Genomic DNA, 40,838 nt, shown 5'->3' with positions numbered 1-40,838 from the left:
TACAAGTTCCTTCTTTTTGGTGTCCACAGATATTACTGGTTCTTGACGCTGTTGGAAATCAACCACTTGCTCGTTTATGTATCTAAACTGAGCATCGCGGTCGGGATGGTCTGAACCCTCACGTATCTTCCGGTTCGCTTGTAAACTGTACCCCAAACCAGACAGCAGGTGGGCAACTTTTTGTCTACCAATCACATGTCCTTGGTTTTGAAGAGCAACAGCAAGATTACGAACACTCTTACAGGTCCACCGTAATGGAGACTCAGGGTCTCCTCGGGTAACCGGATCTACCAACCCCTCAATATCTACAAGCACGGATGGGTCTGTTTCAACAACCGGCTTGCGTCCACCTCCAGGTAAACGTATCTTCTTTTTCCCTTTTGAAGGTTTTTCCTTTGATTCAGCAATACGTCTAATTCCTTCATATATCGTTGTCCGCGAAAGACCAGTAGTTCTGGAAACTGAAGTAACTCCTCCTCGTCCCAATGCCTCGGCTTCCACTGCAGCCCACATTCGTCTGCCTTGTTCGTCTAAAACATCTTTGAGTACTTCAAATTTTCTTTGTATCATAAGTTCGGTATCGCTTTGCACTTTTTGATCATAACATATTTAGACACCATTTGTACAAGTTATTTGTGGACAAATCCTAATGGAAAAGTGGAATAGTTACAAGAAAAAGCCTGCAAAAATAACTAAGGGAATAATGACAATGAAAAGCGACAGTTCATACGGACTATGTATAGATATATCACTAAAGGAGGATAAGATTTGTTTAGAATTGAATAGAGATGAGATAGAAAAAAGGAAAAAAAGATTTGGTAAATTGATTATATTTTCAGATATGCTTCAAGCCGAAACAGGTTTCTTGATAGATACATATATTGAAAAGAATATTATCGAAGATGACTTTCATTTATTAAAAGACTCTACAATAATTCGCTTTAGACCAATTCGACATTGGACAGACTCAAAAATACATGCTTATGCTTTTTGTTGCGTTGTTTCAATGACACTCATAAGAGTTATGCAATGGATGGTAGAGCAAAGTGGATATAAAATGAGTCCAACGTTACTTAAGGATGAATTAACAGATATCAAAGAAGTAATAATGGTTTATGACATCAATGAGGCTGAAAGAAGGATTGTCGAATTAAGCACAGTACAAAAGAATCTTTGGAAAGTTTTTAATTTGGAAGAAATAAAAGAGGCTATGTTACTACACAATCCTTCCTAATTTTTCTTTTATTTCCAAGGACTTGTTGCTACGGAAACACCCTCTGTGGAAAACTCCGGATAGATTGTTAACCTTGACATATGATATAGGGACAAAATCAATCGCAACACTGTTAGCCGAGTTTATTAAAAGATTGCTGTGGCAGCCTTAACCTTAATTGTTGGCGTTATTCCCCACCTGAACGATTCTTCTGTTGAGCCAGAGTCTGTTTGTGTAGGTATCGTTGCGCCTTTTTGGTTATACCAAGCTAACTGGAGTTTGCAAGAAGAATAATAGCTTAACCGGTATAGACACTTAACTTTAATTTGCAAACCTGTTTTTGTCTGGTATAGATGCCCGGACAGGGTTCCCTTATGACATTTTAAATGGTTGTGGAATGAATGTCAGGATGAAGATGGACAGGGAGACTAAGGCGGTCTTTTTCCTTGACGGCTGAAGGGGGATGTCGCTAAAGAGTACTGGCGGATGATGTATCCCAAGTATGAGTAACAACAATGTCCAGGTCAACCAACCAGTCCAGAGCCAGATGCCTGATACGCTCAACACCACGAGCAACGTCCGGGACACCCAGGTGTGTATATCCTTTTCAATGGCATAGACGATGTGTCCGCCATCCAGTTGCCCAATTGGCAGCAGGTTCAACGACGTGACAAGAAACCCTATCCAACCGGCAAACGCAACCGGACTCAATAGTACGTCAAACCCCTCCGGGGGCGTCCCTACAATAATCTTTGTCAGCAGGTAAAACAACAACGAATCACCCAACTCAAAGGCCAGGCCATCGGTTACCTCCACCACGTCGGAGTAAAACAACCCAAACACAACCGCTACCAAAGACACAAGAAACCCGGCTATCGGCCCGGAGGCCCCTATGTCTATCAGGGCAGTGCGTGTGGTTATGGGCGACTTCATCTTGATAAATGCCCCGAAGGTACCAAAGATGGATGGTCCGGGTATAAAGTACGGCAACGTGGCTATCGTGTCATGGCTGATGGATGCCAGGTAGTGTGCCAGCTCATGTGCCAGCAGTATAGAGAGGAGTGTCATGGCAAAGGGCAAGCCCTCATATATCCTGCCGGGGTCATCAAGGGGATTGATCCCCTTTTGCAATGCGCCCGCTATTAGCGTAGAGACAAATGTCAGAAAAAAGAGAATTACATGCATGGCAGTCAGCTTCCTCAGCACGTTGTTTACGACAAATGCCAGACTATGCATACAAGTAACGCCTACGCCAGACATCCAACCAGGTCGTATTGCAGGGCAGAGGTTATCTCAACGTCTGTAAAGTCGTACACCTTTGCGGGTGACTGTCCCCTTATGAGCACACTGCCATCGATCTCAGGGGCATGGCAATATAGACGCGCTATGGTCAGTTCGGCTGTGGTCTCATCTATAAGCGCCCTGAAGCGTCTGCCAACGTAACGGGCGTTTCGCTCATAGGATATCTGCCCCTGCATGGACATCAGCTCATCCAGTCTTTTTTTCTTGGTGCGCTCAGAGACCTTATCCGGCAAGTGATAAGCCGCCGTGCCCTCCTCATCGGAATAGGCAAAGACACCAAGACAGTCAAACCCCGCCTCACCGACAAAGGCCTTGAGGCCGTTAAAATCCTCCTGCGTCTCTCCGGGATATCCAACGATAAAGGTCGTCCTCAGCGCCACGTCAGGGATGTCGCGCCGCAACCTCCGGAGCAGGTCGGCATAGTATCTCCTGCCTCCGGCACGGCCCATCGCACGCAGCACCTTGTCCTCTGAGTGCTGCAACGGAATGTCAAGGTACTTGCAGACCTTGTCCTGAGCGCTTATGACCTCAAGCAGGGCGTCACTGAGTGCCGTGGGATACAGGTACAATAAGCGTATCCAGAAATCCCCGCTTATGGCGGCAATGTCACCGATAAGATGCGGCAGGTCATATCCGATGTCCTTGCCATAGTAAGTGAGGTCCTGTGCAACGAGGATCAACTCCTTCTTACCGGCCTTTATACAAGCCTCGGCCTCCGCTATGACAGCGGCAGCGGGGACGCTCCTGAACCCGCCCCTGATGGCAGGGATCACGCAGTAACCACATGGGCGATTACACCCCTCGGCTATCTTTATGTAGGCATACAGTCCCCCGCCTGTTACCCCCGACGGGATAGCATGGGATGCAAATTGAGCCAGGGGGCGCTGCCCCCCAGGGGCAGGTCTGACGCCAGGGCTTAGTGTATCCTTGCAGTAGCGCACGATCTCATCGGCCTTGTCAACCCCCCAGATGGCATCGATCTCTGGCAGCTCCTTTACCAGTTCGTCCTTGTAACGCTGGCTGAGACAGCCAAAGACCACCAGCTTCCTATCCGACCCCTTGTGTTGCGCCAGGTTGATAACCTCGTTGATGGACTCCTCCTTGGCATCGTTGATAAAGCCGCACGTGTTAACCAGGATTATGCCCGCATCCTCAACCGAATCGGTGTTGTATATGCCCTCTCTGTGCAGGGCCCTCAGCAGGTGCTCTGAATCGACCTGATTTTTGGGACACCCAAGGGTTACCAGTGTGACGTAAGGCATGTGCGTGGGTGTTGTCAACTCCCCCCGCCATCATGTTTGTCATCCACGACACAGTCGGCAGGGGTAAGCTCATCGACGTAATCCGCCGGGTTGAGGATATCAACAGGGGGGGGTGTCCGCAAACGCTGCTTCAGACGAAAGATATGCAGGACTATAAAAAACGACAAGACCGCGACTATCACGGAGACAAACAATGACCCCCAGATAAAAGGCATCAGCAACACACCAAAGACACCCATCACGTTTGATAGCGTAAGGTTACCAAAATCAATCGTAATGCCAGTTGCCTCCATCCCCATGAGCTTCATCCCCACCCAGATGCAAAACGTGGAGATCGGAACAATGGTAAAGGGGTTGTTAATATAGGCCGCCGTCAATATCGCCACCTTGTTCAACTTAAATGCCATAGCCAGGACAATAACCAACACCGTATGTAACCCCACCCAGGGGGAAAACGCTATAAGCGTCCCAACCCCAAAGGATACGGCCACCTTCATGGGTGAATCCTCTATCCCCATGAACTCCTTAAGTTTAGCCTTAATTCTTGAAGTGCTCATATCCACACCTTATCAACTCCCGTTGTCTGTTGTCTGTGTCTATAAAAACGAATTCGCTTTCAGTGATCTCTCCGATGCACCGATACCCCGACAGCGACTCGGATGAGGTAAAGAGGTATTGGTAGTCCTCCCCCCCACACAAGGCCAACATGGTTGGATTGAGTCCCAGCAATGCCGCCGCCTCAGTCATTGCAGGTGACTGCGGGAGATTTGCCTCATACACCCTGGCCCCAACGCCACTGTGTTCACACAACCTGCGCAGGTCTATCGACAGGCCGTCGCTTATATCCATCATTGCGCTAACCCTCTCTGTGCCCACCGGGGCGCTGACAACAGGCATCAGGTGTCTGCGCAACAGCGGCTCCATGACATGCCACGCAAGTGGAACGTTTATCGTCTCTGTTATTGTCTCTGGCCTTTCTATGGCCACCGGTCTATTAAGCCTCCGCAGCAGGTGCAATCCGCAGGCCGAATCCCCAAGATTGCCCGTAACATATATTTTGTCTCCGACCACTGCCCCGCTTCTGAGGGCAAGGCTTTGGGCAAACCCAATAAGCGTTGCAGATAAGTTGATCCCGCTTGCCGATGATGTGACATCCCCCCCGATCAAATCTACAGCGTAGGTGGTCAGTGCACTTTCAACACCGTCAAAAAACCCGGCGATGAAACCATCTGCCTCGGCCATCCTGCCAGTGGGTATGCTCATCGTTAGCAACATGTATGCCGGTCTGCCGGCCATTGCATAGATATCACTGACGTTAACCGACACCAGCTTGTGGCCAACCTGAAATGGCGTTGCAAAGGCCATGTCAAAGTGCACACCCTCGGCCATGACATCGGTCGTCAACAGGACATTCTTGCCACCAACCCGCAGCACTGCGGCATCGTCGCCTATTCCAACCATTAGTGTTGGCAGTTCCGGCAACCCGCCATCGGATAGCCTACCGCCGGGTTGTTTTCTTGTAAAGCGTTGCCGTATGTGCTCTATAAGGGCTAGCTCACCATCAACCCTCAACGGGTTTTGATTGCTCAACGGTGCGTTTCCTCTTTATTGGCCTCTTAAGCGCCGTATCCAGGACGTTGTCCATAGTTTCGACAAAGATGAAATCCATGTCTTTTTTGATGTACTTTGGCAGTTCGTCGAAGTCTTTTTCGTTGCGCTTTGGTATTATGATCCTGTTTATGCCCATTCGTTTTGCAGCGAGTGTTTTTTCTTTGAGTCCGCCAATGGGCAGTACAGTTCCCCTGAGGGTCACTTCGCCGGTCATGGCGATGTTCTTGCTTACGGGGATGCCGGTCAGTGCGGATGCAATTGATGTGGTGATCGTGATTCCGGCCGAAGGGCCATCCTTGGGAATGGCGCCGGCGGGTACGTGTATGTGGATGTCTCGCTTGGAGAACTCGTCATCGTCTATTTTCAGGTCTTTTGCCCTGGACCTTACGTATGACAGGGCGGCATGTGCAGACTCCTTCATCACATCGCCAAGTTGTCCGGTGATGGTGAGATTGCCCTTGCCCTTCATTGTGATGGCCTCAACGTATATGATATCGCCGCCAGTCTCTGTCCATGCCAGGCCCGTGGAGACGCCAACCTCATCCTTTTTGATCTCTTCCTCCGGGAGGAATTTTGGGGCACCAAGGAACTTGATCAGATTCTTAGGGGTTGCCGAAAACTTCTTGCCCTTACCCTCGGCAATCTGTCGTGCAACCTTGCGACACAGTTCGGCAATGGAGCGTTCGAGATTTCTGACCCCAGCCTCACGCGTATACTGTGTGATCATAAGGTGCAGGGCGGGATCGGTCAGCCGCAACATGTCGGTTGTCAGGCCGTGCTCTTCAAACTGCTTGGGGATCAGATAGTTTTGCGCTATGCCCATCTTCTCCTCAGTCGTGTAACCGGAGAGGTATATGATCTCCATTCTGTCTTTGAGCGGACCGGGGATTGTGTCGGTGAGATTGCCCGTTGTGATAAACATCACCTTTGTCAGGTCAAACGGTACGGCCAGGTAGTGGTCAACAAAGGAGTTGTTCTGCTCGGGGTCAAGCACCTCCAGAAGGGCCGAGGAAGGGTCGCCCCTGAAGTCGGTACCCACCTTGTCTACTTCATCGAGCATGAAGACCGGATTGTTGGTGCCTGCCTGCTTGATGCCCTGTATGATCCTGCCAGGCAGGGCGCCGACATACGTCCTGCGGTGGCCCCTTATTTCGGCCTCATCACGGACACCTCCCAGGGACATGCGGACAAATTCCCTGCCCAACGCCCGCGCTATGGACTTGCCAAGAGACGTCTTGCCCACTCCGGGCGGACCGATAAAGCACAGGATCGGTCCCTTCATTTTAGGATTGAGTTTGCGGACGCTGAGGTACTCCAGGATGCGCTCTTTGATCTTTTCAAGGTCATAGTGGTCGTCGTTGAGTACCTTTTTGGCTGTCTTTATATCGAGGTTGTCGGTGGTGGCCTTAGACCAGGGCAGCTCTACAAGCCAGTCGAGGTATGTCCTGACGGTAGCGGCCTCGGCACTGTCGGGGTGCATCTTTTCGATCCGTTTGAGTTGTTTCTCTGCCTCCTTGAGTACCTTTTCAGGCATCTTGGCCTCTTCGATCTTTTTCTTGAACTCACGGACTTCCTCCATGCGTTCATCGATGTCGCCTAGTTCCTTCTGGATCGCCTTTAGTTGTTCTCTGAGGAAGTACTCACGTTGAGTCTTGTCTATTTCTCCGCGGGCTTCGCTCTGAATCTTTTGTTGTACCATCAGCAGCTCGATTTCGCGGTTGAGCATTTCGCCAACCTTACTGAGACGTTCCACGGGGTCATCTATTTCAAAGACGTTCTGTGCCTGGTCTGTCTTCAGTCCGATGTTTGAGGCCACAAGGTCGGCAAGCCGTCCGGGGTCATCGAGGTTCTCTATCACGACCATTATATCGGGCAGGATGCTCTTGCCCAGCGAAACCGTCTTGTCTATCTGCTCCTTAACCGTTCTGATCAGCGCCTCTATTTCGAGGGATATCTCGGCGGGCTTCTGTTCTTCGATCTTTTCTATATCGGCTATGTAGAGGTTGTCCTTTTCCTCGATTGTCAGACACCGGGCTTTTGTCAGCCCCTGCACGAGTATCTTGACCCTGCCATCGGGCAACTTCAGCATCCTCATGATCAACCCTACGGTACCCGTAGCATAGAGGTCATCACGTTCGGGATTCTCCACGTTGAGGTCCTTTTGGGTTAGCAGCAGTATCATCCTGTTTGTATTCAGAGAGTAGTCTATGGCACTGATAGACTTCTCACGGCCTACAAACAACGGCAATATCATATATGGAAAGACGACTATGTCTCTTACTGGAAGTACCGGCAATGTATCTGGTATCTCTAGTTCCTTTTCGTCCTTTTTATCACTCTCAGACATCGCTATTATTTTACTCCTTTTCTATTCTTATCAGAATTTCCTTATTTTCGCTCTTATGAAACGTAAGACAAACAACGCCGCCTCTGTAGACGGCCCTGCCGGAGGAGACGTCAACCGCAACAGGTATCTTTATCACTCGCCTGAAGCCCTCAAGAAACCTCTCCATGCACAGAAAGCGGCAGCCAATCGCTCCGCCGCCTCCAACTCCGCCGCCGGAGCGGTCTCTCTTGACTCCCTCTATCACAACAGTGTCGTTTACCACCTTAATCTCAACCTCTCTGGGCTCCATACCTGGCAGGTCTATCTCAAATACGAGCAACTCCGCCGTTTCATATATGTCAACGGGCGGCAACGGCCTGGACTTATCTATAGTATAATACAGACAATCTTTCTGAGTCTTTAACAGAGGCTATACCTCCGTTCTTTTTGATGGTGTCCGCATGTATATTCTCTATCTTTCACGGCAGCAGCGTTTTTGCAACTTCTGGATTCCTGTTTACACAGGAATGACAAACGCCTATCCTGTCATTCCAGCGAAAGCTGGAATCCATGCCCTTAAAGAAGATATGCCCCCTCACCCTATTTAACAACCTCTACGGTCATCTCTATGCGTTCGTTGGGGTTATCCCTGGGGTCTCTAGGTTGAGAGACGATCTTGTCAACCACGTCTATGCCATCGGTGACCTCTCCAAATACGGTATACTGTCTGTCAAGGAAGGGTGCATCGGCGGCACAGATAAAGAACTGCGAGCCGGCGCTGTCGGGATGCCCGGAGCGGGCCATCGAAAGCGTGCCCTTTTTGTGGGGAGTGGCGTTGAATTCGGCCTTGACGGTATAGCCGGGGCCTCCCATACCATGCTTGGACTTGTCCTGCTCCTTGGAATTCGGGTCTCCACCCTGGATCATAAACCCCGGGATAACCCTATGAAAGGTCGTGCCGTTGTAGAACTTTTTTTCGGCAAGTTCTATAAAGTTATTGACGTGATTGGGGGCAACATCGGGGAAGAATTTCAGCTTGATATCACCAAATTTTGTCTTGATAACCGCCTTTGTTTCTGACATCTTTTTAATCTCCTCTTGTGTAAATTTTTTGCTTTTAGGCTCTTGAGAAAAGGCATTCGTCGTGCCCAGGGACAATACACATGCAATTACCAGCAGACATGCCAGGAGCCTGCCGTAGCGTACCCCACACCTGTCACCTGCAACGCTTGCCCTGTCGTGTTTGCACATGGCGCCCTTACCTGTTAGAAAAGTCATAATGTTACAGTCCTCCATTTTTATATCTTAATTTGTTGTTTAGTTAAATTATAGTAAAAAAAAACTAATCGTCAATATGTCCCAAAAATATATCCTTATGCTATGCCTTGGCATCCTTGAGGGCATCCTTGCACGGGCATTGCCGGTGTGGTTCTACGGTGGTCATGGTGGCAGTGAGCAGTGTTGTCAGCGTCTCAAAGGCCTTTGCCATGGTATCCTTGACCTCCGTCACCGTGAGTTTTTCGGAGGTCACGCCGGCGGCGTGGTTTGTAACCACCGCTATGGTACTATAACATATCTGTAGCTCACGTGCCAAGATCGCTTCCGGCATTGCCGTCATGCCTACGACGTCGGCACCTAAGCACGAGTAGGCGCTTATTTCGCGTCTGGTTTCAAGACGCGGCCCCTGCGTGCAGACGTAGACACCATCGTCATAGATTGTGTACTCGTATGTGAGCGTCTTGGACACCTCTATCAGACATGCCCTCAGTTGTGGGCAGAACGGTTCGGTGAAGTCCACGTGATAGACCTCGCCTTCTTCGTAGAAGGTTGAGGGGCGACCGTGTGTCATGTCAATTATCTGGTCTGGGATGACCATGTCCCCGGGATTTAACACCTTGTTGATGGCGCCGGTTGCACCCACCGCAAATATCCGGTTTACGCCAAGCTCTCTGAACCCCCAGATGTTGGCGCGGTAGTTGACCTTGTGTGGCGCTATGCTGTGACCCGACCCGTGGCGCGGTAGAAACAACACGTCTCTGCCCGCTATCCTCAGCGCCTTATAGCGATCAGAGGGCAAACCATACGGCGTATCCACCGATATCTCTTCGATCAACTCTATGCTTGTATCAGCAGGTCGGTCATTGTCTCCAATGTTGTAAAAACCACTGCCGCCAATAATCCCTATCTCCGTCATCGTATATCTCCTGATTTTTTTTATCGTAATAGTTCACCCCCCTAAGAAGAAAAGACAAAGAAGGGGGCAGCGAGGGGTCAAGCGCCCCGGCATAAAAGGTGGGCTTCTTTACGTTAACTCTGCCGAACCGTTAAAAACCCTTGTAGCGGGGCCGGTCATGTATACGTGGCCATCAGCTTGCCGCCATTCTATGTGGAGTTTACCACCCCTCAGATGTACCGTGACTGCTCTGTCGGTAAGACCTTTTATACTGGTTGCCACGGCCACGGCACATGCCCCCGTGCCACAGGCAAGCGTCTCACCCGCACCGCGCTCCCATACACGCATCCTTACCTCCGTGCGACTTAACACCTCGATGAATTCAACGTTGGTTCTGTTTGGAAATAGCTTGTGGGTTTCAATCAACGGGCCGTACCGGGCAACGGGAAAACCGTCAACGTCCTCCGTTATAATAATTGTGTGTGGATTACCCATTGAAACGTGGGTTATCGCAAACACCCTGTCTGCGACCTCTAAGGGATAACCGATGACCCCGCCAACGGAGTCCATCGCTATGGAGCTTACCTCTAACTGCGGAATGCCCATGTCAACACATATGAGGTCGCCTGCACGTTGGGGCCTGATCACACCTGCAAGGGTATCTATTGCCAGGGGGTTGTTGCCGGAGAGGGCTTCGTCCCATACGTATTTTGCCAACGCCCTGATGCCGTTGCCGCACATTTCTACCTCGGAGCCATCGGCGTTGTATATCTTCATCTGAAAATCAAATTGATCGGATTGCTCCTTACAGTTGTAGTTCCGCTCCGATGACGGCAGGAGCAAGAGTATTTGGTCAGCCCCCACGCCAAAACGCCTGTTACAGAGTCCTGGCGCCATAGACTGCCAGTCTTGACCCGTAAGGGCCTGTAACTGCACCTGCCTGAGGCAATCCACAAGTATGAAGTCGTTGCCAAGCCCGTGCATCTTAACAAAGTCTATCTTCACTGCACTGACAACCTACGTGTCAGACGGGTTCTTCAGGAACTCCGGTACGACCTCGTGTCTCAGCAGGTCGTCAAAAGACTCACGCTTGCGCACGAGGTAGTGTTCGGTCCCCCTGACGAGGACCTCGGCGGCCCTGGGTCTGCTGTTGTAGTTTGAACTCATGGAGTATCCGTATGCCCCCGCACTCATAATGGCTGCATACTCGCCGGGGAGCAGCGACTGTATCTCCCTGTCCTTGCCCAAGAAATCGCCCGATTCGCAGATAGGACCAACCACATCGGCAAAGACCATCTTGCGTTTGCGCTTATGCACGGGCATGATGTGATGATATGCCCCATACATGGCAGGCCGTGCAAGGTCGTTCATGCCGGCGTCAACGATCATAAATTCCCTGTCGTGCCCCTTCTTGATGTACAGGACTTCCGTTATAAGGATACCCGCATTGCCAACCAGGGTCCTTCCCGGCTCCATTACCACCGTGATATCCCGACCTTGAAGGATCGGGATTATCTTGTTGGCAAGTTCCGAGGGGTGAGGGGGAATCTCATCGAGGTACTGTATGCCCAACCCACCGCCAATGTCGAGGTACTTCATGTCTATGCCTTCTTCCTTGAGCGAGTCTATCAGGGCAACGAGCCGGTTGAGTGAGTCAAGAAACGGCGCCAGACTGATTATCTGTGAACCGATGTGCTTGTGGATACCCACCACGGAGATGTTTTTCAATTTGTTGGCCTGCTTGTAGGACTCCAGGGCCTGCTCAAAGGGAATCCCGAACTTGTTCTCCTTCAACCCCGTTGATATGTAGGGATGGGTGCCAGGGTCTATGTCGGGGTTTACACGTAGCGCCACGGGGGCCTTTATACCCAGCTCACCGGCTATCCTGTCAATGGCCGCAAGCTCCTGCTCAGACTCTACGTTGAACATCATGATACCCTCAGAGAGGGCATAACGTATCTCATCGTCCTTCTTGCCGACACCGGCGTAGACAATGCGCTCGGGCGGGATACCTGCCTTTCTTGCCCTGTATAGCTCACCCCCGGAGACTATGTCTGCCCCCCCGCCAAACTCTCCAAATATCCGCAGCACTGTTCCGTTGGAGTTCGCCTTCAGGGCAAAGCACACAAGATGCGGGAAGTCCTTAAAGGACTCGTCGTAGGCCTTGAAGTGCCTCAGCAGGGTGTTGTAGCTGTAGACGTAAAGAGGTGTCCCGTACTGTTGCACAAGCGTTGTCACTGGTACGTCCTCTGCATGCAAGAGGTTATTTTTGTAGGTAAAATAATGCACTTACACTCCTTAGTCTCTAAATTTTAGCTACTATGATATAACATTTGAGATCAATTTGCAATTCATTATTTTTTGCAGTGGCAATTTTTTTAATCACCCCCGGGGGATTGCTCTGCCAAGGCAGCCTTCCCCCCCGAGTGTACACCTCTTTATTTCTGGTCTGCATGCCCATGTCTGACAAGCCTGTAGGTGGCCCCCTCGACGTCTACCTCATATATATCGAAGTTATCCTCCAGAGAAAACCCCTCGTGGTGTATGGCGAAGTTAAGCGACAATGACCCCTCCGGTCCGCTACAGACCCGATGAAAGACGCCAGGGGGCCAGGCAAGCATGGCAGGACCTTCGTAGAGCAGTTGTCCATCCTTTTTGATGCTGTCTGTGGTTACTTCGACGACCTCAACCCTGCCGTGCCTGGGCGTATACAGTTGCGTAACCCTGGAGCCCTTAAACACCAGGAGGTTGTCCGTCTGGGCCTTGTGGTAGTACCACAGGGAGCGCACATCCCCCTGGATGGTAGGCGACTGCGCATTTGGCCCGTGCTCCACCCGGTCAACAGAATCGATCCGGGGCAGCCGCTGCAACGGGGTTATATGAAACTTGACCTGTGGCGTGTTCCTGAACTCACGAAGCGGGATTATTTCGTAAAGACCCTCTATGTGCATCTGTGTCATCCTCCATTATGACGATTTTTCATATTTTTTTTCGTTTCCTCCGGGCACTTGGAGGCAATATTCTGTCAACGATGTCGTCAACGGTTACAAGGCCAACCATCTGTCCGTCATCATCCACAACGGGGATGGCAACGAGGTTGTACTTGGATATCTTGGCGGCCACGATGTCCTCATCGTCGTCGGGTTTGACGGACTTTATGTTGGTTGACATGATTGAGGACAGACTCATTTCGCCATCTGAGAGCAACATGTCCTTCAGGGATACCACGCCAACCAGAACACCATACTTGTCGGCCACATACAGATAGTAGATGGTTTCAACATCGTGCGCCTCGGTCTTAAATCGCTCAATGACCTCCCGCACCTTTGTTTCGGAACTGTAGAGCAAGAACTCGGTATTCATCAACCCGCCGGCGGTGTCTTCCTCGTGACTGAGCAGTTCGTGGATGTTTTCGGCGTCCTCTTGCTCAAAGGAATCGAGTATCTGCTTGGTCTTGTCTTTGGGCAGGTCGCTCAGTATGTCAACGGCGTCATCGGGGGCCATCTCCTCGATGATGGCAGCGGCCTTTTCGGGGTCCATGTTGGAGAGTATCTCCACCTGTGTGCCGGACTCCAGCTCAGAAAGGGTTTCGGCGGCAGACTCCACATCCAGGGAACGGAAAAAACTCGCACCCTCAGCCCGTGACACCGAGCTGATTATGTCGGCCAAGTCTGCCGGGTGTATTTTTGCCAGCTTCTGGGTTACCTTCAGCGAAATCGACTTTAACCGCGGACTTAACGGCTGCAGGTAGTCCCATCTGATCAGGTTCTCCGGCAGGTGCAGCTTTAGCAAAGCCAACAGCTCTATTGCCTTTTTCTCCACCCCCAGGCGCCTGAGCAATCCCCGCATACCAACGTCTATGGCTACAAGAACCGCCCAGTTCCTGTAGCCCTCGATCTTTATGTCGTTGACCCTGACCACCTTGGCCCCGTTAATGTCCACGACCTGTTTGTCCAGTACGTCACGTGCGGCAAGCAGGTCTGCATCGAAGGAGTCGTACCCTGGCAGGTTGTCATGCTGCAACGTTGTGGTCATCATCCTCCTGTTGAATATGCTCAGGCTCTTGTAATCCACCCTGTAAAAGCTGTCCCTGCTCTTTATGATAAGCGCCTCGATCCTGGGCAATGTCTCACCCTTTACGACAAGGACGTCGTGTATCTTGCCAAGCTCCTCGCCCTTCATGTCAAAGACAGGCTTATGCAATATGTCACTCAAAAATATTTCGCCAGAGAGCGGCATATTATCCCGTTACGTTGTCCGTCTGAAGCGACAAAAGGTAAACCGTTGCATCCCCTTTGCAGGCGTAACGTGATCTATGCCAAAGGACTCCAATAATTCAAACTCGTCTCCAAACTCGGCATGCAGAGTCTCCGGGCTATACCTCACCACATCCAGGCCACTGCACTTCTGCGGACCATCTATGGCAAAGGTCGCTACGATAAGGTGTCCGCCTGGCTTTAACGATTGCTTGACCGCCCGGACATACTTCCTGCGGTCATCGGCATCCGTGAGGAAGTGAAAGACCGCCCGGTCATGCCAGAGGTCATACCGCTCCGGGAGTTTAACCCCGGTGATATCGGCCTCAAGCCACTTGACCCTGTGGGCTTGTTCCCTGAGTCTCTGGCGTGAGTTTGCCAGTGCAGAGGCCGAAATATCCAGGACGGTTATCCTCTGATAGCCATCTGCCAGGAGCATATCCGCAACACTTGACGTACCGCCTCCCACGTCTATGATGTTGCCATCGGGACCAACCCCTGTGGACTTGATCAGTTTCAGTGAGACCTCCGGATACTCCTCATACCAGCTTACCTGAGTGGGCAGCTTGTTTTTGTAGACGCCCTCCCAGTGCTCTTTACGGTTGAATAGGGAGGTTTTTGGCTCTTCCGGCTTTTGGACGGGTTTTGGCGCAACCTCGGCGTATTCCTTGCCTATTGCACATCGTAAGTCTTTGTGATTAATGTCTTCCATATCCATTGAACTCCTCTGTCAGTTTAGCTCTCCTGCACTGTTTGTTAATGTCCCTCGATTTCTGTTATTAACCTCTGCCGCTTAACTATATTATAGCAGAATGTTTAAAAATCAAGCCTGCGGTCTGCGCATGATGGGGTCAAGGGGTCCGTGACCCCTTGCGGGGGGTTCTGAAGGGGGCCAGGTGCGACCTGGAGCGCCAAGAAGCGGAGCCGCCCCTTTTTTTCTTACGGTCAAATGCTATTACCCTGCCCAGTGCGACTTCTATGGCAGGGGCACCTCACCCCCTGGAGCGAAAAATAAGCGTAGTCACCCTTTTATTCACGCCTGTAATCGTTTGACTATTTCGTCGGCCACGTTGGAGGTGCCTATGGCTGTGGGGTCATCGGGGGAGGGTTTCATGTCGTAGGTAACGAACCTGCCTTCCCTGATCAGGTCTGCAATGGTGCTATCGAGCCTTGAAGCCTCCTCTCTGTGCCCGAGGTAGTGCAGCATCATGACACCGGAGAGCATCATGGCCATCGGATTGACCTTGTTCAGCCCCTTGTACTTGGGTGCACTGCCGTGGGTTGCCTCAAAGACCGCAACACCGGCTCCGATGTTCGCCCCAGGAGCCAACCCCAGTCCGCCAATCAGGCCGGCCGCAAGGTCTGACACGATGTCGCCATAGAGATTGGGCAACACCAGGACGTCATAAAGCTCCGGCTTCTGAACAAGCTGCATACACATGTTGTCGATGATCCTGTCCTCAAACTCTATGTCCGGATAGGACTTGGCCACCTCCCTGGCTACCTCCAGGAATAATCCGTCGGAATGCTTCATGATGTTGGCCTTATGGACAGCGGTGACTTTCCTGCGGTTGTTGTTCCTTGCATAATCAAAGGCAAAACGCACTATCCGCTCGGTGCCATAGACCGATATGGGTTTGATACTTACCCCCGAATCCGGACGGATCGGCTTACCGGACTTGGCCGCTATGAAGTCAATCAATTCCGTTGTGACCTGTGCGTCCTTCTGGAACTCTATGCCGGCGTAGAGGTCTTCGGTATTTTCCCTGACCACTACCAGGTCTACGTTTGCATAGATGCTCCTTGCCCCTGCGTATGACTTACAGGGTCTGAGGCAGGCATAGAGGTCAAGTTCCTGTCTCAGTGCGACGTTTATACTCCTGAAGCCCGTCCCCACCGGCGTGGTGACCGGACCTTTAATAGCAACCTTGTTGTCCTTGATGTTGTCTATGACCCGTTGAGGCAAGGGCGTACCCTCTGCCTCATAGACGTCCGTACCGGCATTCTGGACATCCCAGTCTATCTTGACTCCCGTGGCGTCGATCACCCGTACCACGGCCTCTGAGACCTCCGGGCCAACGCCATCTCCCGGGATCAGGGTCACCCTGTGTCTGCCGGATGGTTCTATATGCATACCCGTAGTATCTCCCTCACCTCTTCCGGGTTACTGGCGATAAAGCGCAGTTCGTCATCGGTAAGAGGCTTTTGCGTATGGAGGTTGGCATACTGCACGAGTTCAAGGACATCACGTGCCTCTTCGTCGGTGGCAAAGTAGACGCCAAGGTTGTCGTAGACGTGCCTGAATCCCTTGATGCCGCCATATGCCCCGGTGGTTATCACCCTTCCGGTCTGAAGCAGGTCGGGCACCCCACGGCCAACGTCCTCGGGGTCGTAAAGCTCGTAGTTTCTCCTGTCTTTGAGGGCGCCATCTGCGTGGATACCGGACTCGTGTGCAAAGGCGTTTGCACCCACTCCGGGCTGATTGATCGCTATGGGCAACCCAAAGGCATACGATGCGTACTTGGCCAACCGCCAGGACAACTTCAGATTAACGTTATCACCAAGTATAGGATTGTCCCTGAAGTAGGACGAAAACCGCAGTGCCAGGAGGATTGAGACCAGGTCGGCGTTACCTGCACGCTCTCCGTAGCCGTTTACCGTGGTATTGATGTATGTGTCAATCCCACACTCAAGCGCCGCCCGTGCACCCGCTATTGATATTGCCTCGGCCATGCCCAGGTCGTTGTGGCAGTGCATCTCAATAGGAAAGCCGGTCCGTTCGGAGAGCTTTTTTATGTTTTCATACATGGATATTGGTCCTTCCGTACCCAGGGTGTCACAGTAGCGGAACCTGTCAGCACCGGCCTCCTTGCCTGCTATGATGAATTCTTCAAGCCTTTCGATTTCAGTTCGGGAGGCATCCTCTGCATTGACACCAATGGTTTCGATCCCTTGAGCCTTGGCCGCCCTTACGGCCTCTGCCATGCCCTTGACCACATCGGCAAAGGTCTTCTTGCCCTGGAACTTCCCGCGCAGGAGGATATCCGAGGTAGAGGCGGAGATGTTAAGATGTTTTATCTTAGGACAGTTCTTGAATGTAAGCTCTATATCCTCCAGGACAGCCCTGCACCAGCCTTCAAGGTGTATGTTTTTTATTACCCCTTTTTCATACAGTTTGAGATTTGCGTTGATATAGCCGATCTCATGTCTCAAGGTAGGAAATCCCACCTCGCTCTGGTATACACCCATCTCATCCAGATAGACGTTTAGCATCGTCTTTGACAGTTTGGGCAACAGTATCCTGGACGTCTGAACACCGTCGCGGTTGGTTACGTCAATGATATGTACTTTATTAGCCATTGGCCACCTCTTTCTTTAGATTTTTTTAAGATATAATATAACAGGCTGCTGTGTTAAATATCAAGGCGTCTGTCATGTTCAACCCTCTTGAATCCCCTGCGTATGGTATGGCTGTCTACGCCTTTTTCCCTGGCAAATGCCCGCAGACTCAGGTAATCTTTGTCTTTTGGGGTTCTGCCTTTATTTCTCCGGTGATATTCGTCATACCACAGGGGGTCAAACTTGCCTTTTATGCGATCTCTTGCCGGCTCTGTTACTTCTGGCGGTTTTGGCTGCACTGCCGCAACATCGTCCTGGTCTGTTGGTGTTTGATGTTCCGTATCGTGGCAATGAATCTGTAACTGAGCGATGTAAGCCTCTCTCTCAATCAGTTTCTGTTGTAACATGGCATTTTCACTCTTGGCCGAGTCTATTTCACTCTGCAACCTGGCCATGCAACTGTCATACTGGGACTGTGCAAATCGGAGTTCCTGCTGTAGTCTGTCAATGGTCATCCGCTTGGTTTCAGAGGCCTTGCGCAGACCCGAGTTGAGATCCTTAAAGTTCTCTATCCCTACGCGTAATCTCGACAATTGTTTTGTCACCAGCATGTGATTGTCTTGCAGGCTGGTGTAGTTGTTGACGAGGTTGTCATAGTCTGCCCTCAACTTAACATACAGAGTTTGGACGATCTCAATTTCTGATGTCCTATCATCAGGGTCTTGCGTTTTCTTCAGACGCTTGAGCTTATCTATCTCTGCCTGCAACCAGGCTATTACCTTATCTATGACATTCACGTGTGTCTAAATCCTGTCCAAGATATTTTCCGTCTTACAACCATCTATGTTCACGGAGCCTTGACCAGGCCTTTTTGATATGCTCAGGATTAAAAGTCTTCTCTTTGTATTCACTCCATGATTTAAAACCATCCATGGCGGCATAAAAATTCTCCTTTACGGCGGGATACTCCCGACCAAGCCAGTGTACTGTTGACAGGAGTTCTATTCCGTATGGTGATTCATAGCCATCAATGAGCCGCATAACCGTCTCAAGCCGCTCAGAGGTGTCTTGATTGCATTGGAGAATCTCTCTGGCTTCCTCGATGGCACTGGCTGTTAAACGTATAGAGGCATCACAACTTTTGTCTCCATATCCCGTTATAAAATGCCCCTCCATTCGTCGTAAAACGTGATTCAGAGCCTCAGCATAAGGACCGTATTTCCCTTTTACAAAGTTCAGGTTTAACGGTTCTCCTGCAACTTGCAAGAAATAAGCAAGCTTTTGTATCTCTATCAACGTCAAACGGTACCCTGGAATTATATACTTTTCAATCAAACAGATAAGCGCTGCACGACTTGACTTCATCTCGGGTCTTTTAGTTGTCATGGGCATATCCTCTGTTTTTGGTACGCCGGATGGCTCGTATAAGACAACGTTAATATCCGGAAGCTCCTCAAAGGCAGCTTCAATGCAGTTCAACACATCAACCCACCGTAAGCCGCCATTTCCACAACCTAACGGTGGAATGGCAATTGACTTTATACCTTTGTTTCTTATAACCTCCATCAGAGACTTTATCCCGTCTTCAATGTCAGTAAGGCTGGATTTGCCCTTCCAATGCTGTTTTGTGGGAAAATTTATAATGTAACGTGGATTAATCATTTTATCAGTGTGGTAAACAAACATCTTGCCAATTCGTACCTCTTGCTGATTACATGCCTTTTTATATGCGTTATAATTGTCGGGAAATGCCCGTTTAAATTGCAAGGCAATACCCTTCCCCATCACTCCCACAGTGTTAACCGTGTTAACAAGGGCTTCAACATCAGCTTCCAGCAGATTCCCTCTTACATGTTTAATCATAAAAAGTCCTTCTCTTTAATAATACCATTTTTGTTCAATTTATACTATCACAATACAGACCATTGCGATTGATAATGGACTCCATGTTACGTATGTCTGTAATGTGATATAATTTCATAACGTCTATTTTCTTGACGGAGCAACACCTCGCAATTTTTCATGAAATCAGCTAAATACATGTTAGTTATTATATCATATTTATGAATTACTGTAAAGGATTTTTTCAATTGACTTGTCTGGATTAATCTTATTATAATCTCTAAAGAGCATAATGATACGATACAAAATTGACAGACAAAACAAAAGGAGGATTTTTTATGGCAAGCAATGCACTGATGGACATGTTGAACCAGGCCATAGCAAGGGAATTAAAGGTGAGCATCCAGTATATGTTTCAGCATATAATGATCAAGGGCAAGCGAGCAAAGTTCATAGGTGCAGAGTTCAGGGCGATAGCTATTGCCGAGATGCTTCATGCCGAAAAGATAGCGGAACGCTTGCACTATCTGGGCAGGACGCCAACCACGGTCCCCGAAACACCTGACATCGAGGGCACTGAGCAGGAGATGCTCCAAAAGAATATCAACGAGGAACTGGCCGCCATTGAGCTATACAAAAGGATCATCAAGCTGGCCAATGACGAGGCTGACTCCACAACCAGGATACTCTTTGAACAGATACTGGCAGAGGAAGAACTGCACCACAACACCTTCACTACGCTGTTGGGCGAGTAGCTGGCACTAAGGCCCTTACCTGACACATGCAAGTTAAACTGATAGTCTTTGACCTTGACGGCACTCTGGTTGATTCGATAGCGGATATAGCACAGGCGGTCAATTACACCATGGCCTGTTTTGGCTTGCCTGGGCTGACCGCAGAGGAGGTCAAGGGTTACGTTGGCGAGGGCATGGGCAATCTGCTATCCAGGGCATCGGGTGGCAGACTCGTTGAAAAGCAGGACGCCATGCTGGAGGTCTTTGTCAACTACTACCTGCAGCACGTCATGGACTACACGAGGCCATACGATAAGGTCATAGAGACCCTTGAGGCGTTATCTGCCTGCAAGAAGGCCGTGGTCAGCAACAAGACGAAGGCGCTATCTGAGCAACTGCTGTCAGGGCTTGAGATGGCGCCCTACTTTGAGCTGGTCAGTGGCTCCGACACCTTTACTCAACGCAAGCCATCCCCCCTGCCGGTGCTCAGGACAATGGAGATACTTGGGGCCTCCCCGCAGGAAACCTTGATGGTAGGCGATAGCAGCTACGACATCGAGGCAGGCAGAGGGGCCGGTGCCACAACCGTAGCCGTTGCCTACGGATACAGACCAATCGAAACGCTGAGAGAGGCCGACTTCATAATCGAAAATGACCTCGGTCAACTGCTCCCTATAATACGCCAGTTGTCACTATAGACCACACACCCACGCATTAAGTCAGACTGGTGGATTTGTACAGCCCCTTGACGTTTATGTATGTATGCACGTCGTGGTGCAGGAGGTGGGTTGTGTCTTTGCCCAGACGGGTCAACTCCCTGATGGTTGAAGAGGCAATCTCCAGGGGTGTAACCTTGCAGAGAATGAGGCTTTTACCGCCCCTGACCGGTAACTCTATGGAGGTGTGGCTGGCACCTTCAAACCCCTCCAAGACTTCCTCCGGTGTCTGAATAAACGGTGATTTCAGCAAATCCGGCGCACGCCAGGGGGGCCTTGTTGTCACGATAAAGCTGGTAGTTGAGACGATCTGTTCAGGCAGGTGCCAGTTGGGCAAATCCAGGAAGGTGTCTATCCCTGCAATGAAAAACAACTCACTGCCCGGAAATTGTGCTTGCATATCCATGAGGGTCAGGAGGGTATAGGAAGGCCCCTGTCGCCTGGTTTCTACCTCGGATATCTCAAGATGCGAACTATCACCGATGGCCAGCTTAATCATCGCAACCCTGTCGGCAAAGGATACGATGCCTTCCCGCTTTATCGGAGGGTTGTAAGAAGGGATAAAGATGACCCGCTGAAGGCGGCAATGCAACCATATCTCCTGTGCCACCGTTAAGTGCGCTACATGGATGGGGTTAAATGTACCGCCGTATAGGCCAATCCCGTGTCTTTCACTCATTGCGTACTAGTATCTGCACATCATATGCGAAAGAATAAAGAAGAAGACAATTCTGCCTTCCTGGTAATCCAGGACGCTTCAAACCCGGCCATAAAGAAGACCTCTTGCTCCCATCAAAGTGTTACGTTTTTTTAGTATTTAATCAACTCGAAATCTGCTACAGACCACATACCAGTTTAGAGTGCTATTTTAAGAAAGATTCAACTGGTACGTTTTTCATTTTTTCGTTTAAATAAGAGTGCAGTTTTTCATTTGGAATATTTAATATTTCGTGTTTGTACTTGAGAACCTTATTTAATTCTTCAGCAATAAGCTTTATCCAATAACTCATACTCATCTGAATTATTGTCCCATCAATTTTTTTTGCCATTTCATAAATTCTGCTTCCTTCCCCAATTTTATCAACAATGATAAATGTCGCCATAAAATGCGTTGACCTTCCATATTTTAATTCTTTGTCAAACCTTGATACTTTATCTAATGAAATCTCTGTGTTTCCTCTTCCGATAAAACCGATATCAAATCTTATCCCTTTCCCTGCTTTGTAGATTAAAGTTGCATCGCTCTCTCGTTTTTCACTCCTTTGCGATAACCAAAATACTTTATCAAAACTTTTTTCTTTTTGATTATGGTCAACTAACTTAAATCCAAGTATATGCAGAAGCGACCCCAATATTAAACGCTCAAATAACTTGCCATACGTTGATTTCTCCGATCCCCTGATTGTTAATGTCTGCGCACCAACTACGCTAAGTATATGGATAATGTTTTTCCAGCCTAAAGTCTGCGTGTCAAAACCTGGTAATGAAAGTTTACATTCCAATTCGCCATAAATTTTTTGAAAATCATGTGCTACATTAGTGAGGGTATTGTCGAATTCCGTTATATAATTGATAAATTTTTCCGGGTCATCACGTAAAATATTCTGGACTGCTTTTTCTGTTAGACCAAGCAACCAATTCAGAATCCATTTATCATTTTTATTTAATATGCCATTTTTTAATCGCTCTGATGCCGATTTTATTGAGGTTTCAATGAAATCATCAGTATTTTGGCATCCTTTTAAGAACATAATGATTGTTGAACCATTTAATATGGAAATTCTTTTTCGTGTTAATTTTTCTGTTGAGTTTCTTAGGTTTTCTCCACAAAGAACTGCATGAATAACTTGTTTAACAGTTTCAATTCCAATTTGTTTAATAAAATGACTTCCTTCAGCATTAAAAACTTCTAACCCTTCTTTCGGCATTAACGCTGCAAGATTATCAAGCTCCCTTGTCATTCTATTAACTTCATTTGTATAGGATTTATCTTAGGTCGGTTAGTATTTATCCAATGGATATCTTCTATTTTTCCGTTAAGCCATACTTGAACTCTTTTTTTTATTGTTTCTATGTATTCCATATTTATATCCACCAATACAAATCGTCTGTTAAGAGAAATAGCTGCCTCGCCAACAGTACCAATACCTGCGAATGGATCTAATACTACATCCTTTTTAAATGAATAATACTGAATTACTTTTTGTGCTAATTCGAGTGGGAATATTGCCGGATGATTTTTATCATGAACTGGTTTTATTTTCCAAACATTTGTCTTTTCATATCCATCAGGTATCTTGGATTCCTTGAGCAGTTTTTTATCAGGAAAATTTCTTATATACCAGTCAATCAGTTTATCACTTTTTTTCCGATAAACCAAAACATATTCTGTTACAGGGACAGTCTTATATTGCAGAGGATTCCTATCAGCAGCAAATCGCCTTCCTCTTCCTGTTGCCCATCCTGCACCCTCTGGTTTAACCCAAATAATATCATCTACAAATTCATATCCTTCTTCAACAAATAATCTATGAAAATCAAATGGAACGGCTATTCGTTTAGATGTCTCGTTTCTATTCGCTCGTCTAACTAAAACAGGAGAAACATTTATAACAAAAAATCTACCATCCGACAATACCCGATGTGCTCTTTGTAACACTTTTCTTATCTTTAAAAGATAATCCTCATAAGAAATGTAGTCTGTATATTCAGGTCGAGCATTGTAATATGGTGGTGACGTAAAAATTAAATCTATAGATTCTGTAGGTATTAGTTCTAATATTTCTTCACTATCACCAAATGCAACTGTATTTCTTATAGATGACAGAACATATTTTTTAAGTCCAATTTTGTTTTGTTTTTTTTGCGGTTTACCATTTCTACCAAGTAATCTTTTTTCTAATATATCTTTCTTGGTGGTTTTTGATTCAACAATTAAAGACGATTTTGCATCAATGACAATTTCTCCAATACATTCACCAATTGAATTCATTAACGGAACTCTCCAAATATTATATCTATCGTCAATTTCTGGTAAACCAAATGATAGAACATTTTGTAATTCTATTTCTTCCAGATAAAGATGACTTATTTCTTTGGCTTGTCGAACATTCAAGACACCATACTTTTTTTCTTCAGCATATGTCATTTATTGTTATTATCCTTTATTCTTCCCGATTCCTTATAAATTAACCCCTTACCGGCTATGCCTTTAACTCTGTTGCCGGTTCTGAAGCCGTCTATCACACCTCGTTGATCCCGTCTAAAGCTAAACTTATTACAATATCTCATCTTTCCTTAATTAAGATATCAGATATATTTTGCTTTGTCAAGTACATAATTTCCAATATTTATGTCCAGATATTTATTGTGGTGCGGATTATTAAGACGGGTGGTTACAAGATTGCAAATTTTTCTGTTGACAAACTAGCAATAGTGCTGCAATACTAAACTAGACTTCAGAACTGAAGTGTCTGTTGTGCGTGGGGTATTTACTCTGCGTCTAAGGCGATAAATAAGCCATTTTGGAGGTAATGTTATAATGAGACTGAAAGATATGAAGACAAGACTGTTAATTGTGGCAGTTGTTACTATTGCCCTGTGCTGCCTGCAGGGTATAATCTCGTCGGGGGCGATGGCAGAGACAAGGCATTCGTTTAGAAATTCACACAAGAATCAACCCAAAATAAGCACGCTGATCAAGACATATAAGATTGACTCTGAACTGCAGACAAAACAAAAAATGACTCCGGGTGATATTATAGCATCCGAAAAACTGGAATCGTATGAAGAAAAAGAAAAGGACTTCGGTGTCTTACCTCCGATAGCCAGCAAGATTCCTAAACAATACCATCAGGCGAAATTTAAAAAGATTATCACAACCTTCTTAAAACCCATGACAGACCAGAAATTAACTGGTCTCTATGGCATCGAAGTTGTTGACAACAAGGTGTTTGGAATTTCAAAAGTGATCGTTAACGATGAACAGGAGCACTACGCAAAGGAATTATCGCTTGAGTTTGAAAAGAGATATGGTACGCCGGATGAAAAGGAGTTTTTCTCCGGTGAACAATCCCTGCAAAAATGGGAGCGATATGTGTTTGCATACAACATCATACACGAAAACAGATACTACGTCTTTAGCGTTTCTTTTAACGAAGATATCAATCCCAAGAGGACCCTTGTCACGATATCCCTAATCAATGTAGGGCAGGTCTATGACGAGTTCGAAGCAAAGGCAAAGGCCAACGACACGGACTGGAAAGAGAAGGGCGATAAGAGGGAACTAAAAATAAGAGATACCATAGAAAGGGCATTTCCTAAGTGATCCCTCCTCCTTGCTGGGGAGTGCTTATTATATTTTTCTGAGTGTGGTGGTGGCAAGTTCAGCCATAAATGCTGCGCCGATGCGGAGGGCTTCCTCGTCAAAGTCGAAGTGTGGTGAGTGCAAGGGGATTCCCGGTGGTGAGCCGATGCTTGCCCCGATGCGATAAAAGCAACCCGGCACCTCCCTGAGAAAGTAACTGAAGTCCTCGCCGCCCATGCTGGGTAGTGGTATGTCAATGATCTTTTCGCTACCGAGGAGGTTTTCGGCCACCGCTCGGACAATCTCATACTCCCGCTGGTGGTTGACCACGGGGGGATATCCCTCAAAGTGTCTCACCTCCACAGAGGCATTGTTGAGGGTTGAGAAGGCTGTGGCTATGACATTCATCCGCTCGATGATACGTTTCCTGATGTGGTCACTGATGGTTCGGATGGTGCCCCGGAGCAGCGCCCGTTCGGCGATGGCATTTGAGACGGTGCCGGCATGTAACTGCCCTATGGTCAACACCGCCGGCTGCAACGGGTCAAGCTCGCGCGATACTATCAACTGAAACTGCATGGCAATCTGGCAGGCTATCATCAGGGCATCCACGGCCTCGTGTGGTCTGGCGCCGTGTCCGCCACTGCCGACAATCTGCACTTCAAAGGTATCCGTGTATGCCGAGTTGACTCCCGGCTTTATGGCTATCTCTCCGGTGGCGTAGTGACTATCCAGGTGTGCGGCATATATGGCGTCAATGCCCTTGGTAACCCCTTCGTCTATCATTGGCCTTGCCCCCCCGGAGCCTTCCTCGTTGGGTTGGAAGATAAAGACGACATTGCCCGGTGGTGGGTTTTCCTTTAATATCCTGGCTGCACCCAACAGCATTGCCACATGGCCATCGTGGCCGCAGGCGTGCATAACACCCTTGACCTTCGACGCAAAAGGCAGACCCGTCTCCTCCGTCAACGACAGTGCATCCATATCTGCCCTAAGCGCCACGGTTGGACGCCTTTCGCCAGTGACCAGCCTCCCAACTACGCCAGTCCTTGCCACTCCGCTTATGTACCCTATGCCAAGCCCGTCAAGGTACCTGCCGATAAGTTCACTGGTCTTGTACTCTTTAAAGCCGATCTCCGGCTCCGCATGTATTGTCCGTCTTATCTGTCTGATCCATGCAAACAACTCATCAGATACGATTTCCAGCACTTTATCCATCTGCTGCCTCCTGATGTTTAAATCTTCTGCCCCGCATCCTGGCCATGACCATCTGAAAGATATAGCGTATCTCCTCGCTCCTCAGTGCCCATGCAACCACCGTATATGCTACCATACACAACGCAATAGTGCAAGCTAAAAATGCCGCCCTACCAAACCCGCTCTCCCCTGCGCCCCAGTGCCAGAGTCTGACCATGTACCACCCCACTGCCCCCATTACCACCGAAGCGATCAACGTCTTGACAAAGGCTACACCGATATCCCCGGTGTTCAGCGTCAGGAGCCTGCCCCTGAGCATGTAAAAGAGCAACGAAAAGTTCAGCATCGATGCCAGGGCATTAGCCAGCGCAAGCCCTGCATGTGACAGAGGCTGCATCAGGATGATGCTCAGGAGGAGGTTTATCAGCACCGAAAATATGGCGGTCTTTACTGGGGTTTTGGTATCCTGCATGGCATAGAACGTCGATGCCACCACCCTGACCCCGACCATTGCCCAGATGCCCGCACTGTAGCACACCAGGGCGGATGCCGTTGCCACTACTGCGGCGTGATCGAATTGGCCACGCTGTAGCAATGTGCTCACAATAGGTTCTGCCAACACTATCAGTCCCACCATTGATGGCAGGGTTATGGCAAATAGGAGTTTGAGCGAAAAGGCAAAGTCCCCGGTGAGGGTCTCAAAGTCGCCCCGTGAGGCGTGCTCGGACAACGCCGGCAAAACGGCCATCCCCATTGCCACACCAAATATCCCCACCGGAAACTGGATCAGGCGCATGGCATAGTACAGGTACGTGATGCTCCCCGTGGGCAGGTAGGAGGCAAGTATTGTGCTCATAAAGATGTTGAACTGCGCCACGGCCGTGCCCGCCGCCGCAGGAAAGACCAACGCCCCGATCCGTTTTAAGCCGGGGTGCGAAAAGCGGAAGTTTGGTCGCAGCGAGTAGTTGTTCTTGAAGAATATGGGTAACTGCCATACAAACTGTGCCAGTCCCCCTACCGTGACCCCGACGGCAACGGCCATCACCGGTTCCCTGAAGCGGTCATAGAAGGCGATGATGGTGACGATTATGGCAACATTAAAACATGCCGAGGCCATGGCGGGTACAAAAAACTTTTTCTTTGTGTTAAGGGCACCCATGGTCAGGGCAGAGAGACTGACAAACAGCAAAAACGGAAACATCGTCTGCGTCAGTGTAACGGTGCCGGCAAACTTGGCCGGATCGTTGACAAACCCGGGTGCTATGAGCCTTACAATTGGCCCGGCAAAAACAATTCCAAGCACGCACAGAAGCCCGATGACTATGACGATAAAGGTAAACGTCACCCTGACCAGGTCAATTGCTTCTGCGTCACCCTTGTTTGTCCTGTACTGTGTCAGCACGGGTATGAAGCCGCTTGACATGGAGCCTTCGGCAAACAGTTCCCTCAAGAGGTTGGGCACCCTGAAGGCAACAAAGAAGGAATCGGACACCCCCGATGCACCAAAGAACCGTGCCACGATCATGTCCCGTATGAAGCCAAGCACGCGGCTTATAAACGTGGCCACGGACATGACAAAGGCCGACAAGGCTATCTTTCCGTTTGCGCTCAAGGTCTGTCCGGTGGCAACTTAAAACTGCCCTAAGAAGTCTATCTCGTGATGCACTGCCATCCAGGTATCCTCATTTGGTGTAAATCGCCATTGTATCAGTACCTAATCTACTGGTTCTAAGGCATCGGACATCTCTTCTAATTAATGTCTGCACTGAACCAGGACCTGTTACTTAAGGTAGAAGAGCAACAGCTCGATGCGGCGATTTTTGTCCTTTTTTTCCATGGAACTGTTGTCGGTGGCGAGTCTTTGTTCGTTGTACTTTACATCGACATCGGAGCGTGTCACGGGCTTGAATTCGCCAAAGGACGTTGCCGACATCAGGTGTCTGGCCGGATTGATATCCATGTCTTTCTGTAAAAAGCTGTACACCGTCATGGCCCTTTGTCCTGCAAGTTCGAGGTTTGATGAGAAATGTCTTGAGGCATCCGTATCGGCATGTCCCTGTATCTGTATCTCCCTGATAAAGTCGAGCTTTGACTTCAGCAACCCTCCAACTGTCCTGAGCGTCTGTCTTCCTTGTTCGGTCAACGCGTACTGGTCACGCCCAAACAACAGCTTGTCACTGAAGCTGATCTTCTGCAATGTGACATCGTTGAGGACTACGATGTCGCTGGATATTCTATAGGTGTGTGTGTCAAGCACCACGGGTCTGGTGTGATAGACCTCGGCCAGCTTGTTTATGAACTCCATCTGATTACGCTCTACCCCCTTGAGGTTGACGCTGCCCGCTGCAAGCACCGTCAGCACCAGAAATATCACCAGGACAAGTATCAGCACCACAGACAGCATCATATCCGCAAAAGATGGCCAGAAGTTAAAGCTCGAAAAGTCTTCCTGTCCTGCCTCGGATTCGTTATACATGATAAAGCAATCTACCTTTTTCTAAATAATTCCTTCAGTATATCGCCAACCTTGAGATTGCCGGAGTAGGCGGCAGGGGTTGCAGGTGATGGCTCCGGCGAGGACTCTGAGGACGATTTGGCACTGATCTCAGGGACGAAGGTTTCGATGTTCTTTGACAGCACGTCGAGGGATTGTGTCAGACTGGGGATGTTTGCAACCAAGGTGGAGAAGGTCGCTATGTTCTGTGACAGTCCGCCAATGGCATCCTTGAGGGTATCACCCAGTTTGTCGGCAGCCTTTCGGACAGGCGTATCGAGGGCCTCAAGCCTCTTTAAGACCTCCCTCAGTCCCTTGTCGATGGTTTCGCTGTTTTGCAGGGCGATCTGTCTGTTGGCCTTGCTGACGCTCGTGGTGCTTTCGGTGGCTTCGGCTATGAACTTTAGCAACTGGGCATCTATTTTTTCACGCAACTGCAAAAAAGACGTCTCATACGCCTTAACGACAAGGACAATGTCGTGTATCTCTCGCTGCTGAACCCCCAGGGCCTCAATCAGATTGCTCTTAAAGGTTTCGGAACCGATGACTATCTGGTCGTACAGGAGCCTGATCTCCCCCTGGAAGGAGGTCAGGTGTGCAACGCTCTTTGTGAAGTCCCCCGAAAAGGCATCCATGCGTTTGCAAAAGGCATCGTTGAAGAAGTCGGCAGCTTTTGTTATTTGTTCCGAGGTAGTGTTTAGCGTGCCGAGTAGTTTGTTTGCCTTTGCGAGGTTCTGTTTTAGTTTACCGGTGTCATCTTCGATAGCGTCGGCCAGTTCTGCGACTTTTTTAGCGGCCTGAAAGTTTTGGCGCATGTGTTGTTCGCTTTTTTGCAGGGTTCTGTAGAGTTCCTGAGTGGTGGTGGGGTATAGTTTTGGTAGCCATGTGTTTATGGTTGTGCTCTCCAGGGCCACCTTCAGGGGGGTGCAGAAGAGGTTGAGGTGTATGCCGTAGAGTAGGACGCCGATAACGGTAAACATGACCCCCCAGATGCTCGGGGCAAAGGCGTTTTTGAGGTCGTTGAGCAGCCCCGTTAATGCCACCGATATACCGCCCTTTATATGCTCGATCTCGGGTGCTCCAAGCATGGGTGACAGTCTGGCGAGGCTGTCGGCAAGGCCAAAGAGCGTGCCAAGCAGGCCGACGATGATAAAGACACTCAGTACGTTTTTCAGTACCGCGTTGTTTGCAAACAGGCGATAGTTTGTGTGATTGATCAGGGAGTTGATATCCAGTTGACTGCCGGTTATGCCACAGTCAAAGATGGCGCCGACGTGTCCGGCTACGATTGAGTTTTCAGGCATGGCGTTTTCCTTCAGAAACAGCGTAAACCTGCCTCGGTGTACGGGACGCTCCTCGTCAAAGGTCAACTCCTTGCGAAAATGTACCAACTCATCTACGGTTGAGAGCTTGAGAACGGCACGGCGTTCCCTGGTGGTCCTGGCTGCCGATACACACAAGTAGCCAACCCATGCAAGGAATATCAGTTGCAAAAATCTGACAACATACATTGCCACCAGGTTGGAAGGTGTCAGGTACGCCATAAGCACCGTGATAAATTCAAATGATTTCATAAATAAACCCGTGAACTATATTATGCAGGCAGGCAGCATATTTTGTCAAATGCCCGCGAATTAATCAGCGATTCAGAAAGAGTCAGCGCATCCGGCATAAAAGAGACAAAGTCCTCCCTTCTTTCTTAGTGATGATGGCTGACGGGATTGAGGAGTTCCATTGTCAGGTCTCCGAACATGAGGATTTTCCCGCCGTGTTCTTTCACATGTTTTTCTGCATCCTGGCGGTCTGAGAATGGGACGAGCGGGTCACCCATCGCACCCTTCCTTTGGCCACCGTAGGCGTAGAAGGCGTTCTTTGCGTCGATCCAGTGCCCGGAGGGACGTAGCCAGTCCTCCTTGCCCATGTCGTTTACGTAGATGACCGCTATGTTCTTGGGACTGTCGGGCTGGAGGTAGAACGTAAACAAATCCACCGTACCACAGAACAGGTCATACCGACCATTTGTGTAGATGATCTGTCCCTTTGCCCCGGGGAAGTCCAGCAGGATCATCCGACACACGCTGCAAAAGTGCTCCCGAGTCAGGGGCACAGGCCCCGGCTTTGTCTCCGTAGTCTTCGAACATCCCACAAGCAACATGCACACTACCACAAGCAACCTTAACAGGAAAAAAAACGGGAAGCGCTTCTCTGAGCAGGATACCTTCAAAATCAGAACGGATGCCACAAGTCGTCCCTACGTTTATCTATAACCCTCTTGATTTCGTTTAACGTCGCCAATGCCACAAACCTTAGAAAAGAAAATCAGAAAAGGCGGCGGCCGGATTCGAACCGGCGCATAAAGGTTTTGCAGACCTCTCCCTTAGCCACTTGGGTACGCCGCCGTATATCGTACTTAATAAGCATAACATACACGGAGGGCTTTTTTCAAGTTCATAGTTTTTATTTTTATGTGGCAAATCAAAACCGGACGTTACACTGTATTTTATTGGTGTAGTTCCTGCCGTGTTGGCGCCTTAGCTTTTTTAATGAGGAACACCAGGGGCAGGACACACAGCATGACCACAAATATCATATAAGCGGCGTCGTTAAAGGCAAGGACGGCGGCCTGTTTGATGGTCTGTCCATAGATGATCCCGTCTGCCGTGTGTGCAGAGGCATAGTCGCTGTATCCCTTGAATTTCAACATTCCGGTGATGTATGAGGCGGCCATCTGATAGCCTCTGTCAAAGGGACTGAGGTGCTCAACAAGTTGAAGCTGATGACTCTGTGAGTGGCGCGATACCATCGTCATCACAAATGCCACACCAACGCTACCTCCTACATTTCTGAGCAGGTTGTATATACCCGTGGCGTTTCCCATGTCCTCACGACTTATGCCCGACATTGTCATCGTCGTAAGTGGTATAAACAACAGTCCCATCCCAACCCCCAACAGCACTCGTGGCAAAAACACCGTCTTGAAGTCAACATACAGGTTCAGTTGCGACAACAGATACGTCGAGGCTGCGGCTATCAAAATGCCTGCCGCCATAGGCCACCTGGGATTGATCTTGTTGACCAGCACGCCCACAACGGGCATGGTAAGCAGTGTTGCAATACCTCCAAGTCCCAGCACTTTGCCGGCCATCGTCGCCGTGTATCCCATGATGCTTTGCAGATATATGGGCAACAGGACAATGCTGGCAAAGAGATTAAAAAAGGCAAAAAACATGACCACATTGCCGGTGGTAAAAGAAACGTTGCTAAACACCTTTAAGTTGATGACTGGTGATTCTGCGAAATACTCCACGACGACAAACATGATTATGGATACAACCGAAACCACCGTTAACCAAAATATGTAACCGGAAACGAACCAGTCCTCCCCCTGTCCCTTTTCAAGGACAATCTGCATCGATGCAAGCCCCACGACAAGCAGTGCCAGTCCAAGGTAATCGATACTCATCCTGGTCCTCTGCATGTATGGCGGGTCCGTGATGCAGACCATGCACATGATTATGGAGAGTATTCCGATGGGGATGTTGATAAAGAATATCCACTGCCACGCCCAATTATCCGTGATCCATCCACCCAACATTGGGCCAACAATGGGACCAAACATCACCCCCACGCCAAAGAGTGCCATAGCCGTTCCATGCTGGTTGTGCGGGAAGGCCTCAAGCAAGATGGCCTGCGACAGAGGCTGAAGCGCCCCACCACCAATGCCCTGGATGATTCGAAAGATGACCAGACTTTGCAGGTTCCACGCCGAACCACACAGAAACGAACTGACCGTAAAGACCGATATGGACAGTATCAGGTAGAACTTCCTGCCCAGCATCCTGCTTAACCACCCCGTCAACGGTATAATAATAGCGTTTGAGACAAGGTAGGCCGTAATAGCCCAGGTGGCCTCATCAATGCCCGCCGACAGACTGCCCCGTATGTGCTCAAGTGAGACGTTGACAACAGAGGTGTCGATTATCTCAATCAGCGTTGGCAGCATGACGCTTATGGCAACAATCCACTTATTCAAGGCAGCGGTACACCCGGTAGCACCACAATCAACCGTGGTTAGCAGGATTTAAGCCATTTCTGTACCCACAGAATATGGCATTGTTGCTATGATTAAGCAATGTGTCCACGTTTGAATGGAGTGCTACCGTCTTCATAAATAATTATAGCACAACAATCTGAGATATATCTGTATCCTCTTAAAAAAGCATGGTAAAATGGGGTCAATGCACCCGCCCTGCATATTATCTTGACTTTTATTTTCCGTCAGAGTACTATTAATGATCATACAGACAAGACTTGGAGGGTCAGGCTATGGATAAGGCAAGGTTGAGCGTGGCAATGATTGATGCTATTAAATCGTCTTTTGGGGCTACTCTTGATAACGTCTATGAGATCAATGAGCTGAGTGAGAGGGTTTTCCTGGATATGTCCAGGAGGGGCACTGACATGCATAAAGAGGCAGAGAAGGTCTTGGTGGATTTCCTTGACTATTCAAAAAAGAGTCGCGATGAGTTCAGAAGTTTTATGGAGTCTGGATTTGAGCAGATAGAAAGGCTTTTTAGGGAGAACGGTTAATGAAGAAGGGTTATTTTGGCATCTATGGAGGCAGGTATGTACCGGAGACCTTGATACCGGCGCTGCAAGAGCTGGAGGAGGTCTATGAGGTTGCAAGGAAGGACGGCAATTTTCAGCGTCAGCTACACGAAATTCGGGCATCTTATATAGGCAGACCGACGCCGCTTTACTATGCCGGCAAGTTGACGCAACACCTTGGCGGGGCAAAGATATATCTTAAACGTGAGGACCTTGCGCATACCGGTGCTCACAAGATAAACAATGCCGTTGGTCAGGCGTTGCTGGCAAAAGTGATGGGCAAGGACAGGGTTATCGCTGAGACCGGAGCCGGACAGCATGGTGTTGCCACTGCCACGGGGGCTGCCTTGTTTGGCTTGAAGTGTGATATATATATGGGGACGGAGGATATGCAGAGGCAGTCCTTAAACGTTTTCAGGATGAGGTTATTGGGTGCCACAGTCAAGGGTGTGGACATCGGCTCAAAGACCTTAAAAGATGCCATCAACGAGGCCCTAAGGGACTGGACAACAAATGTCCGTACCACGCACTATGTCATGGGGACGGTCTTTGGGCCACATCCATATCCCTCGATGGTAAGGGACTTTCAGGCCGTTATTGGGCAGGAGGCAAGGCAGCAGATACTGGCCATAGAGGGCAGGTTGCCGGATTATCTCATTGCCTGCATTGGTGGTGGCAGTAATGCCATGGGATTGTTTCACGAATTCCTGGCGGGGCAACAGGCGGGGCATAACATCAGCTTTATCGGCGTAGAGGCCGGTGGATTGGGGATAAAGCCGGGGGAACATGCGGCGCGCTTTGCCGGTGGCAGTGTTGGCATACTCCAGGGCTGCAAGAGCTATCTGTTGCAGGATGACGATGGCAACGTCCTGGGTACACACTCCGTATCGGCGGGGCTTGACTATGCCGCCGTGGGGCCGGAGCATGCACACCTGCATGATGCCAAGGCCGTCAGGTATACATACGCTACCGATGATGAAGCCCTCAATGCCTTTGAGGCCCTGTGCAGACTGGAAGGAATAATGCCGGCCCTGGAGTCGGCCCATGCCGTCAGTGAGGCAATGAGGCTGGCACCAACTCTCTCAAAAGAAGCCGTGATTATTGTTAATCTCTCCGGCAGGGGCGATAAAGATGTCTTGCACGTCGCAAAACTCAAGGGCGAAGGAGACCTCATTAAATAACTCACCTTACGCACATGGCACAAGAAAAAAGAAAGGGGCGGTTTGTGGCAGGGGTGCCTTACCCCCTCCGCCCCCCTTCAGAACCCCCCGCAAGGGGAGGGGCGAGGCGCCCCGGCCGGAAAGAAGTCCCCTTGACCCCATTATACTCAATCCTGAGTTTATATAAAAACTTGATCATGATGGTTCCTTCTTTGTGATCTTGTCCTTGTAGTTGTGATACAGGTATGATGCTGCAACGAGCACAAGGCCAAGTATTATAAACGATATGATCCGGTAAGGGGTGCTGAACCTGGACATGTCAAAGAAGAAGACCTTAAACAACGTAATCAGAAAGAGTCCAAATGCCACATGACGCATTGCCTTGTTGTTGTGCACAAAGCCCCTGAGCAACAACACCGCTGCAAAGGCACTCCACAGCACCGAAATAGCGGCAAACTTCCCCTGGGGCAGGTAGGACCCAAAAAATGCGCTCGTTTCGATGTTCAGGACGATAAACAGCATCACTCCGCCGATGACGGCAAAGGCGACCGGTGTCCTTTCCGTGAGTGCCGTATGCGGCATGGCCCTCCTGGATATACGGTAGAAGGCATAGGAGATGCCAACGACGAGGGCCGAGGTTAGATAGCGTTCCACAATGAGGTGTGTGTATCTGCTCGTCACGTAGGGGGTATCTATGTAGAGGTAAAATACGTCGTGGTAGTCGTAGAGCAAGAACTTGGCATTGGCCAGCGCAAAGAGTGTATAGGCACCGTAGATGAGAGCCTTGTTGTTAAACCTCAGTGCAAGCCAGAAGAGGGTAACGGACTGTGCGCACCAGAATATCGTTATCCAGTGCCTTGAAAACAGTATGGGGATGGTGATGATCAAAAACAGGGCGGCCTTGCCAATGACGACGATGAAGGCCTTTTCGCTTTCCTTGCCCTGTTTTAGCAACTGTGTGGCCATTGCCAAAAACACGGCAGCGTAGAGGATCGATATCACACTGACCCACTCCACGGAGGCGTACTCCTTAATCATTGCATAACTGAAGCCAAAGGCAATGAAGGAATTGGAAGAAATTATGTAAAAGGCACGCAGTTGTTTCGAGCTTTGGCCCGTCCCGGCCCTCAGAAACTGATATGCAAACGGCACCACACTATAGATCGCATAGAAGGTGTTGAGAAACAATATGGTCGGCCAGAACTTGCTCACCGAGTAGTGTTGCACAGTCCATGCGGTAAACAGTATGTAGGTTAGAACAAATCCAAGGTAGTTGAGCAAGTCCCATTTCTTGTACAGTGCAACCGCCAACAGGGCAAGGTTTAGGAGGGTCATGTAGGTCATAAGTGCGATCTGGTTGTCCTTACCGGTGGACAGGAGTACCGGTGTCAGGAATCCGCCGATGAGGCCCAGCACCGCCAGCCACCTGGAGTCGTATCGCAGGGCGCTGACCGTAGCAAAGGACGTTATCAGCACCATGATGCCAAAGGCTATGAGCTGGTCAAAGAGGTGGTAGATGTCAAATGCGGCAAACGTCGAAAAATACAGCACCGCAATCCCACCTCCAATGACATACAGGCCAAATATCTCCAGCCCCTTTCGTCTGAATAGCTCCCCGCCCACAAGAAAACTGATCGCCCACAGATAACTCAACGCCACCCTCCCTGCCGGACCCACCCAGCCCCGATCAAAGGAATATTTAAGGAAATACGCAACGCCAAAGACAATGGTTACGATGCCGATGATCAACAGCCACTTCTGGCCAACCTTGAGTTCAAAGTCCAGCTCAGGTCTTTTGAACTCCGGAATCGGCCACTTTGGTCGCCCCGGTGTAGGGAACTTGGGGGGCGGGATGTCTTGTCCTATGTCCTGTTCTATGTCTTGGTCTTTGGGTGGTGGCTCTGGATATGGTTCCGGTGGAGTCTCTGGTTCTTGCCCTGGGGGGGGAGATACCTTCTTTTGGGGAGGCATGTGGGTAAGGGTTGCGAAGTCGTCGCTTAAGAGTCCCTCAAGGCCGCTTATCCGTGCGTTGAGTCTGCCAAGGACACTTTGTACGTTGTTGAGGCGTTCAACGGCGCCGTTAAGCTCCTTTCTGATCTCAATTACGTGGGCAATCCTCTTTAGCATTGCCTCGGTGTAGACATATCCGCAGATGTTGCACGTCTTTGACAGGTACTTGATGTCTGACTTACATGTGGGGCATTTCATGACTTACCTCACACTTGCAGCAGGTACATGCCGGAGAGTTCATCTAACTGACGTTTGGCGTCAATGCCGACAAGCTCTGTGACAATCACCTCAAGCACCAGAAAGATTTCGGAGAAGTCGCGCAAACACCCGACCCTGACATTGTCTTTCTTGCCAAAGGCCCCGTGGAAGTGTATGGCAGGGACTCCCTCCCGCAGAAAAATCGTGCCCATGCCGGTTACCTCGTGGCTTTCGTTGAGCTTTCTGTAGTCGGGTTTTATTGGCATTTCTTCCGTTTCGGGACCGACAACGATGCTGCCTCCCCTCATTCCCCCAACCACGTGAAATATGGCAGCGTTAAGCCCCTCATCCGTTGCCAGTTGTATGAGGGCCTTTAGAAGGTCCTCGCCATCTGCAAGCCTGCACACAAAAACCCTACCCGTTGTGCCGATCTGATACTTCATAACCTATGACTCCTCCTTTTTATATCTGCCATAGAGGAATATTCTAACGAACACTCGCCATCCTTGTATATATTTTACAACATTGGTCTAAATAAAAGGGTGATTTTAACTTCCCTCGTATATAGAGCGTTTCGATTGCATACGATACAAAAAAAGCATATCCTCTTAGAAAAGCATGATAAAATGGGGTTAAGGGGACTTCTTCGTGCCCGGGGCGGGTGCGACAATTGAGCCAGGGGCGGCTCGCCCCCCGCTGCGACAAGATTGCGGGTGCGACCCTCCCCTTGCGGGGGGTTCTGAGGGGCCAGGAGCGACTTTTATGGCAGGGGTGCCTCACCCCCTGGAGCAACAAGAAGCCATAGCCCCTTTCTTTCCCAAAGGCACCAACCACTATTCTTATGCACCCAAAGAAATAATTTGCTTGCATTATTTTTAACACTATGTTTATAATAACCTGACGAAGGTAATTGTATGATGTCGTTAAAAGGAGGTGGTGTATATTATGCGTTGAGGTATTGTGAGCATCGACAGTTGTGTTGAAGTTCCGTGTGATTAAGCAAGATTGGTGACATTGGTACCCCTTGGCATTAGTCGGGGGAATGAGCAATTTCATTGAGACTTTAAGGAGGTTACGAAAAATGTTTAAGAAAGGTTACAGTGCAGGAAGGATTTTTTTTGACGCTCCTCGTGCTTGGCGTGGTTTTTGCATATGGGGTAGCAAGAGGCGCTGATACAGCGGTTCCGGCTGCCAGCACACTAACGGTTAATGCGTCAGAGTTTAAGGTCTTCGACAACATCGGATTTTCCACAAGCTTCGTAAGGGATGGTAGCGCAGGTGTGTCAGGAGGATGGCCTCATTACCACAGATACTCTCTCATAGAGGATGGTAATGGAAATCTCTATTTTACCTACGGTAACGATAAACAGCTCAGATATGCTGAGTACACCGCAGCGTCCAACACATGGTCGGATAGTCTGATTGATACAAGACAAAAGTCCGTCCAATCTACATCAACGGTTGTTGATTCCGCTGGGAATAAGTGGGCATCCACTAATGATTATGACAGGACGGCCTGGTATACTGGAGCAGATGATGCCAGTATATATAAAAAGACAGGAGCCACTTGGAATAAGGCAACTGATCTTTATACCAACAGGGGGGAAGAGGCATCTGGTCCTGCGGATATAGCACAAACAATGATCAGGGATGCCAATAACAACCTTCATGTCTTGTCCCAGAGATATGGTTGGTGGAGCTATGGGGGCGCTACCAAAGAGATGATATACAACACGGCTACATCTACGCTTGGTAGCTTGCTCACTATATCGGGTAGGGTATCTTCACATCCCGATACTGGTAGAAACGACGCATACTTTCAGCAAATCCTATCAATAAATGGTGATATATACGTACCAATGAGAGATGGTCAGATATTTGATTTTACCAACAACTCTGAGACATATATTAAGTGGAAGGTAAATGGTGGTGGTACATATATGGGACATGGTGTCACGCTTGCTGACAGTATAGGACAAGGTGGTACTACAGCTTGGTCTTATATGGGTAGCACTGTTTTTAGTGTTGACACGTGGTACTACACAAGGGCGAAAGTAAATTCTGACAAGACGGCTACTTTTGTGACATCCACTGGAAATTATGATACGATGGGTGGTACTGTGTTTAAAACCGACTCATTTACTCTAAATACCTTACAGTGGAATCTGCTAAAAAAGGGATTTATACATGGTGGCGTAGGTGATAACTATGGGGGAGCAAGTGTCTATATAGCATTTGCTGAGGTAAAGACAACTGCCACACCTGTCACAGTAACGCCACAAGGCAATACACTGTATAACTTTGAAAATGCCGGCATCCCAAGTGAGTTCACCCAAACCGGTAACTGGTCCATTGATAGTACAACGGGTTATAGTTCATCAAACTCACTGTACACAAATAGAAGTGGGTCATTTTCTTTAGATGTAACAGACCCTGCTATAGTTTCATTTAAGATAAAGACATCAAGGCGTCCAGTTTTTTTATCTTATCGATAAGAGTACATCCCAAGCTGAGTTAGGTTATGGTTGGGATCGTGACGAGAGTACTTCATGTTGGAATGATGTCAAGATTTATGCTCCTACTGGTGGGACTAAGACACTAAAATGGGAGCAGGGAGATTATGGAGAAGGGGCAATTACTACATGGATAGATGACATAAAGATAGAATATCTAACATCCACGCCCACCCCAACACCCACCTACACCGTAACGCCGTCAGCGGGCACGGGAGGGACGATAACCCCGTCAACGCCTCAGACCGTTACCTCCGGCGCGACAACGCAATTCACGGTGACGCCAAACACGGGATACTCCATCGGATCAGTCACCGGATGCGGCGGCTCTCTATCCGGCAACACGTACACAACAGGCGCTATCACCGCTAACTGCACGGTTACGGCGACGTTTTCGCTTTCGCCTACGCCACCCCCATGCAGCTACTCAATCACCCCGACAATCAAGTCATTCCCGGCAACAGGCGGCAGCGATACCATTAGCGTGATCGCAGGCAGCAGTTGTGCATGGACGGCAACAAGCAACGCCACATCATGGCTGACGGTCAACACCCCTTCCGTCTCCGGCAATGGCACGGTCAGTTACACCGTTGCGGCAAACACCGCTACCACCTCCCGCACCGGTACGATAACGATTGCAGGACAGACCTTAACGGTGACGCAGTTAGGTATAGATTGCAACAGCATGACAATCACCCCAACGAGTAAGGATTTGTCCACAAATAACTTGTACAAATGGTGTCTAAATATGTTATGATCAAAAAGTGCAAAGCGATACCGAACTTATGATACAAAGAAAATTTGAAGTACTCAAAGATGTTTTAGACGAACAAGGCAGACGAATGTGGGCTGCAGTGGAAGCCGAGGCATTGGGACGAGGAGGAGTTACTTCAGTTTCCAGATCTACTGGTCTTTCGCGGACAACGATATATGAAGGAATTAGACGTATTGCTGAATCAAAGGAAAAACCTTCAAAAGGGAAAAAGAAGATACGTTTACCTGGAGGTGGACGCAAGCCGGTTGTTGAAACAGACCCATCCGTGCTTGTAGATATTGAGGGGTTGGTAGATCCGGTTACCCGAGGAGACCCTGAGTCTCCATTACGGTGGACCTGTAAGAGTGTTCGTAATCTTGCTGTTGCTCTTCAAAAACCAAGGACATGTGATTGGTAGACAAAAAGTTGCCCACCTGCTGTCTGGTTTGGGGTACAGTTTACAAGCGAACCGGAAGATACGTGAGGGTTCAGACCATCCCGACCGCGATGCTCAGTTTAGATACATAAACGAGCAAGTGGTTGATTTCCAACAGCGTCAAGAACCAGTAATATCTGTGGACACCAAAAAGAAGGAACTTGTAGGTGATTTTAAAAATGCGGGACGTGAATGGCAACCGATGGGACAACCCGATGTGGTACGGGATCATGACTTTGCCGACAAGGAACTTGGTAAGGTCAATCCCTATGGGGTATACGATCAAGGCGCAAATATAGGCTGGGTAAGTGTTGGTACAGATAACGATACTTCGGAGTTTGCAGTGGAAAGTATCCGCCGCTGGTGGCGTAAAATGGGGTGTGAACAT

The 40,838-nt window shown here is 49.0% G+C and carries 37 protein-coding genes, 1 tRNA gene and 1 pseudogene; 9 read left to right on the top strand and 30 right to left on the bottom strand.

All coding sequences use genetic code 11. From position 1 onward, the window contains the following. The coding region (locus tag Mcas_RS12990; protein ID WP_235203549.1) for an ISAzo13 family transposase at positions 1 to 591 on the bottom strand (591 nt) is incomplete at its 3' end. Between the two features lie 58 nt (positions 592 to 649). On the opposite strand from Mcas_RS12990, the gene Mcas_RS12985 reads away from it, so the two are divergent. Next, the gene (locus Mcas_RS12985; RefSeq protein ID WP_040335976.1) at positions 650 to 1,234 is read left to right on the top strand and encodes a hypothetical protein; all 585 of its coding nucleotides are present in this window, start codon (positions 650 to 652) and stop codon (positions 1,232 to 1,234) included. Positions 1,235 to 1,585: 351 nt separating this feature from the next. On the opposite strand, the gene Mcas_RS12980 is transcribed toward Mcas_RS12985, so the two are convergent. From Mcas_RS12980 to darG, 17 genes are all read right to left on the bottom strand, one after another. Continuing rightward, entirely contained in the window at positions 1,586 to 2,449 is an 864-nt protein-coding gene (locus Mcas_RS12980) for a site-2 protease family protein (RefSeq protein ID WP_052567432.1), read from the bottom strand. A gap of 11 nt (positions 2,450 to 2,460) precedes the next feature. Next, positions 2,461 to 3,795, bottom strand: a complete 1,335-nt coding sequence (gene rimO, locus Mcas_RS12975; protein WP_052567430.1) for a 30S ribosomal protein S12 methylthiotransferase RimO — start codon at positions 3,793 to 3,795, stop codon at positions 2,461 to 2,463. After that, positions 3,792 to 4,334, bottom strand: coding sequence for a DUF2062 domain-containing protein (locus Mcas_RS12970; protein ID WP_040335975.1), 543 nt, complete (start codon positions 4,332 to 4,334; stop codon positions 3,792 to 3,794). The genes rimO and Mcas_RS12970 overlap by 4 nt, the downstream gene beginning before the upstream one ends. Continuing rightward, positions 4,315 to 5,367: a thiamine-phosphate kinase gene (gene thiL, locus Mcas_RS12965; RefSeq protein ID WP_156033366.1), complete on the bottom strand. Its 1,053-nt coding sequence runs from the start codon at positions 5,365 to 5,367 to the stop codon at positions 4,315 to 4,317. Before thiL ends, Mcas_RS12970 begins: the two co-directional genes overlap by 20 nt. Further along, entirely contained in the window at positions 5,339 to 7,735 is a 2,397-nt protein-coding gene (gene lon, locus Mcas_RS12960; RefSeq protein ID WP_040335974.1) for an endopeptidase La, read from the bottom strand. The genes thiL and lon overlap by 29 nt, the downstream gene beginning before the upstream one ends. Before the next feature lie 10 nt (positions 7,736 to 7,745). Beyond that, positions 7,746 to 8,087, bottom strand: a complete 342-nt coding sequence (locus Mcas_RS12955; protein WP_040335973.1) for an Hsp20/alpha crystallin family protein — start codon at positions 8,085 to 8,087, stop codon at positions 7,746 to 7,748. Positions 8,088 to 8,314: 227 nt separating this feature from the next. Beyond that, positions 8,315 to 8,797: a peptidylprolyl isomerase gene (locus tag Mcas_RS12950; RefSeq protein ID WP_040335982.1), complete on the bottom strand. Its 483-nt coding sequence runs from the start codon at positions 8,795 to 8,797 to the stop codon at positions 8,315 to 8,317. A 295-nt stretch (positions 8,798 to 9,092) separates the two neighbouring features. Beyond that, on the bottom strand, positions 9,093 to 9,908 hold the full coding sequence (gene mtnP / locus Mcas_RS12945; protein ID WP_040335972.1) for an S-methyl-5'-thioadenosine phosphorylase: 816 nt from the start codon (positions 9,906 to 9,908) through the stop codon (positions 9,093 to 9,095). A 108-nt stretch (positions 9,909 to 10,016) separates the two neighbouring features. Next, on the bottom strand, positions 10,017 to 10,892 hold the full coding sequence (gene dapF, locus Mcas_RS12940; protein WP_235203541.1) for a diaminopimelate epimerase: 876 nt from the start codon (positions 10,890 to 10,892) through the stop codon (positions 10,017 to 10,019). A 12-nt stretch (positions 10,893 to 10,904) separates the two neighbouring features. Further along, positions 10,905 to 12,176: a diaminopimelate decarboxylase gene (gene lysA, locus Mcas_RS12935; RefSeq protein ID WP_040335971.1), complete on the bottom strand. Its 1,272-nt coding sequence runs from the start codon at positions 12,174 to 12,176 to the stop codon at positions 10,905 to 10,907. A gap of 149 nt (positions 12,177 to 12,325) precedes the next feature. Then, the gene (locus tag Mcas_RS12930) at positions 12,326 to 12,838 is read right to left on the bottom strand and encodes a hypothetical protein (RefSeq protein ID WP_052567426.1); all 513 of its coding nucleotides are present in this window, start codon (positions 12,836 to 12,838) and stop codon (positions 12,326 to 12,328) included. A gap of 28 nt (positions 12,839 to 12,866) precedes the next feature. Further along, positions 12,867 to 14,102 carry a magnesium transporter MgtE N-terminal domain-containing protein gene (locus Mcas_RS12925; protein WP_162176330.1) on the bottom strand — a complete coding sequence of 412 codons (1,236 nt, stop codon included), beginning with the start codon at positions 14,100 to 14,102 and terminating at the stop codon, positions 12,867 to 12,869. 33 nt (positions 14,103 to 14,135) lie between these two features. Next, the gene (locus Mcas_RS12920) at positions 14,136 to 14,855 is read right to left on the bottom strand and encodes a class I SAM-dependent methyltransferase (RefSeq protein ID WP_081853860.1); all 720 of its coding nucleotides are present in this window, start codon (positions 14,853 to 14,855) and stop codon (positions 14,136 to 14,138) included. Between the two features lie 321 nt (positions 14,856 to 15,176). Next, complete coding sequence (locus Mcas_RS12915; RefSeq protein WP_040335968.1) at positions 15,177 to 16,277, bottom strand: isocitrate/isopropylmalate dehydrogenase family protein; 1,101 nt, start codon at positions 16,275 to 16,277, stop codon at positions 15,177 to 15,179. Beyond that, a complete protein-coding gene (locus Mcas_RS12910; RefSeq protein ID WP_040335967.1) occupies positions 16,268 to 17,503 on the bottom strand; it encodes a hydroxymethylglutaryl-CoA lyase-like TIM-barrel protein in 1,236 nt (411 codons plus the stop codon). The genes Mcas_RS12915 and Mcas_RS12910 overlap by 10 nt, the downstream gene beginning before the upstream one ends. 53 nt (positions 17,504 to 17,556) lie before the next feature. Next, complete coding sequence (locus Mcas_RS12905; RefSeq protein WP_040335966.1) at positions 17,557 to 18,279, bottom strand: coiled-coil domain-containing protein; 723 nt, start codon at positions 18,277 to 18,279, stop codon at positions 17,557 to 17,559. 34 nt (positions 18,280 to 18,313) lie between these two features. Continuing rightward, the gene (gene darG, locus Mcas_RS12900; RefSeq protein ID WP_040335965.1) at positions 18,314 to 19,345 is read right to left on the bottom strand and encodes a type II toxin-antitoxin system antitoxin DNA ADP-ribosyl glycohydrolase DarG; all 1,032 of its coding nucleotides are present in this window, start codon (positions 19,343 to 19,345) and stop codon (positions 18,314 to 18,316) included. A 317-nt stretch (positions 19,346 to 19,662) separates the two neighbouring features. Between darG and Mcas_RS12895 the strand changes: the two genes are divergently transcribed. Continuing rightward, positions 19,663 to 20,079: a ferritin-like domain-containing protein gene (locus Mcas_RS12895; RefSeq protein WP_040335964.1), complete on the top strand. Its 417-nt coding sequence runs from the start codon at positions 19,663 to 19,665 to the stop codon at positions 20,077 to 20,079. A gap of 26 nt (positions 20,080 to 20,105) precedes the next feature. Then, entirely contained in the window at positions 20,106 to 20,756 is a 651-nt protein-coding gene (locus Mcas_RS12890) for an HAD family hydrolase (RefSeq protein WP_040335963.1), read from the top strand. Positions 20,757 to 20,772: 16 nt separating this feature from the next. Here Mcas_RS12890 and nadD read toward each other — a convergent pair whose 3' ends face one another. From nadD to Mcas_RS12875, 3 genes are all read right to left on the bottom strand, one after another. Next, positions 20,773 to 21,453 carry a nicotinate (nicotinamide) nucleotide adenylyltransferase gene (gene nadD / locus Mcas_RS12885; protein WP_040335962.1) on the bottom strand — a complete coding sequence of 227 codons (681 nt, stop codon included), beginning with the start codon at positions 21,451 to 21,453 and terminating at the stop codon, positions 20,773 to 20,775. A 184-nt stretch (positions 21,454 to 21,637) separates the two neighbouring features. Continuing rightward, positions 21,638 to 22,735, bottom strand: coding sequence for a CfrBI family restriction endonuclease (locus tag Mcas_RS12880; protein ID WP_040335961.1), 1,098 nt, complete (start codon positions 22,733 to 22,735; stop codon positions 21,638 to 21,640). Continuing rightward, positions 22,732 to 23,922: a DNA-methyltransferase gene (locus Mcas_RS12875; RefSeq protein WP_052567423.1), complete on the bottom strand. Its 1,191-nt coding sequence runs from the start codon at positions 23,920 to 23,922 to the stop codon at positions 22,732 to 22,734. Before Mcas_RS12875 ends, Mcas_RS12880 begins: the two co-directional genes overlap by 4 nt. 393 nt (positions 23,923 to 24,315) lie before the next feature. Between Mcas_RS12875 and Mcas_RS12870 the strand changes: the two genes are divergently transcribed. Then, positions 24,316 to 25,101 carry a hypothetical protein gene (locus tag Mcas_RS12870; RefSeq protein WP_040335960.1) on the top strand — a complete coding sequence of 262 codons (786 nt, stop codon included), beginning with the start codon at positions 24,316 to 24,318 and terminating at the stop codon, positions 25,099 to 25,101. Between the two features lie 27 nt (positions 25,102 to 25,128). Here Mcas_RS12870 and Mcas_RS12865 read toward each other — a convergent pair whose 3' ends face one another. From Mcas_RS12865 to Mcas_RS12835, 7 genes are all read right to left on the bottom strand, one after another. Continuing rightward, entirely contained in the window at positions 25,129 to 26,298 is a 1,170-nt protein-coding gene (locus Mcas_RS12865; RefSeq protein ID WP_040335959.1) for a M20 metallopeptidase family protein, read from the bottom strand. Next, positions 26,291 to 27,889 carry a murein biosynthesis integral membrane protein MurJ gene (murJ, locus tag Mcas_RS12860; RefSeq protein ID WP_040335958.1) on the bottom strand — a complete coding sequence of 533 codons (1,599 nt, stop codon included), beginning with the start codon at positions 27,887 to 27,889 and terminating at the stop codon, positions 26,291 to 26,293. Before murJ ends, Mcas_RS12865 begins: the two co-directional genes overlap by 8 nt. 168 nt (positions 27,890 to 28,057) lie before the next feature. Next, positions 28,058 to 28,753: an OmpA/MotB family protein gene (locus Mcas_RS12855; RefSeq protein WP_040335957.1), complete on the bottom strand. Its 696-nt coding sequence runs from the start codon at positions 28,751 to 28,753 to the stop codon at positions 28,058 to 28,060. Between the two features lie 11 nt (positions 28,754 to 28,764). After that, on the bottom strand, positions 28,765 to 30,345 hold the full coding sequence (locus Mcas_RS12850) for a MotA/TolQ/ExbB proton channel family protein (RefSeq protein WP_040335956.1): 1,581 nt from the start codon (positions 30,343 to 30,345) through the stop codon (positions 28,765 to 28,767). 125 nt (positions 30,346 to 30,470) lie between these two features. After that, complete coding sequence (locus Mcas_RS12845) at positions 30,471 to 31,013, bottom strand: nitrous oxide reductase accessory protein NosL (RefSeq protein ID WP_081853858.1); 543 nt, start codon at positions 31,011 to 31,013, stop codon at positions 30,471 to 30,473. 84 nt (positions 31,014 to 31,097) lie between these two features. Beyond that, positions 31,098 to 31,170, bottom strand: a tRNA-Cys gene (locus tag Mcas_RS12840). A 101-nt stretch (positions 31,171 to 31,271) separates the two neighbouring features. Beyond that, positions 31,272 to 32,804, bottom strand: coding sequence for a DHA2 family efflux MFS transporter permease subunit (locus Mcas_RS12835; RefSeq protein WP_040335955.1), 1,533 nt, complete (start codon positions 32,802 to 32,804; stop codon positions 31,272 to 31,274). A 293-nt stretch (positions 32,805 to 33,097) separates the two neighbouring features. Here Mcas_RS12835 and Mcas_RS12830 point away from each other — a divergent pair, with 293 nt between their 5' ends. Further along, entirely contained in the window at positions 33,098 to 33,361 is a 264-nt protein-coding gene (locus Mcas_RS12830; protein WP_040335954.1) for a hypothetical protein, read from the top strand. After that, positions 33,361 to 34,560, top strand: coding sequence for a tryptophan synthase subunit beta (gene trpB / locus Mcas_RS12825; RefSeq protein WP_040335953.1), 1,200 nt, complete (start codon positions 33,361 to 33,363; stop codon positions 34,558 to 34,560). The genes Mcas_RS12830 and trpB overlap by 1 nt, the downstream gene beginning before the upstream one ends. A 174-nt stretch (positions 34,561 to 34,734) precedes the next feature. Here trpB and Mcas_RS12820 read toward each other — a convergent pair whose 3' ends face one another. Beyond that, complete coding sequence (locus Mcas_RS12820) at positions 34,735 to 36,747, bottom strand: DUF2339 domain-containing protein (protein WP_040335952.1); 2,013 nt, start codon at positions 36,745 to 36,747, stop codon at positions 34,735 to 34,737. A gap of 8 nt (positions 36,748 to 36,755) precedes the next feature. Next, complete coding sequence (locus Mcas_RS12815) at positions 36,756 to 37,190, bottom strand: PPC domain-containing DNA-binding protein (protein ID WP_040335951.1); 435 nt, start codon at positions 37,188 to 37,190, stop codon at positions 36,756 to 36,758. 675 nt (positions 37,191 to 37,865) lie between these two features. Here Mcas_RS12815 and Mcas_RS12810 point away from each other — a divergent pair. The 3 genes and pseudogenes from Mcas_RS12810 to Mcas_RS18860 form a co-directional block, all read left to right on the top strand. Continuing rightward, positions 37,866 to 39,242 (top strand): hypothetical protein, encoded by a 1,377-nt coding sequence (locus Mcas_RS12810; RefSeq protein WP_156033364.1) that lies wholly within the window; start codon positions 37,866 to 37,868, stop codon positions 39,240 to 39,242. Next, on the top strand, positions 39,235 to 40,017 hold the full coding sequence (locus Mcas_RS19450) for a BACON domain-containing protein (RefSeq protein WP_081853857.1): 783 nt from the start codon (positions 39,235 to 39,237) through the stop codon (positions 40,015 to 40,017). Before Mcas_RS12810 ends, Mcas_RS19450 begins: the two co-directional genes overlap by 8 nt. A gap of 7 nt (positions 40,018 to 40,024) precedes the next feature. After that, positions 40,025 to 40,838, top strand: a pseudogene (locus tag Mcas_RS18860) (ISAzo13 family transposase); the annotation flags it as partial.

Origin of the sequence: Candidatus Magnetobacterium casense (genome assembly GCF_000714715.1) — a bacterium.
Classification (GTDB): Bacteria; Nitrospirota; Thermodesulfovibrionia; order Thermodesulfovibrionales; family Magnetobacteriaceae; genus Magnetobacterium; species Magnetobacterium casense.
The sequence above is the reverse complement of the archived record's forward strand: the minus strand, read 5'-3'. Positions and strand labels throughout refer to the sequence as shown.

What these genes read in the sequence shown, in the direction of transcription:
- Mcas_RS12890 (WP_040335963.1), top strand. Translation starts at nt 20,106, where the DNA reads ATGCAAGTTAAACTGATAGTCTTTGACCTTGACGGCACTCTGGTTGAT.
- Mcas_RS12930 (WP_052567426.1), bottom strand. Translation starts at nt 12,838, where the DNA reads ATGCACATAGAGGGTCTTTACGAAATAATCCCGCTTCGTGAGTTCAGG.
- nadD (WP_040335962.1), bottom strand. Translation starts at nt 21,453, where the DNA reads ATGAGTGAAAGACACGGGATTGGCCTATACGGCGGTACATTTAACCCC.
- trpB (WP_040335953.1), top strand. Translation starts at nt 33,361, where the DNA reads ATGAAGAAGGGTTATTTTGGCATCTATGGAGGCAGGTATGTACCGGAG.
- Mcas_RS12985 (WP_040335976.1), top strand. Translation starts at nt 650, where the DNA reads ATGGAAAAGTGGAATAGTTACAAGAAAAAGCCTGCAAAAATAACTAAG.
- Mcas_RS12980 (WP_052567432.1), bottom strand. Translation starts at nt 2,449, where the DNA reads ATGCATAGTCTGGCATTTGTCGTAAACAACGTGCTGAGGAAGCTGACT.
- Mcas_RS12895 (WP_040335964.1), top strand. Translation starts at nt 19,663, where the DNA reads ATGGCAAGCAATGCACTGATGGACATGTTGAACCAGGCCATAGCAAGG.
- Mcas_RS12970 (WP_040335975.1), bottom strand. Translation starts at nt 4,334, where the DNA reads ATGAGCACTTCAAGAATTAAGGCTAAACTTAAGGAGTTCATGGGGATA.
- Mcas_RS12920 (WP_081853860.1), bottom strand. Translation starts at nt 14,855, where the DNA reads ATGGAAGACATTAATCACAAAGACTTACGATGTGCAATAGGCAAGGAA.
- Mcas_RS12830 (WP_040335954.1), top strand. Translation starts at nt 33,098, where the DNA reads ATGGATAAGGCAAGGTTGAGCGTGGCAATGATTGATGCTATTAAATCG.
- Mcas_RS12910 (WP_040335967.1), bottom strand. Translation starts at nt 17,503, where the DNA reads ATGGCTAATAAAGTACATATCATTGACGTAACCAACCGCGACGGTGTT.
- Mcas_RS12865 (WP_040335959.1), bottom strand. Translation starts at nt 26,298, where the DNA reads ATGGATAAAGTGCTGGAAATCGTATCTGATGAGTTGTTTGCATGGATC.
- Mcas_RS12850 (WP_040335956.1), bottom strand. Translation starts at nt 30,345, where the DNA reads ATGAAATCATTTGAATTTATCACGGTGCTTATGGCGTACCTGACACCT.
- Mcas_RS12915 (WP_040335968.1), bottom strand. Translation starts at nt 16,277, where the DNA reads ATGCATATAGAACCATCCGGCAGACACAGGGTGACCCTGATCCCGGGA.
- Mcas_RS12880 (WP_040335961.1), bottom strand. Translation starts at nt 22,735, where the DNA reads ATGACAAGGGAGCTTGATAATCTTGCAGCGTTAATGCCGAAAGAAGGG.
- Mcas_RS12870 (WP_040335960.1), top strand. Translation starts at nt 24,316, where the DNA reads ATGAGACTGAAAGATATGAAGACAAGACTGTTAATTGTGGCAGTTGTT.
- lon (WP_040335974.1), bottom strand. Translation starts at nt 7,735, where the DNA reads ATGTCTGAGAGTGATAAAAAGGACGAAAAGGAACTAGAGATACCAGAT.
- Mcas_RS12820 (WP_040335952.1), bottom strand. Translation starts at nt 36,747, where the DNA reads ATGAAATGCCCCACATGTAAGTCAGACATCAAGTACCTGTCAAAGACG.
- darG (WP_040335965.1), bottom strand. Translation starts at nt 19,345, where the DNA reads ATGATTAAACATGTAAGAGGGAATCTGCTGGAAGCTGATGTTGAAGCC.
- Mcas_RS12875 (WP_052567423.1), bottom strand. Translation starts at nt 23,922, where the DNA reads ATGACATATGCTGAAGAAAAAAAGTATGGTGTCTTGAATGTTCGACAA.
- Mcas_RS12950 (WP_040335982.1), bottom strand. Translation starts at nt 8,797, where the DNA reads ATGTCAGAAACAAAGGCGGTTATCAAGACAAAATTTGGTGATATCAAG.
- Mcas_RS12815 (WP_040335951.1), bottom strand. Translation starts at nt 37,190, where the DNA reads ATGAAGTATCAGATCGGCACAACGGGTAGGGTTTTTGTGTGCAGGCTT.
- mtnP (WP_040335972.1), bottom strand. Translation starts at nt 9,908, where the DNA reads ATGACGGAGATAGGGATTATTGGCGGCAGTGGTTTTTACAACATTGGA.
- Mcas_RS12855 (WP_040335957.1), bottom strand. Translation starts at nt 28,753, where the DNA reads ATGTATAACGAATCCGAGGCAGGACAGGAAGACTTTTCGAGCTTTAAC.